This is a genomic window from Sphingobium sp. FG58, assembly GCF_057809055.1.
The window spans coordinates 440,336-485,133 of record NZ_JBMDJF010000001.1; the positions used below are offsets into that span (position 1 = coordinate 440,336).

At 64.2% G+C, this 44,798-nt stretch carries 48 protein-coding genes and 2 tRNA genes (1 of these 50 cut by a window edge); 22 read left to right on the plus strand and 28 right to left on the minus strand.

The genetic code is table 11. The features are described from left to right. From pyrE to ACODR8_RS02410, 5 genes are all read left to right on the plus strand, one after another. Positions 1 to 216 carry the final stretch of an orotate phosphoribosyltransferase gene (pyrE, locus tag ACODR8_RS02390; RefSeq protein WP_119746419.1) on the plus strand. Its footprint begins 366 nt before the window's first position, so 216 of the gene's 582 nt are visible here — the last part of the coding sequence; the start codon falls outside the window, past its left edge; its stop codon occupies positions 214 to 216. Between the two features lie 4 nt (positions 217 to 220). Next, positions 221 to 949, plus strand: a complete 729-nt coding sequence (locus ACODR8_RS02395) for a pyridoxine 5'-phosphate synthase (RefSeq protein ID WP_489005777.1) — start codon at positions 221 to 223, stop codon at positions 947 to 949. A gap of 160 nt (positions 950 to 1,109) precedes the next feature. Further along, positions 1,110 to 1,511 (plus strand): holo-ACP synthase, encoded by a 402-nt coding sequence (gene acpS, locus ACODR8_RS02400; protein WP_489005778.1) that lies wholly within the window; start codon positions 1,110 to 1,112, stop codon positions 1,509 to 1,511. 35 nt (positions 1,512 to 1,546) lie between these two features. Continuing rightward, on the plus strand, positions 1,547 to 2,434 hold the full coding sequence (gene lepB / locus ACODR8_RS02405; protein ID WP_489005836.1) for a signal peptidase I: 888 nt from the start codon (positions 1,547 to 1,549) through the stop codon (positions 2,432 to 2,434). A 22-nt stretch (positions 2,435 to 2,456) separates the two neighbouring features. After that, entirely contained in the window at positions 2,457 to 3,539 is a 1,083-nt protein-coding gene (locus ACODR8_RS02410; RefSeq protein ID WP_489005779.1) for an AI-2E family transporter, read from the plus strand. 36 nt (positions 3,540 to 3,575) lie between these two features. Here ACODR8_RS02410 and ACODR8_RS02415 read toward each other — a convergent pair whose 3' ends face one another. From ACODR8_RS02415 to ACODR8_RS02445, 7 genes are all read right to left on the minus strand, one after another. After that, positions 3,576 to 4,919, minus strand: a complete 1,344-nt coding sequence (locus ACODR8_RS02415) for a sensor histidine kinase (RefSeq protein ID WP_489005837.1) — start codon at positions 4,917 to 4,919, stop codon at positions 3,576 to 3,578. Continuing rightward, a complete protein-coding gene (locus ACODR8_RS02420) occupies positions 4,919 to 5,638 on the minus strand; it encodes a response regulator (RefSeq protein WP_217673659.1) in 720 nt (239 codons plus the stop codon). The genes ACODR8_RS02415 and ACODR8_RS02420 overlap by 1 nt, the downstream gene beginning before the upstream one ends. A gap of 140 nt (positions 5,639 to 5,778) precedes the next feature. Beyond that, the gene (locus ACODR8_RS02425) at positions 5,779 to 6,450 is read right to left on the minus strand and encodes an EF-hand domain-containing protein (RefSeq protein ID WP_489005838.1); all 672 of its coding nucleotides are present in this window, start codon (positions 6,448 to 6,450) and stop codon (positions 5,779 to 5,781) included. A 251-nt stretch (positions 6,451 to 6,701) separates the two neighbouring features. Next, positions 6,702 to 7,355 carry a PAS domain-containing protein gene (locus ACODR8_RS02430; RefSeq protein WP_489005780.1) on the minus strand — a complete coding sequence of 218 codons (654 nt, stop codon included), beginning with the start codon at positions 7,353 to 7,355 and terminating at the stop codon, positions 6,702 to 6,704. Between the two features lie 81 nt (positions 7,356 to 7,436). Next, entirely contained in the window at positions 7,437 to 8,654 is a 1,218-nt protein-coding gene (locus tag ACODR8_RS02435; protein WP_119746127.1) for an argininosuccinate synthase, read from the minus strand. A 141-nt stretch (positions 8,655 to 8,795) separates the two neighbouring features. After that, positions 8,796 to 9,734, minus strand: a complete 939-nt coding sequence (locus ACODR8_RS02440; protein ID WP_489005781.1) for a hypothetical protein — start codon at positions 9,732 to 9,734, stop codon at positions 8,796 to 8,798. Between the two features lie 141 nt (positions 9,735 to 9,875). Beyond that, a complete protein-coding gene (locus ACODR8_RS02445) occupies positions 9,876 to 10,070 on the minus strand; it encodes a DUF4169 family protein (protein WP_489005782.1) in 195 nt (64 codons plus the stop codon). 98 nt (positions 10,071 to 10,168) lie between these two features. On the opposite strand from ACODR8_RS02445, the gene ACODR8_RS02450 reads away from it, so the two are divergent. Then, the gene (locus tag ACODR8_RS02450) at positions 10,169 to 11,158 is read left to right on the plus strand and encodes a LacI family DNA-binding transcriptional regulator (protein ID WP_489005783.1); all 990 of its coding nucleotides are present in this window, start codon (positions 10,169 to 10,171) and stop codon (positions 11,156 to 11,158) included. Between the two features lie 17 nt (positions 11,159 to 11,175). Here the strand turns inward: ACODR8_RS02450 and ACODR8_RS02455 are convergent. Beyond that, positions 11,176 to 11,249 (minus strand) — tRNA-Gly (locus ACODR8_RS02455). Positions 11,250 to 11,359: 110 nt separating this feature from the next. On the opposite strand from ACODR8_RS02455, the gene ACODR8_RS02460 reads away from it, so the two are divergent. The 4 genes from ACODR8_RS02460 (at position 11,360) to ACODR8_RS02475 (ending at position 16,828) form a co-directional block, all read left to right on the plus strand. Next, on the plus strand, positions 11,360 to 12,271 hold the full coding sequence (locus tag ACODR8_RS02460; protein WP_489005839.1) for a LysR family transcriptional regulator: 912 nt from the start codon (positions 11,360 to 11,362) through the stop codon (positions 12,269 to 12,271). Between the two features lie 235 nt (positions 12,272 to 12,506). After that, the gene (locus ACODR8_RS02465; RefSeq protein WP_489005784.1) at positions 12,507 to 14,618 is read left to right on the plus strand and encodes a TonB-dependent receptor domain-containing protein; all 2,112 of its coding nucleotides are present in this window, start codon (positions 12,507 to 12,509) and stop codon (positions 14,616 to 14,618) included. Positions 14,619 to 14,692: 74 nt separating this feature from the next. Next, positions 14,693 to 15,808, plus strand: a complete 1,116-nt coding sequence (locus ACODR8_RS02470; protein WP_489005785.1) for a DUF47 family protein — start codon at positions 14,693 to 14,695, stop codon at positions 15,806 to 15,808. A gap of 21 nt (positions 15,809 to 15,829) precedes the next feature. Next, a complete protein-coding gene (locus ACODR8_RS02475) occupies positions 15,830 to 16,828 on the plus strand; it encodes an inorganic phosphate transporter (RefSeq protein ID WP_119746137.1) in 999 nt (332 codons plus the stop codon). A gap of 187 nt (positions 16,829 to 17,015) precedes the next feature. Here the strand turns inward: ACODR8_RS02475 and ACODR8_RS02480 are convergent, their stop codons facing one another. Next, positions 17,016 to 17,210: a hypothetical protein gene (locus ACODR8_RS02480; RefSeq protein ID WP_119746139.1), complete on the minus strand. Its 195-nt coding sequence runs from the start codon at positions 17,208 to 17,210 to the stop codon at positions 17,016 to 17,018. Between the two features lie 141 nt (positions 17,211 to 17,351). Between ACODR8_RS02480 and ACODR8_RS02485 the strand changes: the two genes are divergently transcribed. Further along, a complete protein-coding gene (locus tag ACODR8_RS02485; RefSeq protein ID WP_489005786.1) occupies positions 17,352 to 18,761 on the plus strand; it encodes a helix-turn-helix domain-containing protein in 1,410 nt (469 codons plus the stop codon). Positions 18,762 to 18,838: 77 nt separating this feature from the next. Here ACODR8_RS02485 and ACODR8_RS02490 read toward each other — a convergent pair whose 3' ends face one another. Both ACODR8_RS02490 and ACODR8_RS02495 read right to left on the minus strand, forming a co-directional pair. Then, positions 18,839 to 20,488 (minus strand): hypothetical protein, encoded by a 1,650-nt coding sequence (locus ACODR8_RS02490; RefSeq protein WP_489005787.1) that lies wholly within the window; start codon positions 20,486 to 20,488, stop codon positions 18,839 to 18,841. A 320-nt stretch (positions 20,489 to 20,808) separates the two neighbouring features. Then, positions 20,809 to 21,660: a cold-shock protein gene (locus ACODR8_RS02495; protein WP_489005788.1), complete on the minus strand. Its 852-nt coding sequence runs from the start codon at positions 21,658 to 21,660 to the stop codon at positions 20,809 to 20,811. 252 nt (positions 21,661 to 21,912) lie between these two features. Here ACODR8_RS02495 and ACODR8_RS02500 point away from each other — a divergent pair, with 252 nt between their 5' ends. The 4 genes from ACODR8_RS02500 (at position 21,913) to ACODR8_RS02515 (ending at position 24,042) form a co-directional block, all read left to right on the plus strand. After that, a complete protein-coding gene (locus ACODR8_RS02500; RefSeq protein ID WP_489005789.1) occupies positions 21,913 to 22,530 on the plus strand; it encodes a ribonuclease D in 618 nt (205 codons plus the stop codon). A 21-nt stretch (positions 22,531 to 22,551) separates the two neighbouring features. Next, positions 22,552 to 23,199 carry an LPS export ABC transporter periplasmic protein LptC gene (locus ACODR8_RS02505; RefSeq protein WP_119746149.1) on the plus strand — a complete coding sequence of 216 codons (648 nt, stop codon included), beginning with the start codon at positions 22,552 to 22,554 and terminating at the stop codon, positions 23,197 to 23,199. Further along, positions 23,199 to 23,750: an LptA/OstA family protein gene (locus ACODR8_RS02510; protein ID WP_489005790.1), complete on the plus strand. Its 552-nt coding sequence runs from the start codon at positions 23,199 to 23,201 to the stop codon at positions 23,748 to 23,750. Before ACODR8_RS02505 ends, ACODR8_RS02510 begins: the two co-directional genes overlap by 1 nt. Before the next feature lie 121 nt (positions 23,751 to 23,871). Beyond that, positions 23,872 to 24,042 carry a hypothetical protein gene (locus ACODR8_RS02515; RefSeq protein ID WP_489005791.1) on the plus strand — a complete coding sequence of 57 codons (171 nt, stop codon included), beginning with the start codon at positions 23,872 to 23,874 and terminating at the stop codon, positions 24,040 to 24,042. A 35-nt stretch (positions 24,043 to 24,077) separates the two neighbouring features. Here the strand turns inward: ACODR8_RS02515 and ACODR8_RS02520 are convergent, their stop codons facing one another. From ACODR8_RS02520 to ACODR8_RS02535, 4 genes are all read right to left on the minus strand, one after another. After that, positions 24,078 to 24,668 carry a histidine phosphatase family protein gene (locus ACODR8_RS02520; RefSeq protein WP_489005840.1) on the minus strand — a complete coding sequence of 197 codons (591 nt, stop codon included), beginning with the start codon at positions 24,666 to 24,668 and terminating at the stop codon, positions 24,078 to 24,080. 4 nt (positions 24,669 to 24,672) lie between these two features. After that, a complete protein-coding gene (gene kdsB / locus ACODR8_RS02525; RefSeq protein ID WP_489005841.1) occupies positions 24,673 to 25,479 on the minus strand; it encodes a 3-deoxy-manno-octulosonate cytidylyltransferase in 807 nt (268 codons plus the stop codon). Next, positions 25,476 to 26,486: a KpsF/GutQ family sugar-phosphate isomerase gene (locus ACODR8_RS02530; protein ID WP_217672592.1), complete on the minus strand. Its 1,011-nt coding sequence runs from the start codon at positions 26,484 to 26,486 to the stop codon at positions 25,476 to 25,478. The genes kdsB and ACODR8_RS02530 overlap by 4 nt, the downstream gene beginning before the upstream one ends. 299 nt (positions 26,487 to 26,785) lie before the next feature. Next, positions 26,786 to 27,787 (minus strand): NAD-dependent epimerase/dehydratase family protein, encoded by a 1,002-nt coding sequence (locus ACODR8_RS02535; RefSeq protein WP_489005792.1) that lies wholly within the window; start codon positions 27,785 to 27,787, stop codon positions 26,786 to 26,788. 180 nt (positions 27,788 to 27,967) lie between these two features. Here ACODR8_RS02535 and ACODR8_RS02540 point away from each other — a divergent pair, with 180 nt between their 5' ends. Both ACODR8_RS02540 and ACODR8_RS02545 read left to right on the plus strand, forming a co-directional pair. Continuing rightward, a complete protein-coding gene (locus ACODR8_RS02540; protein WP_489005793.1) occupies positions 27,968 to 29,110 on the plus strand; it encodes a GNAT family N-acetyltransferase in 1,143 nt (380 codons plus the stop codon). Beyond that, positions 29,107 to 29,991, plus strand: a complete 885-nt coding sequence (locus ACODR8_RS02545) for a transcriptional regulator (protein WP_489005794.1) — start codon at positions 29,107 to 29,109, stop codon at positions 29,989 to 29,991. The genes ACODR8_RS02540 and ACODR8_RS02545 overlap by 4 nt, the downstream gene beginning before the upstream one ends. Here ACODR8_RS02545 and ACODR8_RS02550 read toward each other — a convergent pair. Genes ACODR8_RS02550 through ACODR8_RS02560 form a run of 3 tightly spaced genes read right to left on the minus strand, consistent with a single transcriptional unit; the run spans position 29,969 to position 32,510 of the window. Further along, entirely contained in the window at positions 29,969 to 31,039 is a 1,071-nt protein-coding gene (locus tag ACODR8_RS02550) for a GNAT family N-acetyltransferase (RefSeq protein ID WP_489005795.1), read from the minus strand. The genes ACODR8_RS02545 and ACODR8_RS02550 overlap by 23 nt on opposite strands. A gap of 45 nt (positions 31,040 to 31,084) precedes the next feature. Next, a complete protein-coding gene (locus ACODR8_RS02555; protein ID WP_489005796.1) occupies positions 31,085 to 31,450 on the minus strand; it encodes an Mpo1-like protein in 366 nt (121 codons plus the stop codon). 58 nt (positions 31,451 to 31,508) lie between these two features. Then, the gene (locus ACODR8_RS02560) at positions 31,509 to 32,510 is read right to left on the minus strand and encodes a serine hydrolase (RefSeq protein ID WP_489005797.1); all 1,002 of its coding nucleotides are present in this window, start codon (positions 32,508 to 32,510) and stop codon (positions 31,509 to 31,511) included. Between the two features lie 95 nt (positions 32,511 to 32,605). On the opposite strand from ACODR8_RS02560, the gene ung reads away from it, so the two are divergent. Next, the gene (gene ung, locus ACODR8_RS02565) at positions 32,606 to 33,292 is read left to right on the plus strand and encodes a uracil-DNA glycosylase (RefSeq protein WP_489005798.1); all 687 of its coding nucleotides are present in this window, start codon (positions 32,606 to 32,608) and stop codon (positions 33,290 to 33,292) included. A 7-nt stretch (positions 33,293 to 33,299) separates the two neighbouring features. Next, complete coding sequence (locus ACODR8_RS02570) at positions 33,300 to 33,542, plus strand: hypothetical protein (RefSeq protein ID WP_489005799.1); 243 nt, start codon at positions 33,300 to 33,302, stop codon at positions 33,540 to 33,542. Positions 33,543 to 33,746: 204 nt separating this feature from the next. Here the strand turns inward: ACODR8_RS02570 and rpoZ are convergent, their stop codons facing one another. Next, a complete protein-coding gene (gene rpoZ / locus ACODR8_RS02575) occupies positions 33,747 to 34,091 on the minus strand; it encodes a DNA-directed RNA polymerase subunit omega (RefSeq protein WP_026002539.1) in 345 nt (114 codons plus the stop codon). 119 nt (positions 34,092 to 34,210) lie between these two features. On the opposite strand from rpoZ, the gene ACODR8_RS02580 reads away from it, so the two are divergent. Next, positions 34,211 to 35,401, plus strand: coding sequence for a phospholipase D-like domain-containing protein (locus ACODR8_RS02580; protein ID WP_489005800.1), 1,191 nt, complete (start codon positions 34,211 to 34,213; stop codon positions 35,399 to 35,401). A 32-nt stretch (positions 35,402 to 35,433) separates the two neighbouring features. Here ACODR8_RS02580 and ACODR8_RS02585 read toward each other — a convergent pair whose 3' ends face one another. The 7 genes from ACODR8_RS02585 to ACODR8_RS02615 form a co-directional block, all read right to left on the minus strand. Then, positions 35,434 to 35,802: a hypothetical protein gene (locus tag ACODR8_RS02585; RefSeq protein WP_489005801.1), complete on the minus strand. Its 369-nt coding sequence runs from the start codon at positions 35,800 to 35,802 to the stop codon at positions 35,434 to 35,436. A 119-nt stretch (positions 35,803 to 35,921) separates the two neighbouring features. Further along, positions 35,922 to 36,488 carry a hypothetical protein gene (locus ACODR8_RS02590; protein ID WP_489005802.1) on the minus strand — a complete coding sequence of 189 codons (567 nt, stop codon included), beginning with the start codon at positions 36,486 to 36,488 and terminating at the stop codon, positions 35,922 to 35,924. After that, the gene (locus ACODR8_RS02595; RefSeq protein WP_489005803.1) at positions 36,485 to 37,849 is read right to left on the minus strand and encodes a sensor histidine kinase; all 1,365 of its coding nucleotides are present in this window, start codon (positions 37,847 to 37,849) and stop codon (positions 36,485 to 36,487) included. The genes ACODR8_RS02590 and ACODR8_RS02595 overlap by 4 nt, the downstream gene beginning before the upstream one ends. Then, positions 37,842 to 38,567: a response regulator transcription factor gene (locus ACODR8_RS02600; protein WP_489005842.1), complete on the minus strand. Its 726-nt coding sequence runs from the start codon at positions 38,565 to 38,567 to the stop codon at positions 37,842 to 37,844. Before ACODR8_RS02600 ends, ACODR8_RS02595 begins: the two co-directional genes overlap by 8 nt. Positions 38,568 to 38,751: 184 nt before the next feature. Further along, positions 38,752 to 39,582, minus strand: a complete 831-nt coding sequence (locus ACODR8_RS02605) for a sulfite exporter TauE/SafE family protein (RefSeq protein ID WP_489005843.1) — start codon at positions 39,580 to 39,582, stop codon at positions 38,752 to 38,754. A gap of 230 nt (positions 39,583 to 39,812) precedes the next feature. Continuing rightward, complete coding sequence (gene ald / locus ACODR8_RS02610; RefSeq protein ID WP_489005804.1) at positions 39,813 to 40,928, minus strand: alanine dehydrogenase; 1,116 nt, start codon at positions 40,926 to 40,928, stop codon at positions 39,813 to 39,815. Positions 40,929 to 40,986: 58 nt separating this feature from the next. Then, the gene (locus ACODR8_RS02615) at positions 40,987 to 41,877 is read right to left on the minus strand and encodes a peptidylprolyl isomerase (RefSeq protein WP_489005805.1); all 891 of its coding nucleotides are present in this window, start codon (positions 41,875 to 41,877) and stop codon (positions 40,987 to 40,989) included. Between the two features lie 93 nt (positions 41,878 to 41,970). Between ACODR8_RS02615 and ACODR8_RS02620 the strand changes: the two genes are divergently transcribed. After that, a tRNA-Ser gene (locus tag ACODR8_RS02620) sits at positions 41,971 to 42,061 on the plus strand. 145 nt (positions 42,062 to 42,206) lie between these two features. After that, complete coding sequence (locus ACODR8_RS02625) at positions 42,207 to 43,352, plus strand: tyrosine-type recombinase/integrase (protein WP_489005806.1); 1,146 nt, start codon at positions 42,207 to 42,209, stop codon at positions 43,350 to 43,352. 268 nt (positions 43,353 to 43,620) lie between these two features. Here the strand turns inward: ACODR8_RS02625 and ACODR8_RS02630 are convergent, their stop codons facing one another. Together ACODR8_RS02630 and ACODR8_RS02635 are read right to left on the minus strand one after the other, a co-directional pair. Continuing rightward, positions 43,621 to 44,208, minus strand: coding sequence for a hypothetical protein (locus tag ACODR8_RS02630; RefSeq protein ID WP_489005807.1), 588 nt, complete (start codon positions 44,206 to 44,208; stop codon positions 43,621 to 43,623). Positions 44,209 to 44,227: 19 nt separating this feature from the next. After that, positions 44,228 to 44,671: a hypothetical protein gene (locus tag ACODR8_RS02635; protein WP_489005808.1), complete on the minus strand. Its 444-nt coding sequence runs from the start codon at positions 44,669 to 44,671 to the stop codon at positions 44,228 to 44,230. Positions 44,672 to 44,798 lie beyond the last annotated feature (127 nt).

Below are 44,798 nucleotides of genomic sequence, written 5' to 3' on the forward strand. Positions count from 1 at the left end.
GGCCTGTCGTCGCGCCAGGCGATCGAGGCGGTGACGGCCGAAGGCGGCATCGTCATCGCAGAAGCCGCGCTGGTCGACCGGTCGGCGGGCGAGGTGGAGCTGGGCGTCCCCTTCTATCCGCTCGTGTCGATCAATTTCCCGGTCTATGAAGCCGATGCGGTCCCGCCTGAGCTGGCGGCGATCCCGGCGATCAAGCCGGGCAGCCGGAAGATATAGAGCCATGACCACGCCCCTGCGCCTTGGCGTCAATATCGACCATGTGGCGACGATCCGCAACGCGCGGGGAGGCGATCATCCCGATCCGGTCAAGGCGGCGTTGCTGGCGGTGAAGGCGGGGGCGGACGGAATCACCGCGCATCTACGCGAGGACCGGCGGCATATTCGCGACGAGGATGTCGCGACCCTGATGGCGGCGCTGAACGTGCCGCTCAATCTGGAGATGGCGGCGACGGCGGAGATGCTGGACATTGCGCTGCGCTACAAGCCGCACGCCGCCTGCATCGTGCCGGAAAAGCGCGAGGAGCGCACGACCGAGGGCGGTCTGGACGCGGCGGGACAGTTTGAGACGCTTCAGCCGATCGTGAAGGCGCTGGGTGACGCGGGCATCCGGGTGAGCCTCTTCATCGAGGCGGACGCGCGCCAAATCGACGCGGCGATCCGGCTGGGCGCGCCGGTGGTGGAATTTCACACCGGTGCCTATGCCCATATGCACGGCGAAGCGCGCGCGGCGGAACTGCGCAAGCTGGCCGATGCTGCTGCGCTGGCGGCCAAAAACGGGATCGAACCTCATGCCGGCCACGGCCTGACCTTCGACAATGTAGCCCCGATCGCGGCCATCCCGCAGGTCGCCGAACTCAATATCGGTCACTTCCTGATCGGCGAGGCGATCTTCGGCGGGCTGGAAGGCAGTATCAGAGAGATGCGGCGGCAGATGGATCTGGCGCGGTGATGGGCAATGCTCATTCCTCCCCGGTACGGGGAGGGGGACCAGCCGCAGGCTGGTGGAAGGGGTTGGCCTCTTGCCGCGACATCTCGGAGTGGCGCGCGTTCCTCCCGCCCCCTCCACCACCGCTTCGCGGCGGTCCCCCTCCCCGTACCGGGGAGGAATAATGATCATCGGCCTCGGTTCCGACCTGTGCAATATAGAGCGTATCCAGAATTCGCTCGATCGCTTCGGCGCGCGGTTTGAAGCCCGCGTGTTCACCGATGTCGAGCAGGCCAAGGCCAATCGCCGCCCCTTTACCAAGGCAGGGACGCTGGCCAAGCGGTTCGCCGCCAAGGAGGCTTTTTCCAAGGCGGTCGGGACCGGGTTCAAACGCGGCGTGTTCATGAAGGATATCGGCGTGGTCAATGCGCCGTCGGGTGCGCCGACGCTGGCCCTGACCGGCGGCGCGCTTGCGCGGCTGGAGACGATGGTGCCTGCGGGCCACAAGCCGGTCATTCATCTGACGCTCACCGACGATCATCCATGGGCGCAGGCCTTCGTCATCATAGAGGCGGTGCCGCTGTGAGCGCCCTGCCCCCCGACCCCAGCGAGCAGACCCAAATGACCGCAGCCGACCTGAGCGACGAGACGCCTGCACCGGAAACCCCCGCACCTGAAATCAAAGCGCCCGCGCCATGGGTCAATTGGTGGCAGGAGGTCAAAAGCCTGTCACTGCTGATCCTGGCGGTGCTGGCCTTCCACAGTTTCGTCGCCAAGCCCTTTTACATCCCGTCCGAATCGATGATGCCGGTGCTGCTGACCGGTGACCGGCTGGTGGTCAGCAAATTCCCCTATGGCTGGTCCTATGTCTCGCCCAGCTTCCATCCCCTGCCCTTCCTGAAAGGACGGCTGTTCGGGCGGCTGCCGGAACGGGGCGATATCGTCATCGTGTCGCCGCAGAACCGGCGCGAGGATTATATCAAGCGGGTGATCGGCCTGCCCGGCGACATTATCGAGGTGCGCGGCGGTCAGGTGGTGCTGAATGGCGTTGCGGTGAAGCAGAAGGCATTGAAGCCACTGCGTCTGGCGGTGGATGCCAATGCACCCTGTTCGCCGATGCAATTCCCCGGCGCACGGGTCAGCGGCGTGGATAGCAAGGACTATTGCGAATTGCCGGTGCGGCAGGAAATCCTGCCCAATGGCAAGACGTACCTGACGATCGACATGGGGCCGAGCGCGCTCGACTGGTATGGACCGGTCAGGGTGCCTGCCAACCATGTGTTCCTGATGGGCGACAATCGCGACAATAGCGCCGACAGCCGCGCGCCGCTGGAGGAAAATGGGCTGGGCGGGCCAGTGCCGTGGGAGGCGATTGGTGGGCGGGCCGAGTTCATCACCTTCAGCCTGGATGGCGACACGACATGGAACCCGCTCAGCTGGGTCCGGTCGCTGCGCAGCGGACGTGCCGGGAACAGCCTGCGGCCAGCGAGCGTTACTGCCCCGGAATAAACGGATATAAGGGGTATCGGGTTTGAACGACACGCAGCATCATGTCGAGGAACCCGGTCCCAGCGAAGTGCGCAGCCCGCTGGTTGCGCATGAATTGCAGCGCGCGGGCGTGTGGTTCGCGCTGGCCATCCTCATCGGGCTGGTCGCGTTATTGGCGCAGCCGATCCTGCTGGTGCTGGGCGCTTTGGTGCTGGCGACGATGATGGATGGCGGGGCGCGGCTGTTGAAGCGCGTGCTGCCGATCGCGCGCGGCTGGCGGCTGACGATCGTGCTGCTGAGCGCCGTCGCCTTCATGGTGTGGACCTTCTACCTCACCGGATCGAGCCTGATGGAACAGGCGCAGGCGATGCGGACGATCGTGGAAACACAGGTCGCGCGCGTGGGCGGCTGGATGCAGCAGATGGGCGTGTCCACCACGCCGGAGGATTTGAAGAGCCTCGCCAGTCAGGCGATGAGTTCGATGGGGCGGGTGACCGCGGCGGTCGGCACCGCAGTCGGCGCGATCACCAGCGGGGTAATGATGCTCGTGCTGGCGATCTTCATCGCGGTCGATCCCAAACTCTATGAACGCGGCGTCGCCTGGATGCTGCCGATGGAAAAACGCAGCCATTTCTACGCCATCGCCGACAAGATGGGCTGGACGCTGCGGCGGCTGATGGCCGGGCGGCTGATCGGCATGGCGGTCGAAGGGGTCGGCACCTGGCTGCTGCTCTGGGCTGGCGGGGTGCCGATGGCGGGGCTGCTGGGCCTGTTGACCGGCCTGTTCGCCTTCCTGCCCAATATCGGGTCGATCATTTCGGGCGTGCTGATCATTCTGGTCGGCTTTTCCGGCGGCACCGACACGGGCCTCTATGCCTTTGGCGTCTATCTGGCGGTGCAGATTGTCGATGGCTATCTGATCGTGCCGATGGTGGCGAAGAAGGCCACCGATCTCGCCCCGGCGCTGGTGCTGGCAGCGCAGATCTTGTTCGGCGCGCTGTTCGGCATCATGGGGCTGTTCCTGGCCGACCCGATCGTCGCGATGATCAAAGTCTATCTGGAGGAGCGCTCCAAACGGCTGGAGGAAAAGCGCGCGGCGCGGGTCGCGGAGCGGCTGGGGGTTTAAGGGTTTGCCGCGGTCGGCATAAAATACCCCGTCGACTCAGCCCGGCAGCACCAAACTCGCTTCCAGTCCGCCGCCCGGTCGGTTGGCCAGCCGCAACTCCCCCTGATGCTCCGCCATGATCGCGCGCACCAGCGCCAGCCCCAGCCCTGCCCCGCCCGTCTCGCGGTTGCGCGAGCCTTCCAGCCGGGTGAAGGGTTCGAGCATTTCGTCCATCCGCTCCTCGGCAATGCCCGGCCCTTCATCCGCCACCACGATGCGGATCATATGGCCTTCGCGACTGACCGACACATGGGCGCGATCGCCATAGACGATGGCGTTTTCGATGAGGTTGCGCAGCGCGCGGCGGATTTGCTGGGGGCGGACGAAGGCGACGGCGCGATCACTGTCGGTCATGTCGACCGGCGATCCGAGTTCGATGAAATCCTCCACCACCGCGTCGGCCAGAGAAGCGAGATCGACCTTCTGTGCCGCTTCGGTGCTGCGTCCCGCGCGGGCGAGCGAAAGGATATCCTCCAGCATCCGGTTCATTTCATCGATGGTTTCGGACATGCGCGCCCGTTCGCCGTCATCCTCCACCGATTCGGCCCGGACCCTGAGGGACGCCAGCGGTGTGCGCAGGTCATGGCCGATCGCGCCGAGCATCCGGTCTTTCTCATCCAGCATCGCGATGATGCGCGATCGCATGGCGTTGAACGCCATGGTGAGGTCGCGCACGTCGCCGGGACCGCGTTCGTCCACGGGGTCGGCAGAGCCGGTGCGGGCAAATTGCTGGGCGGAGCCGGTGAGTTGCTTCAACGGTCGCGCGAGGCGACTTCCGACCCAGAGCAGGGGCAGCAGGACGATGACGTAGAGGATGAGCGTCTGGCCAACCAGCCAGCCGCCAAAGCGCTGTGGCCGGTCGCCGGTCCGCGCCTGCGTCACCACCCATTTGCCCGGTTCATATTCCGCCGCCAGCGTCAGCCGGGCGACGCGATGGTCGTGCGGACGTTCGCCATTGGCGCGGATGCGGATTCGCTCCCAGCGGCGCATCGGCATGACGCTATCATCCTGCACCACGCGGACGCTCAGGATATTGAGGCCAATATCCCCGAACATCGCCATGGCGCGCTTTTCGATATCGGGGCGCGCCTGTCCTTTCAGCGTCGGTGTGCCTTGGACGAAGCGGGCGCGCATCCGTGGCGGGACCGGACGATCGGGCCGGTTGTCGAGCGCATCGATGACGCGATAGACGGCAGGGGCCGTTTGACCCGTCAGTTCCAGCTGGGTCCGTTCGCGATAGAGCAGCGCGAAATTGATCGCCTGCGCCACGAACAGCGCCAGCGCGACGAGCAGGATGATCTGCCCGACCAGACTTTGCGGCCAGAGGCGCAACCGCTTGATCATAATTTGCGGACTTCGGCGGACAATGTGTAACCGCCGCCCCACACGGTCTTGATCAGCGTCGGGTTTTTGGGGTCCGGCTCGATCTTCTTGCGCAGGCGGCTGATCTGATTGTCGATCGCCCGGTCGAACGCATTGGCTTCGCGGCCCTGGGTGATGTCGAGCAACTGGTCGCGGCTCAGCACGCTGTTGGGGCGGGTCGCAAAAGCCAGCATCAGATTATATTCGGCGGTCGAAAGCGGCAGCGACACGCCCTCGCTATCCACCAGCGTGCGCTCCTGCGTCTTGAGCAGCCATCCGGCAAAGCTGTAATTGGCGCCATCAGGCGCGGTGACGCGCTGGCCGCCGGTGGCGACGCGGCGAAAGATCACCTTGATCCGGGCGACCAGTTCGCGGGGCGAAAAGGGCTTGAGGACATAATCGTCCGCACCCATCTCCAGCCCGACGATGCGGTCGGTCTCCTCGGTGCGGGCAGTGAGCAGGATGACCGGGATTTCGCTGGTTTCGCGGATATGGCGGCAGAGCGACAGGCCGTCCTCGCCGGGCATCATGATGTCCAGGATCACCAGATCGATGGCGTTGGCGTTCAGGCGGATGCGCGCCTCCGCCGCGCTGTCGACGGCAGTGACGCGAAAGCCGTTGCGGGACAGATATTGCGCCAGCGGTTCGCGGATCGAACGCTCGTCATCGACGAGGAGGAGATGGGGTTTTTCGCTCATGCTGCCTGTCTGTCATGGCTGAACAAAGGTTGGAAGGGCGAAGGCGCAAGGGGGCACGCCTTCGCCCTTCCGGGGCTTTTCGCGATCGGGTTCAGGGACATCAGGGGGAATGCCGGGCCTGACCGCGAAAGGGGAGGAGATCAGCCGGCGGGCGGCGGGGGTGCCTTGCGGTCCTTCCACGCGCCGCGCATCGCTTCGCGACCAGCCTTCATTTCCTCAGCGGTCACCTTGCCGTCCTTGTTGGCATCGGCCTTGTCGAACATAGCAATCGGCCCGGCCATGAACTCGGCTTTGGTAACGGTGCCATCCTTGTTCGCGTCGCCGCGCCCGCCCATCATGCCGCCCCCCATCATACCACCCATGCCAGGACCGCGATGATGGCCACGACCGGCCCATTTGCGGCCTTCGGGGCCACCGGGCTTGCCGGCTTCGGCACGGCGCTCGGTGCGCTTGTCCGCGCGGGCTTCATGCGCAGCGACAAATTCCGCCTTGCTGACCTGGCCATTCTTGTCGGTGTCCAGCGCGGCGAAGCGGGTGTCGAGCCGCTGGGCGCGCATCGCGTCACGATCGGCCTGGGTCAGCTTGCCGTCCTTGTCGACGTCCATCCTGGCAAAGCGCGCTTCCAGCCCGGCGGTCAGTTCCGCCTTGCTGATCGCGCCATCCTTGTTGGTGTCCGCCATGGCCATCATGCCGCCCCGACCACCCCGGCCCGGCCCGTCACCGCCCGGCTGGGCAAAAGCGAGATGCGAGGCAGCAAGGCCGCCGACGAACAGCGAACCCAGCGCGACGGTGCCAAAAAATTTACCGAGCATGTCCTGTACCTTCCAAATGATGATCGTGAACGGCATGTCGCCGTCCTTCACATCACTTATGGGCAAGACTTGTCCCGCAACTATGTCAGCGCAACAGACAAACTGTCGCAATTTGTAACGGCACATTGGCGTTGCCGCACCGGCCCACACCCCCACCCGGCCTCCCACAGAGCATATCCTGAATGGGAGGTCGGGTGGGGGTGTGGGCCGGTGCGGAATGAATGCGCGAAGGCACATTCCCGGACAAAAGCTCAGCCGGAAATGACGGCGCGGGCGTCTCGCGTGGCGCTTTGCGTGTCGAGCGCAAGTTTCTTCACTTCCGCCGCGACGCAGGAAAAGCCGCGGCCGGCCTCGCCTGCGCGCGCCGCCTCGATCGATGCATTGAGCGCCAGCAAGTTGGTCTGGCGGGCAATGCCATCGATCGAATCGACTATGCCGCTGACTTCGCCAAGCACCCTTTCGATGCTGGCACGGCGGTCGCGCTCCTGGCGATTGAGGCGCTGCTCGGCATCCTCGCGCGCCGCAATCGCTTCCTGTTCGGCGCTGATGTCGGTGGCGAATTTGATGACGCCGATCTGGACGCCATGATCGTCGAAGATCGGATTATAGCTGCCCCTGATCCAGATCAGGCGACCATGCCGATCCAGCCGACGATAGACGCCCGTGTCGAAATGCCCCGCGCGCAACCGATCCCAGAAAGCCGCATAGTCGGCCGTGCCAGCCAAGCCTGGTTCGCAGAACAGGCTGTGCGGGCGCAATTCGATGTCCGCGAAAGCATAGCCGAACAGGGTCAGGAAATTGTCGTTGGCGCCAATGACGCGGCAGTCCATGTCGAAGCTGACGATCGCCGTCGAGCGTTCGATCGCGCGACAGATTGACGATGTCTCCAACTCTATGCCGTACATGCCCATGCCTCCGAAATGGAGGCATGGCCTATAATCGGTTAACGCTTACCTAACCATGCTGCAGGCCGAGCGAGAGGCCGCTCAGCGATCCCGCCGACCCAGCAGCCGCAGGCGCAGCGCGTTGAGCTTGATGAAGCCCGCCGCGTCGCGCTGGTCATAGGCGCCTGCGTCATCCTCGAACGTCACGACCTTTTCGCTGTAAAGCGAGTAAGGCGACTTGCGACCCACGACATAGACGCCGCCCTTGTAGAGCTTCAGCCGGACGGTGCCGGTGACCTTTTCCTGGCTATGGTCGATCGCCGCCTGCAACATCTCGCGCTCTGGGCTGAACCAGAAGCCGTTATAGATGAGTTCAGCGTAGCGCGGGGCCAGTTCGTCCTTCAGATGCGCCGCACCGCGATCCAGCGTCACCTGCTCGATACCGCGATGCGCGAGGTGATAGATGGTGCCGCCCGGCGTTTCATACATGCCGCGCGACTTCATGCCGACGAAGCGGTTTTCAACCAGGTCGAGACGGCCAATGCCATGCTTGCGGCCATAATCGTTGAGCGTTTCCAGCAAAGTCGCGGGCGACATCGCCACGCCATTGATCGCCACGCCATCGCCGCGTTCGAAATCGATGGTGATATATTCGGGCGCGTCGGGCGCGTCCTCCGGGTTGACGGTGCGCGAATAGACATAGTCGGGGACTTCATCCCACGGGTCTTCCAGCACTTTGCCTTCCGACGAGGTGTGCAGCATGTTCGCATCGGTCGAAAAGGGGCTTTCGCCGCGCTTATCCTTGGCGATGGGTATCTGATTCTGTTCGGCGAACTCGATCAGCCGGGTGCGGCTGGTCAGATCCCATTCGCGCCAGGGCGCGATCACCTTGATATCGGGCGACAGGGCGTAATAGCCCAGCTCGAAACGGACCTGGTCATTACCCTTGCCGGTCGCGCCGTGCGACACGGCGTCAGCGCCGACCATCTTGGCGATCTCGATCTGGCGCTTGGCGATCAGCGGCCGGGCGATCGAGGTGCCGAGCAGATAGAGGCCTTCATAAAGCGCGTTGCTGCGCATCATCGGGAACACATAGTCGCGGACGAACTCTTCGCGCAGGTCGTCGATGAAGATATGCTCTTCCTTGACGCCCATCAGCCGCGCCTTGGCCCGCGCTGGTTCCAGTTCCTCGCCCTGCCCCAGATCGGCAGTGAAGGTGACCACTTCGCACTGATACGTCTGTTGCAGCCATTTCAGGATCACGCTGGTGTCGAGGCCACCGGAAAAGGCAAGGACGATGCGGTTGATCTTGTCTGACATGGCTAGCGACTCTTCTGTGCAGTGATGGCGCGGATGATGCGCGCGGCGCGTATCAGCCAGTGTGCAAAAGTGCAACCGGACAGGCAAAAAGGGACCGGAAGCAGTCTGCCTCCGGTCCCTTCATCATATCGTCAGGGTTGCTTAGTGGGTGCGCGGTTTCAGAACACCGGTGCGCACGCCGTCATTGCCAAAGCGATAGACGGTCTGGCTGCGGTCGATCGCCGGGGTGGGCGTGACGACCGGCTGTGCCTGATGGGGCGCTGGCGGCGCGGCGACCGCCTGACGCTCGGCCAGCAGGAACTTGGCCCGACGCACCCGCTTGGCGTGGGTGAGGAAGGGGTTTTCCGGGCTGGGCGGTGCGGCGACCATGGCGGCGATCGTGCGCTCCTCGTCTGTCACCGGTGCAGCGGGCGTGTAGAGGACACGCGGCGCAACGGGTGCCGGGGCGGGTTCGATCGGCATCGGTTCGGCGACCGGCGCGACCAGCTGCTCCTCCTCGACCGTTTCGATCGGGCGACGTCGACGCATCAGCGCGGCACCACCCAGGCCTGCAAGCAGCAAGGCTGCGCCGCCCATGGCGAAGAGCAGGGCATTATCGGTGCGCGCGGCTTGCTGTTCCACTACCGGCGCGGATGGCGTTGCGGCAACCGGTTCCGGCGCGATCACAGGAGCGACCGGTGCGGACGTTTCGGCAGGCGGCGTCACCGCAGGAGCGGATTGTGCGACGGCGACCGGCGCGACTGGCGCAGCGACCCGTTCCACAGGGCGCGCGGCGGCGCGGCGCGGCGTTGGCGCAGGCTTGGCTGCGGCCTCGGCTTCAGCGGCTGCAATCGCTGCGGCGCGACGTTCCTCGACCGAGGGCGTGGCTTGCACCACCGGCGCGCTGGTCGCGAAAGTGGGCGTCGCGGGGGTCGCAGCGACTGGCGCTGTCACAGCCTCCGGCGGTGCGGCGGGTGCGGCTACCGTTGGGGCGACCGGCGGCGGCGCGAGTTCCTGCGCCAGCAAAGGGGTTGCACTGAGGGCCAGAACAGCGGCGATCGCGGCCCTGGCGGGGCGAATTGAGCGAGTGTGTTCAGTCATAGCGTAAGATGAACCCACGACATCTTCGATTGACCGCAGACCGACTCTCGCTTTCAGGACGGATGGTGGCGGATCGGCGACAGAATGATTGGCCTGAACAACGGTTCATCTTTACATGAACGGTAGATTTACAAAATAATACTATAAATCGTCTAACCTACGTCCTTCACGATAGGCGCCGTCCAGCAAAGCGTCCTGCCGAGCCTGATCCTTGTCGTCCGCAATCCGCTGCGCCTTCGTCCGGCCGAACTTCGCGCGATTGCCGTCCGCCGCGCGCGCTCTGTCGGCCCGCGCCTTTACCTTGCGCGCCTGACGCAGATTGACGACATTGCTCATGTCTCGACCGATCCCTCACTTGTTTCTGGCTAATCGCCGATTATAGGAGCGGCGATCATGGCTTGCCAAGCGCGGCCTGTCCCTTCCATGACACTCTTATGACCAGCATCCACGACGTCGCCGCCCTGGCCCAGGTATCGATCAAGACGGTGTCGCGCGTCGTCAACAGCGCGCCCAATGTCAGCCCCGACCTGCGCGCGCGGGTACAGGCGGCGATCGATCAGCTGGGCTATCGCCCCAACCAGTCGGCGCGGCGGCTGGCGGGGGGGCGGTCCTTCATGATCGCCTATCTCTACAGCAACCCCGCGCCCGGCTATACCAGCGGCATCCAGTCAGGCGCGGCGGCGCGCTGTCGGGAACTGGGCTATCATCTGGTGGTCGAGCCGATCTCGCCCGGCGGCGAGGAGCGGTTCGACGTGCTGGACCGGCTGGTCGCGGCGCTGCGGCCCGACGGCGTGCTGCTGGTGCCGCCCTTGTCGGACGATGAAGGGCTGCTGGCGCGCCTCGCGGAACTGCGCCTGCCCTGTGCGAGGATCGCCGGGTCGGTGGTGGCAGCGAGCTTCAATATCCACACCCCCGAACGGGCCGCCGGGCGGATGGTCGCCGACCATCTGATCGCGCATGGCCACCGCCGGATCGGCGTCATCACCCCGCCGCCCTCGCACCGCGCGGCACTGCGCCGGGTCGAGGGATTTCGCGACGGCCTGACCGCCGCGGGCCTACCCATCGACGATGCGCTGTTCGTGCCGGGCGGATTCGATTTCACATCGGGCATCGCGGCGGGCGAAACGCTGCTGGCCCTGCCCCAGCCGCCAACCGCCATCTTTGCGACCAATGACGACATGGCGCTGGGCGTACTGACCCATGCCCACCGCATCGGCCTGCGCGTGCCGGAGGATCTGTCAGTGGTCGGCTTCGACGACACCCCCGCCAGCCTGACGAGCTGGCCACCGCTCACCACAGTGCGCCAGCCGCTGGAGGAAATGGGCCGATCGGTCATCGACGCGCTGGCCAACGGCCCGCTCGACGCGCCGGAATTCCTGTTCACGCTGGTGGAACGGGGCAGCTGCGGGCCAGGGCCGGGCTGAACTGCGGCGAAAAGGGCTGGAGCGGGTAGCGGGGATCGAACCCGCATCACAAGCTTGGAAGGCTAGTGCTCTACCATTGAGCTATACCCGCCCGGCCGGGAAGCGCCCTGCCATCATCCTGGGGGCTTCGTCAATATCGCAATGCGCAATTGCGCCAAGATCGCCCTTAACCCGGCGCGGCATTTCCTCTATCAGGCGGGGATGCAAAGCCCTTCCCTGCGCCAGCTGGACATTTTCGCGCAGATGGTGGCGGCGGGCAGCGTTGCCCGCTGCGCCGACATGCTGGGCGTCACGGCTGATGATATTGCCCGCGATATCGGGTCGCTGGAAATGCGGCTGGGCTATCGCCTGTTCGAGGATATGAGCGGCACGGTCCGCCTGACCCCTGCCGGGCGCAAGACGGCGCAGGCGATGACTTTATTGTCGCAGGACGCGCCGGAGGATTGGGACGAGACCGCTGCGCCCGCCGAAGCGCTGCCCCCACCGCCCGCCCTACCGCGCCAGACGATCATGCTGGCGGCCCCCGCCCCGATCTTCGGCCATTTTCAGGAGGCGCTGTCGGCGTTCGAGGCGGCGAATGAGGATATTGCGATCACGCTGGACTTGCAGGTCCAGTCGGTGACGGACGCAGCGGCTGCCTTGCGGGAGGGGCGCGCGGACATCGCCTATTTCTATGCACTGGAGGAGCCGGCCGGTTTCGCCTCCCGCTATGGCTGGTCAGAGCCGCTCAGCCTCTATGTCGGTGCCGCCCATCCGCTGGCGCAGGCAGACAGCGTGTCGCGCGACGATCTGGCCGTTACGCCGATGCTGGCGCTGGAGCGACATAATCCGATGCGCCATATCGTCGAGGATGCACTGGCGCGCGGGCGGGTGCAGCTTGGCCCGCCGGTGCTGGAAAGCGACGACATGTTCGCGGTGATGACGGCCCTGCGCGCGGGCAAGGGCATCTTTGCCGCCTTTGGCGCACTGGCGCGCGATCTGGGGCGGATGGACGGGATCGGGCGGCTGCCGCTCGACACGCAATTGCCCGCGATCGAGGTACGCCAAGCGCTGGGACCGCGCGCGGCGGAAACCCCAGCGGTGGAGGCGCTGGCGGAGTTTCTGTTTCTTTAGGCCTCCACGCTTATCCCTTCTCCGTTCAGGCTGAGCTTGTCGAAGCCCCGTCCTTCTTTGCGAAGAAGAACAGCCCTTCGACAGGCTCAGGGCGAACGAATGTGGGATGGTGGCAAAAACCCACTCCCTCGCCTGACGCACCGCAGCAAAAAGACGATGAACCGAACTTGATATGATATCTCATTCTAGATACAGGGTCACATCGACTCCCCCGTTCCAAGGATGATGCCGCTTCATGCTCCTTTCCCCGCTTCTGCGCGCTGGCTGCGCCCTGCCCGTTCTGTGCTTTGCCCTCCCCGCCCTCGCCCAGACCCCCGACGACGCAGCCGATCAGGCCTATCATGACAATCGCGCCGACATCATCGTCACCGCCATCATCCCCCGGCGGCAGGGCGACATCTTGTCCGGCACATCGGTCGTCACCGGCGAGGAGCTGACCCGCAACATGCGGTCGACCATCGGCGAGACGCTGGCGCGGCAGCCGGGCGTGTCGGCGACATCCTTTGGTCCCAACGCATCCCGCCCGATCCTGCGCGGCTTTCAGGGAGAGCGGGTGCGCATCCTGACCGACGGGATCGGCAGTTTCGACGTGTCCAATACATCGGTCGACCATGCCGTCGCGATCAACCCGCTGACTGCCGACCGGATCGAGGTGCTGCGGGGGCCTGCCGCCTTGCTCTACGGATCGTCGGCCATTGGCGGCGTCGTCAATGTGATCGACAGCCGCATCCCGCGCCGCGTGCCGGACGAGCCGATCCATATCGACGCCATCACCACCTATGGCAGCGCCGCCAACGAGCGCACCGGATCGGGCGAGGTCGAGGTGCCGCTGGGCGACAAGCTCGTCTTTCATTTTGACGGCAGCTATTCCAAGTCGGGCGATCTGGACACGGGCAACTATATATTGACCCCCGCATTGCGCGCGCAAGCCGCCACAAGCGGCGACGCGGACATTGCCAGCCTGGCGACCCTGCGTGGCAAATTGCCCAACAGTGCGGCGGAAACATGGGAAGTGTCGGGCGGCGCGGCGCTGATCACCGATGGCGGCAATCTGGGTTTTTCGGTCACCCATAGCGACAATCTCTATGGCGTGCCGGTGCGCTATGCAGTGGAACCGGGCGGCGAGGCGGAGAAGGTGCGGCTGCATATGAAGCAGGACCGGGCTGACATGCGCGCCGAGGTGCCGGTCAATGGCGGATTTCTGGAATCGATCCGCTTCCGCGCGGGTTTTGCCGATTATCAGCATCAGGAAATCGAGGATACGGGCGACGTCGGCACGACATTCTACAACCAGTCGATGGAATCGCGACTGGAACTGGTGCAGGCCAATCGCGGCGGATGGGACGGCGCAATCGGCGGGCAATTCTTCACCCGCAAATTCCATGTCGAGGGGGAAGAAAAATTCCTGCCCCGCAACGAAACCACCCAGCTGGGCCTCTTCACCCTCCAGTCGATCGACCTGGGCAAAACCCGCGTCGAGGTGGGCGGACGCTATGAACATACCGATGTCAGCGCGGATGCGGACGCGACCCTGTTCAACCCGGCCTATGACCGCCGCTTCGACACCATCTCCGGCTCGATCGGCGCGAGCCGGGAGATCGTACCGGGCTGGCGCGCGGGGCTGAACCTGTCCCGCACCGAACGCGCGCCATCGGCCGAAGAATTGTTCGCGCGCGGCAATCATGCGGGTACGCAGGCATTCGAACTGGGCAATCCCGATTTCAGCAAGGAAAAAAGCTGGGGCGTGGAAGCCACGCTGCGCGGCCAGGGGCCGGGCTACACCCTCGCCCTGTCCGCCTATCATAACTGGTTCGATGGTTATATTTATGATGTGCAGGTCGCCGATGACGCCTGCATGGCGGTGAATGGCGGGGAGGATCTGGAATTCCCCTGCTTCCAATATAATCAGGCCAAGGCCCGCTATCTGGGCTTCGAGGCCGAAGCCACGGTCAAGTTGGCGCAAGTCGGCAGCTATGCCATCAATTTCGATGGCGTCGCCGATTATGTCCGCGCGACCGTGACCGACTCCGGCCCGGCCCCACGCATCCCGCCGATGCGCCTGCTGGGCGGGCTGGAAGCGCAGGGTGAGCGCCTCAGCCTGCGCGGCGAGGTGGAACATAGCTTCGCACAGGACCGGATCGCCGCGACGGAGACGGAAACGGGCGGCTTCACCCTGGTCAACGCATCGCTGGCGTGGAAGCCAATCAAGGGCAATGACCGCACCACCATCATGCTGTCGGCCAATAATATCTTCGACGTGGAGGCCCGCCGCCACGCCAGTTTCCTGAAGGATTACGCCCCGCTGGCCGGGCGCGACATCCGTATCACCGCGCGCCTGTCCATCTAATCTGACCAGGCCCCGTCGCGCCGTGCGACGGGGTCGATTGCGCATTGTGACAATTTCGTTACAAGGCGCGACTAATGCGCCAGATTGCTGCCCTCCCCTACACGACCCATGCCGACGGATCGATGCAGATATTGCTGATCACGTCGCGTGACACGCGGCGATGGGTCATTCCCAAGGGCAACCGGATCAAGGGGCTGGCCGGCCATCGCGCCGCCGAACTGGAAGCCTTTGAGGAAGCGGGCATCCACGGCATCGCCTGCCCCGCTTCACTTGGCCGCTACAGCTATGACAAGCGGAAGCGCAACGGTGCCGCGCGGGAAACGAGCGTCGAGGTCTTTCCCCTTGCCGTCACAGGCCAATTGTCGCAATGGCCCGAACAGGGGCAGCGTGAACTGCGCTGGTTTCCCGTGGCAGAGGCCGCACGCGCGGTCGCGGAACCCGATCTTCAGGCAATCATCGCCGCCTTTCGCAAACCGCCCCGCGATCCGGGCCGGTTCGTGCGGATGCTACTGTGGTTCAAGGACAAGCAAAGCGAAAGGACTGGAATGCTCGCCTGGTTTCATGCGTTGATGCCCAAGCAGGGCCGCTTTTTCGAGCAATTCGAAAATCATGCGGCCACGCTGGTTGCCGGCGCCGATGCACTGGCCCGGCTGCTCAAGGGCGGGCCGGACATGATGGTCCATATCAAGGAAATTTCCGACCGCGAACATGAGGCGGACGACATCATCCGCGACGTGTTGCAGGACGTCCGGCGCATCTTCGTCACCCCGTTCGACCGCAGCGCCATCACCGGGCTGATCGGCGTGATGGACGACGCGATCGACCAGATGAACCAGACCGCCAAGGCGATCGCCCTTTATGAGGTCAAGACATTCCCGCCGCAGATGCAGGATATGAGCGCGCTGATCGTCGAATGTGCGCGGCTGGCGGCCGAAGCGATGCCGCTGCTGCGTTCGCTCAACTTGAACGCCACGCGGCTGCACGACCTGACCGAACGTCTGGTCAAGCTGGAAGGCCATGCCGACATATTGCACGAAGCGGGCCTCAAGACGCTCTATGCCGCCGCGCGCGAAGGCAATCCGATGGATTTCGTCGTCGGGCGGGAAATCTATTCCCACCTGGAAAAGGTCACCGACCGGTTCGAGGATGTCGCCAACCAGATTTCCGGCCTGGTCATCGACCACGCCTGACGATCCCGCCGGATAGAGTCCATGGACCCCATAGCCTTCCCGCTGCTGGTCGCGCTGATCGGCGTCGCGCTTGCCTTTGACTTTCTCAACGGCCTGCATGACGCCGCCAACTCGATCGCGACCATCGTGTCGACCCGCGTTCTCAAGCCCCAATATGCGGTCGCCTGGGCCGCCTTCTTCAACTTCATCGCCTTCCTCTTCTTTGGGCTGCATGTCGCGACCACGGTGGGCAAGGGGATCGTCGACGCCGCGATCATCGATCCGCAGGTGATTTTCGGCGCACTGATGGGGGCGATTTCATGGAACCTCATCACCTGGGCGCTGGGCATCCCCTCCTCCTCCAGCCATGCTCTGATCGGCGGGCTGCTGGGCGCGGGGACGGCCAAGGCGGGGCTGCCCGCAGTGATCTGGACCGGCGTGTTCAAGACCAGCGCGGCGATCGTCATGTCGCCGGCCATCGGCCTGCTGCTGGCATTGTTGCTGGTGCTGATCATCAGCTGGATCTTCCGCCGCTTCACGCCCCATGGCGCGGACGGGGTGTTTCGCAAGCTGCAACTTGTCTCCGCCTCGCTCTATTCACTCGGCCATGGCGGCAATGACGCGCAAAAGACGATGGGGATCATTGCCGTGCTGCTCTATTCGCAGGGCATGTTGCAGGGCGACTTTCATGTCCCCTTCTGGGTGGTGATCAGCTGCCAGGCGGCGATGGGATTCGGCACGCTCTTTGGCGGGTGGAAGATCGTCCACACCATGGGGTCGAAGATCACGCGGCTCAGCCCGGCGCAGGGTTTCTGCGCGGAAACCGGGGGCGCGATCACCCTGTTCATGGCGACCCATCTGGGGATTCCGGTGTCCACCACCCACACCATCACCGGCGCGATCGTCGGCGTGGGCGCGTCGCGACGGCTGTCGGCGGTGCGCTGGAACATCGCCTCGCGCATCATCGTCGCGTGGGTTGTGACCCTGCCCGCCGCCGCGCTGATCGGTGCGGGTTTCTACTGGATTACGCGCTTTTTCTGATCCTCTCCTGCAAGAGGAGAATGCTCCACCAGGCTGGCTGGTGACCCAAAAGCCCCTCCCCCTTGAGGGGGAGGTTGGGTGGGGGTGCGCTGCCGCCAGCGTAGACGCTCGGCTTCGCCTCGCTCCCCCTCCCCCGCCCCCTCCCCGCCGGGGAGGGGAGAAGAAGCACCATCATCGCGATTTAATGTTACGCAACCCGGCCGAGCCGGTGGTAGAGATTGGCGTATTTGACCGACTCCGGCTGGTCCTGAATCTCGCGCAGATAATGGACGATCGCGGTGCGGATCAGGCCGAAATCTTCCGGCGAGAAAACCGCGCGCGAGCGGGCGGGCTGGGGGTGGCCGCCGGTTTCAGTCATATTTTCCATCGTGTCCGTCGTCATGATCCTGTCCTTATGTCTGCAAGCCGTCAGTGCGGCGATGGACAGTGAGTTAGACATATTGGCGCGATGCGGAAGGGCGATGAGTGGCCGCGTGTCACGATAAGATTTGGTCATATTGTCATTCTATGACATCATGACTTTATGGCAGATGCAATCGACCGCAAACTTTACCTTGGCCCCAAGCTGCGCGTCCTGCGCCGCGAACTGGGGCTGAACCAGACCCGCATGGCCGAGGAACTGGGCGTTTCGCCCAGCTATCTCAACCATCTGGAGCGCAACCAGCGCCCTCTGAGCGCGCAGATGCTACTGCGGCTGGCCAATGTTTATGACATCGACATTCGCGATTTCACCGCGCGCGCGGCCGATGGCGGATCGGGCGAACTGAGCGAAATATTGTCCGACGCGCTGGTCCGGGACATCGGCATTGCCCGCGACGAAGTGCTGGAAGTGTCCGAAAATTATCCCGGCGTCAGCGAAGCCATCGCCCGATTCTATCGTGCGCTCAGCGACCTGCGCCGCCTGCCCGGTGAAGCGGCGGCGGGCGAACGCGGCCCCGCCCCGCTGGTCGCACCGATCGACTGGCTGCGCGAGACGATCGCGCGGGCGGGCAATCATTTTGCCGAGATTGACGCCGGGGCCGAAGCCATCGCGGCGCAGTTGAACGATGATCCCGCATTGTTGCAGGCGGACCTGCGCGCGCGGTTGAAGGACCGGCACGGCATGGCCGTCCAGGTCGTCCGCGCCGACGTGCTGGCAGGGACGCTGCGCCATTATGACATGCACCGGCGGCGGCTGATGCTGAGCGAGCGGTTGGCAGCGTCCGGGCGGCTGTTCGCCATTGCCTATCATCTGTGCGCGCAGGAACTGGCCGACGCGATCGCTTCGCAGGTCGCCCGTGCCGCCCCACCGGACGAGGATAGCCGCCGCCTCGCCACCATCGCGCTCACCAACTATGCCGCCGCCGCGCTGATCATGCCCTATGACCGCATCCGCCAGGCGGCGGAGCAATGCCGCCACGACCTGCCCGTGCTGCGCGACCGGTTCGGCGTGTCGAGCGAGCAGCTGGCCCACCGCCTGACCAGCCTCAACCGCACCGGCGCGCGCGGCATCCCCTTTTTCATGGTCAGGATGGACCGGGCGGGCATCATATCCAAGCGCTTCGACGGCGAAGCCTGGCCCTTCGCCCGCTATGGCAGCACCTGCCCGCGCTGGGACGCGCATGGCGCAGGCGCGGTCGATCAGGTGAATGTGCAATTGATCGAGACGCTGGATGAGCGCCGCTTCGTTACGCTGGCCATGGCGCTGCCCCAGCCGCCGGGCGCACGCGGCCGCGCGGTGATCGCGCTGGGGTGCGAGGCAAAACATGCCGGGCGGATCGTCCATGCCGATGGCATCGACCCGGACAAGGACGACGCGGTCGAAGTCGGCCCCACCTGCCACCTATGCGAACGCCGCGCCTGCCCGGACAGGGCGCTGCCCCCGGTGACGCGGGCGCTGGATTTGCATGGGTATGAGCGGACGAGTGCGCCGTTTCCGTTTAGGCGGGTGTGAAGGGGGGGGAACTGGCCGTTTGCGGAATGGCAGGTCTAGAATCGCAAACTAAGATAGCCGCCATCGCGTGTGGCGAACTACTCAACGACCGAAGTCAGGTTCGCCAAGAGGCCCAGTGGCTGCTGCGCTGGCGGTGGTGCGAGTTGGGGTGCCTTCTCACACTCCTTCAACTCAAATGCCGCAAAGTTGGAATTCAACCCGAATGATGTGGGCCAACGGAAAAGCCGCAACGTCCCCTTGCCCTCGTTCAATAGTGTGAATTCTGCCACCTCCTGACCTAAGATGGTGCCGCCGCTGGCGCTAAGCCAGCCGGTAAAGCATGTAACCTGATTCTGTAGCGTGCCTTCATAAACCTTCGCCCCCGCCCGGATCTGGCAGCGAACCTTAGTTCCATCCGCAACAGCTATGACATCGCGCGAAGCGGTGGCGAAAACGCCTGTAATCATGGCCTCCGGCGCATCCTGTTGAAAACGTAAAGCGCTGGCGAGCGATGCGCGATACGGCTCGACCGTCGCCTCCATCCTAGTTTTTACCTCAGTCGCCTTTTCATCGATCCGCCGCTGCGCGGCCAGTGCGGCAGTGCGCGCGGATGCGTGGTTTTCTGCGGCGTTGCCAGCATCCTCGACGCCGTCAAGTAGTGAGAGCGCCAATGCCGGGTATCCGTCGGCAATCAGAAGATGGGCTAGGTTGGCTGATGCAAACTTGTCTCCCTCGGAATTCGCACGCTCATATTCACGGACGGCCAGCGCCTTGTCGAACTGCGAATAAAGTACTCCTACATTGTTACGGGCTACGGCGTCGTCACCAGTGGAGCTGATGTGCCGAAAATAGTGCCAGAGCGCCGGTGCCCATCGGCTGCTCGAACGCGAGTAGCCATAGGCGAGGCTGAACTTTTCAGAAGCAGGCTGAACGATGCTTGCGTATTCCGAGGCGATGAAACTTCCGTCAAGATCCCCCGCTTCCTTTAGAATTTGAGCCAAAGTGAATAGCCCCGCAGCCCGGATTCCATCGGTCGTACCAGCCTTCGACCAACGAAGCGCAAACGCTAGCGCCGCCTGCCTGCCGTCGGTCTTGTAGATAAGGCGCACGCCAGAGCCAATCACGTGTCCCAACTGAGGAGACCAAGTGCGCTCTAGCCCAGCATCCATATGCGTTTGTGCCGCGAGGTAGTCATGATCTGCAATTGCCCAATCTAGCATTACCGCATGCGGCATTGCCCAAGTAGGGTTGCTGGAGGCTAATTCACGCATCGCCTGTCTACCTTGATAGGCCCCCATCTGTTCTCGGCGGCGCAGGTGGTCGGTATGCCAGAACTCGATGTTCTCGGAATCCAGGCCCTCAAGCATTCCATCAAAAGCGGAATCAAGGTCTGTGAGATTTTTTGCCGAAAACCACATCCAGAAGAAGTCGCTCTCTCCGCCCCCCTGTTCCTGCGCGGCCTCGGCCTTAACCTCTGCCTCTTGCGCGACCGGTTCGTGCGTCAAGATCATTGGACGGTCTAGTGACGGAAGTGAGGGCTCTGATGCTGGCTCTATGGTCTGCGAAACAGGTGTCGATTGCGACAACATCTGTCGCTTGGTCAACTTCATAGAAAGTAAATTGCCGCCCACCTCGAATTCAAGACCGGCAAATAGGACGGCCACGATTGTGATCAACAATGTCAAGCATGCGATGACCACGGCCAGAGATATTGCAATTGGCGTCACAGAACCCAGTAACTCTAGCATCGAAGGACCTTTCTTCGTCCCATTGTGACGAACCTATGCGCGCACGGCGATTAAGCAATAATCAGATTTCACCAAGGATCGTCTTGGGTGCGCCCGAAGGCACCCGATGTCTCTGTTTTGCAGATTAACGCGGTGTGGAGAGGCATCTAAATTTGCGTTAGAAGACGATGATCTGCAAGCATCTGAGCTGATGGCGGCTTTAGAGATCATGAAATTCGTCATTGGATGGCAAAAAGTGGCGCACACCCCCAAACAAAAAAGGGGCCGCCGGGCAGGCGACCCCTTCTCATCCTCTCCCGCGAAAGCGGAAGTGTGTCTGTTTAGTCAGACTTGGGCTGGAGGTTGACGGCGGCATATTTGCCGCGACGGTCGACTTCCAGTTCAAAGTCCAGACGGTCGCCTTCATTGAGGGCGGCCATGCCAGCGCGTTCGACGGCGCTGATGTGGACGAAGGCGTCGGGCTGGCCGTCATCGCGCTGAATGAAGCCAAAGCCCTTCATCGCGTTGAAGAATTTGACCGTGCCGCTGGCGCGTTCGCCGGTCAGCTGACGCTGCGGGCCGCCACGATCGCCACCGGGCGCACCACCGAAACCACCGGCGCGGGGTTCGCGCGGTTCACGCGGCGGACCACGATCGGTAACGGGGAGCGGTTCGCCTTCGATCTTGAGATCGGTCGCCGACACCTTGCCGCCACGATCGACCAGGGTGAAGCCCAGCTGCTGCCCTTCGGCCAGACCGGTGAGGCCAGCCTGCTCGACAGCGCTGATGTGAACGAACACGTCTTCGCCGCCATCGTCACGGACGACAAAGCCGAAGCCCTTTTGACCGTTGAAGAATTTGACGACGCCTGTGCCTTCGCCAACGACCTGCGCGGGCATACCGCGACCACCGCCGCCGCCGCCGGCAAAGCCGCCGCCACCGCCGCCGAAGCCGCCGCGATTGCCACCACCGGCAAAGCCGCCGCCAGCAGGACGATCGCCACCGCCGAAGCCGCCGCGATCCCCGCCGAAGCCACCACCGCCGCCGCCGAAGCGGTCACCGCCACCGAAGCCGCCACCGAAACCGCCGCGACCACCGCCGCCGCCAGCGCCCTGATCGTAGAAATTGTCGTCGCCGAAACCGTCGCGCTTGTCCTTGCCGCGCCCGCCGCGGCGACCTCTGTCAAAACTCATGCCCTGTTAGTCACTTTCGCTTCGCCCCAAGACCAATCGGACAAACATGTCGGGCGAATGACATGCACAATCCACCGCAAAGGCGCGGTTTGGGAATCACTATATCAACTTTTTGGGGGAGCGCGAATGTTTTTACAGGTAAGGTTTCGGGTAGGACTTCGGCTGATCCCACGCCCCTGTCGAACCATCCTGTCGCACCATCGGCAAAGCCTTTGATTGCGATATCCCCGCTTTGCCCATAGAGGGGAAGCCATGACCGTCCATTTCCATGAAGAAGATCTGCCCGCTGGCGTGCTTGCCCCCGGTCCGGTCGCCGTCGATACCGAAACCATGGGGCTGATCACCCCGCGCGACCGCCTCTGCGTAGTGCAGATCAGCGATGGCAAGGGCGATGAACATCTGGTGCGTTTTGCCGCCGGATCGGACTATGCCGCGCCCAATCTGCGCGCCGTGCTGGCCGACCCGGAACGGCTGAAACTCTATCATTTCGGGCGTTTCGACATCGCCGCGATCAAATATTATCTGGGCGTGGTGGCAGCGCCCGTCTATTGCACCAAGATCGCGTCGCGCCTGATCCGCACCTATACCGACCGCCATGGCCTGAAAGAACTGGTGCGCGAATTGCTGGGGCAGGACATCAGCAAGCAGCAGCAGTCGAGCGACTGGGGCAACCCGACCCTGACCGACGCGCAGAAGGATTATGCCGCGTCCGACGTGCGCTTCCTCCACGCGCTGCGCACCGAGCTGAACAAAAGGCTGGAGCGCGAAGGGCGGATGGAACTGGCCCAGGCCTGTTTCGATTTCCTGCCGCACCGTGCCGAACTCGACCTGGCGGGATGGCCGGAGATCGACATCTTCTCCCATATGTAAGCGAATCGGGTAGTCGTCATCATGTCCGTCCAGGCCGATCAGCAACGCGATGTGCGCCGCCACTGGGCGCGGCCGGGGGGGAGCCATGACCGGCTGGTCGGCACGCTCAAAAACTGGCTGCCGGTCGCGGTCGGCGTGCTGAGCGCGCTGCTGGCGACCGCGCCCTTTACCGGCGGCGACAAGGTCAGCTTCGTTCTGGACAAGAACAAGGTGGAAGTCGCCAAGGAACGGATGCGGGTGACCGAGGCGCTCTATCGCGGGCAGGACAGCAAGGGGCAGCCCTTTTCCCTGCGCGCGGGGTCCGCGGTGCAGAAAAGCTCGCGCGAACCGATTGTTGATTTGAACAGCATGTCCGCGCGCATATTGCTGTCGGATGGCCCCGCCGTGCTGAGCGCGCAAAAGGGCCGCTATGACATGGAGACAGAGCGGGTCGGGATCGAGGGACCGGTGCAGTTCGAGGCGGCGGGCGGATATCGCCTGACCACGCGCGACGTCGGCATTGACCTCAAGACCCGGCGGATGCGCAGCGCGGGCCGGGTCGACGGGCGCATCCCGATCGGCACGTTCAGCGCCGACCATCTGGAAGCGGACATGGGCGCGCGGACGGTGACATTGAATGGCCGGGCCAGCTTGCGCATCGAACAAAATGGCCTCAAAGGGCGGAACTGATGAAAGCTTCCTATCTTCTGCTGTCGATCGGCTGCGTGGGCGCCGCTGGCCTGTTGTTCGCGGGTGCGGGCGCTCAGGTCGTCGGCAATCATAACAGCAACGCGCCGGTCAATTTCACCGCCGACCGGATCGAGGTGCAGGACCGCGCCGACCGTGTCGTCGTGTCGGGCAATGTCGAAGTGACGCAGGCGGGCATGACACTCAACGCTGCGCGCATGACGGTGGCCTATCGCAACCAGCCGGGCGGTGGCACGGGCGGGGTGGAGATCGACCGGATCGACGCATCGGGCAATGTCGTGGTGACCAAGGCGGACCAGACCGCACGCGGCAATGTCGCCATTTACGACCTCAACAGCAAGCTGATCACCATGCTGGGCAATGTTGCGCTGACCCAGGGGTCGAACCGGTTGACCGGCGGGCGACTGGTGATGGACCTCAACACCGGGCGCTCGACGGTCGATGGCCGCGCGTCGGGTGGCGGCGCTGGCGTTACGGGCAGCGCCGGGGGCCGGGTGACCGGGACATTCTCGGTGCCGCAGCGGAAGAATTAAGCGCGGGCGTTGCACGGTTTCCGTGGCGCGACGAACCGTTTGTCGGTGGGGTTGATCCAGCGTGGAGACCCTGTAACAATCAGGGATTGCACATTTTTAATTGCGCTGCGATAAGCTGTCCATGACATTGGCGGCAATCGTTCTAGTGATATTCGCCATTGCGCTCGGCAGCGCCATTCTGAGCGCGCGCCGCTGGAACATGACGATCGGCGTCATCAGTGGCCTGGCGGTCGGTCTGGCCAGCTGGGCAGTAGCCTCGATCGGCATCGTGATCTGGTTTTCCAAAGGCTAGGCAGGCGCGAAAAGGCGGGCCTTGTGCCTATCGCCTCAAGGCCTGGCATCCCATTGGACCAGCGTCACGCCGCCGTCCGCATCGAGCGCCAGTTCCCCGAACGCCCCCGTCCGCAGTTTAAGCGAGCCTAGCGACAAACCCGCGGCCAGCAGCGCGAAGCGGGCGGCGCCATTGCTGGTAACGAGCAGATCAATCCCCTCCCCACCTTCAGCGAAATAAACGCGCCAGGCGGCAATGCGCGCGTCGGCGCCCACGATCCAGTCGACAGGGGCGATGGCGCGCTCGTCCCAGTCGGCGATCGCCTGCGCGCCGATGCGGGCCAGCACCTGCGCCTCCGGGCGGCCTTCGTCGGGACCATGGTCGATCTCGCCCAGCCAGTCGCGCGTGCCGTCCGGCGCATGGCCGGTGGCGTCGGCGATCGCCTGTGCAGTTTGGCGGGCGCGCAGCAGCGGGCTGATGAGGAGCCGGGTGATGGCAAAGTCCTGTGTGGCAAACCATGCGCCCAGCCGCTGCGCCTGCGCATGGCCGCTCTCGACCAGCGGCAGGTCGGTGCGCGACCCGATGCGGCAGGCCTGCGCGCTGCTGGCAAAGGTATTGCCGTGGCGGATGATGAAGAGGCGGCGCATGGCGTCAGGGGGGCGTCGGGTCGCCATGCCGGGCGATCAGTGCCTCGACACGGCTGATGTCCGCTTCGGTATCGATCCCGCTGCTGTCGAACAGCGGCGGATCGACCGCCACGGTCGTGACCGGGATGCCCAGTTCCAGCAGGCGGAGTTGCTCCAGCCCCTCCAGATTTTCGAGCGCCGTGGGGGGGCAGGCCTCGAACGCGCGCAGGGCGTCCAGCGCATAGCCGTAAAGGCCGACATGCCGCCACACGGGCGAGACGGGCTGGCTGACGCGCAGGGCATCTTCGCCCCTGATGGCGGGGATGATATTCTTGGAAAACCATAAAGCCCGGCCATCGGGCGCACGGGCGCAGCAGGTGCCGCTGAAGGGGGAGCGCGTCTTGTGATCGCGCAGGGCATCGAGCGCGGCCCAATCGAGCGCAATCACCGGGGTGGCGACCTGCGCGCCTGCCTCCAGCGCGGCGATGACAGCGCCGAGCGCCCCCTGCGGCTGGAAGGGGGAATCGCCCTGGAGGTTGACGACGAAACGCGGCGGGGTGGCCTGCGCCAGCGCAGCGGCCAGCGCGCGGCCCGATCCGGTGGCGATGGCGCTGTCGGTCATCACAGCGTCACAGCCGATGGCGCGGGCGTGATCGGCGATTGCGTCGTCATCAGTGGCGACGATCAGCGCTACCCCATCGCGGGTGCCAATGGCGGCGCGAGCCATGGCGATGGTGCGATGGAGCAAGGTGCGCCCGGCGATCAGGCGCAGCGGCTTGCGCGGCAGGCGGGACGATCCCGCCCGCGCGGGAATGACGACAAGCTGGTTCAGGCGACGCCCGCGTTCAGCAGGTCGTGCATATGGACCGCACCGATCAACTTGCCCTTGTCGCACACGAACAGCAGCATGACGTTGCGTTCGTGCATCAGGTGCAGCGCTTCCTGCGCCAGTTCATCCGGTCCCACCGCCAGCGGCGTGTGCGTCATGAACCGTCCGACCGCCTCGGTCAGATTCTGCTTGCCGGTCACCGTGCGGCGCAGGTCGCCATCGGTGAAGGCGCCGATCAGCCGCCCGTCGCGATCAACGACCGCCGTGCCGCCCAGACGGGCGCGGGTCATTTCGATGGTGGCGTCCAGGAGCGAAGCATCCTCCTGCACCGAAGGGATGTCACCCCCCTTGGCCATCAGTTCGCGCACCTTGATCAGTTGCGCGCCAAGGCGACCATTGGGGTGGAATTTGTGGAAATCATCGGCGGAAAATCCGCGCATTTCCATCAGCGCAATCGCCATCGCGTCGCCAAAGGCCATCTGCACCGTGGTCGATGTGGTCGGCGCAAGCGAATTGGGGCAGGCTTCGGGCACGTCGGGCATCAACATGCAAATGTCTGCGGCGGTGGCCACCGTGCTGTGCGCCTGCGCCGTCATGCCCAGCAGGGGGATGGCGAAGCGCTTGCAATATTGGATGATGGGACCAAGTTCGGTCGATTCGCCGGAATGGGACAGCATCAGCACGACATCGTCGGGCGTCACCATGCCCAGATCGCCATGGCCGGCGTCGGCGGGATGCAGGAAGATGGCTGGCGTGCCGGTCGACGTCAGCGTCGCCGTCATCTTGCGCGCGACGATGCCGCTCTTGCCGATGCCGGTCACGATCACGCGACCCCGGACATTCATGATAACGCCGATCAACCGCACGAAGGTGGCGGCAAAGTCGCGTTCAGCAAATTGCGCTTCCAGCGCATTGAGGCCCAGCGCTGCGACAGACAGGCTGTGGCAGGCCGCTTTAACAATCCGTCCGCCCGACCCGAACGGCACGATTTTCGATGCAAGTGTCGACACGCGTTTGCCCTTTTTCCCGCGTGTTGCCGCCAGATACCCGGCTGGCACATGCGGCGACGATCCACCTTATTCGATGCGTCGTCTTTCCCTTGTTCCGCGACCCCTAATCGGCTTGACCACCGATACAGCGCAACTGTTTACGCTGTTTCAGGCACTTATGGCAAACCATTTTGCAACTGCGAAAAGAATTTCAACGCAGTTTTCCTTCACACCGTCGCCGTTGGGCAAGGTGAGGCGACTGAAGCCGGAGACGAGCCGTGGAACTTTTGGCGGCGCAATGTGTGCGCTGCAATGCGATGTCAGCGCGCCTGATGATAGTCGCGATACCAGGCCACGAATTGCGGCACGCCCGATTCGATTTGCGTGGTTGGGGCAAAGCCGATGTCGTGGGCGATGGCGCTGATGTCGGCAAAGGTGGCGTGAACGTCGCCCGGCTGCATCGGCTGGAAATCGATCTGCGCCTTTTGGCCCAAGGCGTCCTCCAGCACCGCAATCAGGTGCATCAGTTCCTCAGGCTTGTTATTGCCGATATTATAGAGCCGGTGCGGCGCGCGGCTGCCGCCCGGCTTGGGCGCGCCGTCGTCGGCAGGCGGATGGTCGAGGCAGCCGATCACGCCCGCAACGATATCGTCGATATAGGTGAAATCGCGCTGCATCCGGCCATGGTTGAACACCGGTATCGGTTCGCCCGCGAGGATCTTCTTGGTGAAGATCCACATCGCCATGTCGGGCCGACCCCATGGCCCATAGACGGTGAAGAAACGCAGCCCGGTCATCGGGATACGGAACAGATGGGCGTAGGTCTCGCTCATCAGTTCATCAGCGCGCTTGGTCGCGGCATAGAGGGAGACGGGGTGGTCGGCCCGGTCCTCGACCCGGAAAGGCAGGCTGTCATTGCCGCCATAGACCGACGAGGAGGAGGCATAGACCAGATGCCGCACCCGCCGCTCACGCGCCAGCTCCAGCATGTTGACATGGCCCGCCAGGTTGGAACGGACATAGGCGTGCGGGTTGATCAGCGAATAGCGCACGCCGGCCTGCGCGCCCAGATGGACGATCGATTCGATCACCTGATCGGCAAGCGCCGCGTGCAGTGCATCATTGTCGGCGAAGTCCAGCTCGTGAAAGGTGAACAGCTTGCCATGCGCCTTTTCCAGCGCGGCGATCCGATCCCGCTTGAGCGAGACGGGATAATAATCGTTCATATTGTCGATGCCGACCACGGCATGGCCCTGCGCCATGAGCCGATCGGCGACCGTCATGCCGATAAAGCCGGCTACGCCGGTGACCAATATCGTCATGCTATTCATTCTCCCACGCAAAGTCGCGCCAGCGGGCGGCGCACCCTGTCAGTCACACCAAAGTAGCGGGCGATGTAAAGGCTTTTCGCTCCATTTGCCCCGATGTCCCATCCGATCGCCCTCCGCTTAGACGGCAAAGTTTAGGCTTTCCCTAATCTTTGCCATTTAAGGCGGAAAGCCATGGACATGGCATCGCATCCAGCGCCCCCCGTTCCCCTGCCGCCGGGCCTGTCACCGGGAACGAAGCCGCGCGCGCGCTGGGCGGCGCTAGCGAAGGAGGCGGCGGAAGCCAATGCCTTTTATGCGCCCGACATGCTGGGCGCGGCGATCGACCATCTCGCAAATGACGGTTCTGTCCGGCTGATCGAGGCGCGGGCGGGCGACCATCTGATCGGCCTGTTGCCGGTGGTGGTGCAGCCGCGCCATGGCCGCCTGCCGATCGGCTGCGTTGCCAACTGGATGCATGATCATTGTTTTTTTGGCGCGCCGATGATCCGCGCCGGGCAGGAAGTGGCGGCATGGCGCAGCTTCCTTGGCCAGCTGGACGATGCCCCCTGGGCGCGCGGCTTCCTGCATATGGAGGGGCTGGACGCCGCCGGGGCCAATGCCGCCGCGCTGGAGGCACTGTGCGTCGAACAAAGGCGCGGACGGCGCGAAATTCACCGCTACGACCGGGCGATGCTGCGGTCGGACCTGACCGCTGACGCCTATTGGGACGCCAATGTGCGATCCAAGAAGCGCAAGGAAATCCGCCGCCTGCAAAAGCGGCTGGCCGAACTTGGCACGATCGAGACAAGGCTGCTGGCCGAGCGCGCCGACCTGCCGCAATGGTGCGCCGATTTCCTGGCATTGGAAGCGTCGGGCTGGAAAGGGCAGGAAGGCACGGCGCTGGCCTGCAAGCCCGCCGACGCCGCCTTTTTCCGCGCGGCCTGCGCCGCCGCCTTCGACGCGGGGCGGCTGCATATGCTGCGCATCGACCTCGATGGCCGGGCGATCGCGATGCTGGCCAATTTCCGCCATGGCGCGGGGGCTTTCTCCTTCAAGATCGCTTTTGACGAGACGCTCGGTCGCTTTTCTCCCGGCGTGCTGATCGAGATCGCCAATCTGCACGCGGTGCAGGATGATCCCGCGATCGGCTGGATGGACAGCTGCGCCGCGCCCGACCATCCGATGATCGACAGCCTGTGGGCGGAACGGCGCACGATCGTGCAATATCGCATCGCCCTGCGCGGCACCGGCCTGGCGCGAGTCCAGCGCGCCGCCGCCTTCGCCCTCGTCAACGGCCTTGAATCTTTGGCCAGCCTTTTGAAAGGACAGCGATGACCGCCCATCGCCCGATCGCCGCAACCGATGCTGCGACCTTCCCCGCCACGACCTTCCCCAATAGCGCGCGCGCGACCTTCGCCGCCGCCTATCCCGACCAGCCGGTCGCGCTGAGCCATAATCTGGTCGGCCACATGCTGCTCAGCCTTGATGCGCTCGCTGTGCTCGCCGAGCGTATGCCTGCGTCCAGCGTCGAATATAATCTGGGCAAACTGCCTCTGGGCGTGCGGCCTGAGGATACGCCCTCCAACGGGCTGACGCTGGGCGAAACCATTCGCACGATCGAGACCAATGGCAGCTGGGCGGTCCTCAAAAATGTCGAGCGTGATCCGGCCTATGCCGCGTTGCTCGACGCGGCGCTGGCCGAACTCGCGCCGATCGTCGCGGACAAGACCGGGCCGATGCTCCACCGCGAAGCCTTCATCTTCCTGACCTCGCCGGGCAGCGTCACCCCGTTCCACATGGACCCGGAGCATAATATCCTGCTCCAGATCATGGGGTCCAAGGTCATGACCATCTTCCCCGCGCGCGACGAAGCGCTGGTCCCGGCGCAAAAGAGCGAGGAATTTCACGGCGGCGGCCATCGCAACCTGATCTGGCAGGACGGGTTCAAGGCGCTTGGTACCCCCTTCCCGATGCAGCCGGGCGACGCGGTGCATGTGCCGGTCAAGGCGCCTCATTTCGTCGAGAATGGCCCCGCCGTCTCGGTCAGCCTGTCGGTGACATGGCGGTCCGAACGCAGCGTGGCGGAGGGCGAATTGCACAGTTTCAACGCGCTGTTGCGACGCCGCAGCCTGCCGGTAGGCACCGTCAGCGCCCAGCCCGAAAAACAGGGCATCCGTCGGCTGGTCTACCGCATCATGCGGAAGCTGGGCGCTTAAACACCCGGCGCAGCAGCGCCTCGGCCGCCAGCCGCGGTGTAAAACGTTCGATCACCCACCATTCCAGACTTTCCTCGCGCGTGGACAGGCTCTGCTTGTAGCGGTCCTTTCCCGCCAGCAGCGAATAGAGCGTCAGGCCGCGCGCGGCATAATGATCGACGGCGGCGGCATGGCAGAGCAGGCCCGGCTTGTCCTTGCCCGTGCGCGGTTCGGCAAAGGCGGATTGATAGTTGAGCGCCTGACCGCAATGCACGAAATTGACCAGCAGGCCCACGACCCCGCCCGCATCGGTAAAGCGTAGCAGGTCGACCGCACCGCTGGCCCGCCCCTGCTCCACGATGGTCGCGACAAAGCCGCGAAAGGCGGGATCGTCCCAGGCATTGTCGGCATGACGCCCGCTGTTGAGCGCTGCCATCTCCGCCAGCCAGGGCGCGACTTCATTCGCGCCCGCCCGTGCGACATGGGGCAGGCCGCCGCCATGGTCCTTGATCGCGCGGCGGATCTGGCTGCGCGTATTGGCGCTCAGGAGCGAGAGATAATCACCGCTTGCACCGCGCACTGCGTCGAGATCGACCTGATAGACGGGCGAGGCATCGACCCGGCGCTTCGTCCCGGCGGGCAGGGCCAGCAGCGCCGAATCGGGCGCAATCCCGCTCAGCCGCAGCGCCCGCCAGTCGCGGCGGCGGGCCAATGCAGCGATGGCGGCGGTCGCAGCCTCCGCCTCCTGCCCACGCATGGTCAGCAGGCCATTATATTCGACATAGGGCCGGTCGGCGTGCGCGTCGCCCGACTGGTTGAGGCTCAATGTCGCGACCCGCCCCAGCAGGCGCGGCATCATCGCATGGCCGACCAGCGCCAGCGCGACGTCTCCGCCCGCTTCATCAGTCAACGCCAGCAGTTCGGGCCGCACATCATAGCTGTCGAGCCACGCGCCAACCCAGTTCCAGCTGAGGAAAAAGGCCGCATCTGCCTGCGCTTCGAGCGCCTGCCAGCGAGCAGAAAGCGCCGCCCGGTCAGGCAGGGGCAGGAATTGCGCGGTTAGAGCCATGGCGCCCTCTTGTGGCAGAGCGCCCCGTGCGGTCAAGCGGCTCTGCTAGGCGAATACGCGCCGGTCAGGATCGACCGTGCCATCGGCGCGCACCCCGGCGCGGGCCAGGTCGCGGCGGATATGCCCGGTCAGATAGCGGTGCCACATGACGAAATCGGCGCGCAGCGACCAGAGCGGATAGCGGAAGGTCGCGGGCCGGTTCCGCTCGATCAGGCCATGGCCGATCCAGGCAAAGCCATAGCCCACGATCGGCAGGGCCAGCGCCATCCACCAGCGCCCGGCGACCGGTGCCGCCGTCAGCAGCGCCACGACCATGCTTGTTCCCGCATAGTGCAGCGCGCGCGTACCGGGACGCGCATGTTCCTGCAGATAATAGGGCCAGAAATCGCGAAATTGGGTGATGGCGGGCACGGTAATCCTCTCTGCCGACACATTATCCCAAGGGCTGATCGATGTTAAGCGCGATGCGTCAGACTGTGCTGCGATTGGGGCCTCTATCGGGCGCGAACAGGAAATAGTCATAGGTCGCCCGCGCCGCTTCCGCCATGATGCGGTCGCGCGTCGCCTGCCCCTTATGATCCTGCATCACGAATACGGTGATGGCGAACAACCGCCCGTCGGGCAGGGTGATGACGCCCGTATCATTGCCGGTGCCGTTGAGCGACCCGGTCTTGTGCGCGACCAGCGTGCCGGGCGGCAACATGCCCGGCAGTCGCGCCTTGCCAGTACGGCAGCGTTCCATGATCGACAGCAACGCCACCGTGCTGCGCCCCGACAGCGCCCTGCCCGTGCGGATCGCGGCGACCAGATCGGTCATCGCGGTCGGCGTGGCGGTATCGCGCGGGTCCTGGGCAAAGGCGATGTTGGGGATGTCGCGCGCATCGCGTTCGCGCAGCGTCGGGTCGGCGGCCATGGCAGCGGCGACATTGCGGTTGAAATTGCCGGGCCGGGGGGCCAGCCCCATGGCGCGATACAGAAGGTCGGCGGTGTTGCTGTCGACCCGCAAGCCCCTGATCCCCAGCCCCGCGACCCAGTGATGCACCGCCGCCGGGCCGCCTGCGCGCGCGACCAGCAGGTCGGTCGCGTCATTGTCGCTGCGGGTCAGCATCAGGTCGAGCAGCATCGCGACCGATACTGGCCCGGCCGGACTGGCCAGCCGGTCCTCCAGCGTCAGCGCACCAGCATCGACCATCGCAAAAATGCGCCCCGCCACCGCGACCTTATAGGCGCTGGCCATCGGGAAGAGCGTATCCCCGTTGAGCGAGAGCGTTTCCCCGGTGCCAAGGTCGCGCACGACGATGCCGACCGTGCCGTCGGTCAGGCTGGCGAAGCGCTGGAACTGGGCGATCAGCCGCGTCTCGGCGGTCTGCTGCACTGCTGTCTTGGCCGGGCCAAAGGCGTCGGCATCGGGCAGGGGCGCCAGAAACAGGCCAAGCGCGGCCAACATGGCGATGGGACGAAGCGAAACCATATGCCCCCATGTCGCCAATGCGCAGGCCAAGCGCAAGAGAGTTTACCGCGATTCGCGCGTTGACAGGCCTTTGTCGCGCGGGCCATCACCCCGCCATGAGTAGCGCCATCAAGTTGCACGAAAGCTGGCTGACCCCGCTGGCCGACCAGTTCGCCACCCCGCATATGCAGGGGCTCAAAGCCTTTCTGGCGGCGGAGAAGGCGGCGGGCAAACGCATCTTCCCCAAGGGCCGCGACTATTTCCGCGCGCTCGACCTGACCCCGCTCGACCAGGTCAAGGTCGTGATCTTGGGGCAGGACCCCTATCATGGCGAGGGGCAGGCGCATGGCCTGTGCTTTTCGGTCCAGCCCGGCGTGCGCACCCCGCCATCCTTGGTCAATATCTACAAGGAGATGGAGGCGGACCTGGGCATCCCGCGCGCCTCCCACGGCTTTCTGGAACATTGGGCCAGGCAAGGCGTGCTGTTGCTCAACAGCGTGCTGACGGTCGAAATGGCGCGCGCGGCCTCCCATCAGGGCAAGGGCTGGGAGCTGTTCACCGATGCCGTCGTGCGGCTGGTGGCGCAGCAGGAAAAACCCACCGTATTCCTGCTCTGGGGCGCCTATGCCCAGCGCAAGGCGGCGTTCGTCGACCAGAGCCGTCATCTGGTGCTGAAATCCGCCCACCCTTCACCGCTATCGGCGCATAATGGCTTCCACGGATCGCGGCCCTTTTCGCAGGCCAACGCCTTTCTGGAAGCGCATGGCCGCGGGGCGATCGACTGGGCCTTGCCGCCGCTGTGACCGAATCGTGAAAAGTACCCGCCTGCGCATCTGCACCGCCAAGCGGCGCTATGGATCGGAAGCGGACGCGCAGGCCGCGGCGGAGCAAGCGACGATCATATTGCGCCCCTATCGCTGCGACCGTTGCGGGCAGTTCCACCTCACCAGCCGAACCAAGGGCAAGCGCGTCCCGCGTCCCGCGGCCTGCAGGGTGAGAGCGCCCCTTCTCCCCGGCGGGGAGAAGGATACGAAGCCTTACCGAACGCAGTGAGGTTAGGCGAAGTTGGATGAGGGGGATCAACGCTGGAGTGGCATATCTTCGCGAGGCCAGCACACCCTCACCCAGCTCCGACTAGGCAGCAAGCTGCCAAGTCTGCGCAACCCTCTCCCTGGAGGGAGAGGGAATAACAAAAGTGAGGCCCGGTCCTGCTTGCGCAGGCCGGGCCTCTTCCCTCTCCAAACCAAATCCGGTGGATCAGCCGTCGTAATCGCCGCCGATATTCTGGTTGCGCGGCGGGGCCGCCGCGGTCAGGCGCAGGGCTTCGGCCGACTGCGCGATCGATCCGATTTCGTCCGGCGTATCGTCATCGTCAATCTGCACCTTCTGGAGCGAGGCGACGACCGAATCATGCAGTTCGGCGGGCAGCACCGTTTCCTCGGCGATTTCGCGCAGGGCGACGACGGGGTTCTTGTCCCGGTCGCGGTCCACGGTCAGCTCTGCGCCGCCCGAAATCTCCCGCGCGCGCTGGGCGGCGAGCAGGACGAGGTCAAAACGGTTGGTAACCTTGTCGACGCAATCTTCGACGGTAACGCGGGCCAAACGGGCCTCCTGCAACAAATGGAATGATTAGTGGGCCGGTTAGCAGCGCCCCTGTCTCAAGTCAATGAAAAGGCCATAAAGCCGTGGCGCACCCGGCCAAAAGGCGGCATGAGGGCGCGATGGCGACCCCCGTGAAAGTCCAAGCGCCCGACATCGCCGTCACGCTGGACGGCAATCATCTGCGCCTGATCGATGATGGCGCGGCCCTGTTCGACGCGCTGGTGGCGCTGATCACCGGCGCGCGCACCTCGCTCAAACTCTATTATTATATCTTTGCCGATGACGGCAGCGGCTTGAAAGTGCGCGACGCGCTGGTCGCGGCGCGGGCGCGCGGCGTGGCCGTCACGCTGATGGTCGACGGCTTTGGATCATCGCGGACCCCCGACGCTTTCTTTGCGCCATTGATCGAGGCAGGCGGGCATTTCGGCCGTTTCGGCACGCGCCGGTCGACCCGCTACCTGATCCGCAACCATCAGAAGATGGCGATCGCCGATGACGCGCGGATGCTGATCGGCGGCTTCAATGTCGAGGATGGCTATTTCGGCATCCCGCCGCACGACAGTTGGGCCGACCTTGGCCTGTGGATCGAGGGGCCGCAGGTCGAGGCGATGAGCCGCTGGTATGGCCAACTCTGGCGCTGGGTCGCGACGCGCAAGCAGCGTTTCCGCACACTGCGCTACATGGTGCGCCACTGGCACCCCTCGCTCCACCATGATCCCGCCGATCCGTTCCGCTGGCTGATCGGCGGACCGACCCGGCGACTCAGCCCCTGGGCGCAGGTGGTCAAGCATGATCTGGAACAGGCGCAGCGGGTCGATATGGTCGCGGCCTATTTTTCGCCCGGACGCGGGATGCTCAAGCGGATCGCCCGCGCGACAAGGCGCAAGGGTGCGCGGATCATATTGCCCGCAAAGTCGGACAATGGCGCGACGATCGCGGCAGCGCGGCTGCTCTACGGACCGCTGCTCAAGCGCGGGGTGGAGATTGCCGAATATCAGCCCCGCAAGCTGCACATGAAGCTGATCGTCATCGACGATGCCGTGTTCATCGGATCGGCCAATTTCGACATGCGCAGCTTGTTCGTCAATTTAGAGGTCATGCTGCGGATCGACGATGCCGGGTTTGCCACGTCCGTGCGCGGCCTGATCGACCGGATGGCGCGGGACAGCCGTGTCGTGACGCTGGAGAGCCATCGCGCCAGCCGCACGCTGCTGACGCTGGCCAAGCAATGGATCAGCTATCTGCTGGTCGGCGTGCTGGACTATACTGTTACGCGGCGGCTCAATTTCCGCGATCCCGACGCCGATTGACGGGGGGAAGGGTCAGCCCCTCCCCCGCATCATCAACGGCCGGTATCGCTCAGCACGCGGACCTGCCCGACCGGATAGCCCTTCTCGGCCATTTCCTTGGCATAGTCGCCGCGCGCGTCGGCCAGTTCAGCACGATATTCCTCCCAGGCGTCGCGATTATCCTCCGCATCGGACGCGCCGCGCAGATCCTTGGTCAGTTCCTTGCGCGCTTCGGCAAGGTCGGTCTGATAGTTGAACCAATAATCATTCTCGATCCCGGCAATCGGCGCCTGATAGGTCAGCTGGTTTTCAACCTGCGCCAGTTGCTCCTCATAGCTGACCGGCCCTTCGCCCTGGGCGAGCGCGGCGGTGGACGTCAGGGTGAGCAGGGCGGCAGTGGCCAGAAAAGACGAACGCTTCATGGGGTTTCTCCTCATTCCTCGTGAAACACGAAGGAGACAACGCCCCGACCCCGCCCTTTTTCGCTGAACGAAACGACAGAATGGATGAAATGCGCCCATGCAACGACGAACGGAGCCGCTCAACGCACGATCAGGTAAAATCCCGCAGGCGATGAACCGCCATTTTCGATCACGATATCATAGCGCTCGGTAAAGACCGGCAACCAGGCGCAGTCCGCCTGTGGCCCGCCCACCGCCTTGGCGCACAGGGTCGCGCCGTCGGACCCCTGCACCCGGATCGACAGGCCAGCGCCGCCGGCCCCGCCCGCCGGTGCGATGGAAATTTGCGCGCGCTGTCCGGCCAGGAATAATTGCCGCATGGTGAAGCTGCCGCCCGCCACCAGCGACCCGCGCCTGTAGGCCGGACCCAGCGCCCGCCCGCGAAAGGCGAGCGTCGATCGGGTCACGCCGCGCGTCTGCGCCTCCTGCGTCCACAGCGCGGCGAGATCATCCTGCCCCTCCGCAGGGGTCGCCCCCAGCGCCTTCAAAACCTGCGCTGTGTCCATCAGCTGCGCGGCATTGCCCCCGGCCAGCGCCGCGTCCCCCTCCATCAGCGTGCGCAACACCGGATCGGCGGGCAGCATGTCGGCTGCGGGCGCGGCGGGCGTCGTGGCAAGCAGCAATGCGGGCAGCAACAGCCTAATCATTCTGATCCTCCAGCTGCCAAATCCTCGAACTGAACGACGAAGCGCGCACCGGGCGCTGCGTCCTCCACGTGCAACGACAGTTCATGCCGTTGCGCAATCGCTCTGGCAAGCGCCAGTCCCAGCCCATGCCCGCCACCTGATCCGACATCGAGCCGGACATAGCGTTCGAAAATGCGCGCGCGGTCCGCCGCCGGGATGCCGGGGCCGTCATCCTGCACCACGATGCGCGGGCCGGGCGACAGCTCCAGCGCCACCGATCCGCCGCTCGGCACATATTTGAAGGCATTGTCGAGCAGGTTGGACATCAGCCGCATCATCTGCATCGGGTCCGCGCGGAGCATCACCCCCGGCGCGATCCGGGCATGAAAGCCGATGCCCAGTTCCTCCGCGCTTGCGCCATAGAGATCCGCCAGCGTCTCGGCGATATCGCTCAGATCGACCTCCGCCAGTCCGCGCAGGTCACCGCGCAGCGCCTGCGTACCCGCTATGTCGAGCAGCGAGTCGAGCAGCCGCACGACCCCGCGAATTTCGCCGCGCGACTGGTCCAGCGTGCGCAGCAGGCCCAAGTCCTGCGTCCCTTCCATCGCCTTCAATATGCGGGTGTCGAGGTGCATCAGCGGGGTGCGGATTTCATGCGCGGTCTGATCCGACACGGCGCGCTGCGCCTCGATCAGCCGTTCGACCTGATCCAGCATCGCATTGGTATTGCCCGCCAGTTCGGCCAGTTCGTCACTGGTCCCCGCGCCCGGCACCCGCGCTGCAATCCATCCGGCGCGGACGGCGGCGAAGGTCGCGTTGACCGCCTCCACCCGTGCGCGCAGGCGGCGCGCGGCAAAATGGCCCGCAGTCAGGCTGAGCAGCGCGATCAGCGCGCCCGCCACGGCAAAGGCCGCCGCCAGCCGGGCGAGCAACGCCTCCCCCCGCAAATTGCTGCGCCCGACCAGCAATTGCGCCGCCGGGCCGAGCCGGGTCGCGCGCGCGAACATGCGTCGCCCGTCGGGCAGGGTAACGAAGCGCGCTTCGGACACGCGCGAGGATAATTTCGGCCAGCGTTCCAGATTGCCTGCGATGCGGCGGCCCTGCGCGTCGGCCAGCAGATACCAGCCCTGCTCGCCATCCTCCCGCTCGACCGCCAGCCGATCGGCGATGCGCGCGCGCAACTCCGTGTCGCCGCCGCTCACATAAATATCCGCAAGGCCAGCCAGATCGGTATCGACCTCCCGCGCCAGCATCGCCCGGCCATCATCGGCGACGATCTTTTCGACCACCAGAAACAGCGCCAGCGTGGACAACAGGCTGACCAGCAGCGCCGACAAAGTCACCCGGCCGAATACCGAGTGGAACAGATTAATCCTACCCAACGGCCGATCCGCTGGCAGGTCCGGCCCCCGCCGCGATCAGCCGGTATCCGGTGCCCCACACGGTTTCCAGCACCGGGCCGTCAAACCCCTCCTCCAGCTTGCGACGCAAGCGTCCGACATTGACGTCGACGACATTGGTCTGCGGATCGAAATTCAGCTTCCACACATGGCGCAGCAGCATTTCGCGCGTCACCACCTCGCCCGCATGGTCCATCAGATAGCGGAACAGCTCAAATTCCTTGGGCGACAGCGCCAGATGCCGACCCTGGCGATAGGCGGTGCGCGCCTTGGCATGACATTCCAGATCGCCAAACAGCAGCACCGAATCATGATTGCGGCGGCTGGCGCGTCGCCACAGCGCGCGGACGCGGGCGACCAGTTCGTCCGGCTCGAACGGCTTGGCCAGATAATCGTCGACCCCGCTTTCCAGCCCCTCGACCCGATGTTCGCTGCGCCCCAGCGCCGACAGCATCAGCACAGGCGCACCCACGCCCGCGCCGCGCAGCCGGGTGACGATATCGATGCCCGAATAATGCGGCAACATCCGGTCCAGGATCAGCACGTCATGCCCGCCGCTGCCCGCGCGCGTCAGCCCGGTCGCGCCATCCTCGGCCTGTTCCACGGTCATGCCCGCATTGCTCAGGATCGCGGCGATATTGGCGCGCGCGGCGGCGTCATCCTCCACCAGCAGCACGGAAATCTGGTCAGTCTGCCCCATCATGTCCCCCGCTACACGAATGGAGGGAAAGCCTGCCAGTGACAATATCTGTTAGGGGTGGGCGTGTTTGGGAATGTACCTTCGCACATTCGGGCCGCACCAGCCCTCACCCCCACCCGGCCACCCATAGGCTACTGTCGTAGGATGGCCGGGTGGGGGTGAAGGCCGATGCGGCATTCGGCGATCAGCCGTGCAGCGCGCCCCGGAACATGATGACCGAGATCACGACCAGATAGATGCCAAAAATCTTCTTGAGCGGTGAAGCTGGCAGGCTGTGCGCGGCGGCCACGCCCAGCGGCGCGGTCAGCATCGACATGGACGCGATCGCCAGGGTCGCTGGAATATTGACATAGCCCAGCGATCCCCAGGGCAGCCCGCCTTCCTTCAGGCCGATGAGGGCAAAGCCGATGGTGGTCGGAATGGCGATCAGCGTGCCGATGCCCGAAGCGGTGGCGATAGCGCGGTGGATGGTCCGGCCGCACAGGGTCATCACCATGATCGCGATGACGCCGCCGCCAATGCCGAGCAGCGAGGAGAAGGTGCCAAGCCCGCCCGCAATCCCCATGCGCAATATGCCCGACGGCATGGTGTCGCTGACCACCTTGCCGCTGACGCTGGGCAACAGGAAGTTGAGCGACATCAGGCCGACGCCCGTGGCGAAGATCATCTTGAGCGTATTGCCGTTGACATGGCCCGCGAGCAGCACGCCAGCGCCGCAACCCAGCACGATCCACGGCGCCCAGGCGCGCAGCACTTCAAATTCCACCGCCCCGCGCCGGGCATGGGCCAGCAGCGACCGGATCGAGGTGACGATGATGGTCGCAGCCGACGTGCCGATCGCGACATGGGCAATCGCCTCATGCGTGCCGCCCAGCAGCGGCAGCACCACCAGCAAAGCAGGCACGACGACGAAACCGCCGCCAATGCCGAAAATCCCGGCGGCAAAACCGGCCACCAGCCCGGCGGCCAGCATCGAAACCAGCGGCACCAGCCAGATCATGACATCGCCGTGCATCACCGCGCTCCCTGTTCCCGTGCCTGACCCATGGTCAAGCTGTTGCGAACGCCCTTGCAGGTCAAGGGGGCGAATGACGGGGAATCGATCATCACGGGAAACCATGCCTCTCTTCGGCGAAACCGGACAAGGGACACGGATCAGCGGTCCCTTGTCTGGCTAGACGAACAGGCGCGGCTAACCCGCAACAGAGACAGGCAAAAGTTGGCGGGCGGGCTTTGCGCCCCTTCTCACGCCACCGCCTCTGCCGCCTCCACATAGGCCAGCCCCAGTGCCTCTGCGACTGCGCGATAGGTGACTTTCCCGTCCCACACATTCAGCCCCGCCAGCAAATGCCGGTCGGCCCGCAACGCATCCTTCCACCCCAGATCGGCGATCCGCAGCGCATGGGGCAGCGTCACATTATTGAGCGCATAGGTGCTGGTGCGCGCCACCGCGCCCGGCATATTGGCGACGCAATAATGGACGATCCCATCGACGATATAGGTGGGATCGGCATGGGTGGTGGCATGGCTGGTCTCGAAACAGCCGCCCTGATCGATCGCGACATCGACCAGCACCGCGCCTTTTTTCATCGTTTTCAGCATGGCCGCACTGACCAGCTTGGGTGCCGCCGCGCCGGGGATCAGCACCGCGCCGATCACCAGATCGGCGTCCGCGACACATTCGGCGAGGTTCGCGCGGTTGGAAAAGCGCGTCTTGGCCCGCGCCTCGAAATACATGCCCAGCCGCTCCAGCACTTCGGGGCTGCGATCGAGGATGGTGACGTCCGCGCCCAGACCCGCCGCCATCTGCGCCGCGTTGAAGCCCACCACCCCGCCGCCGATCACCGCGACCTTGGCAGGCAGCACGCCCGGCACTCCGCCCAGCAGCACGCCACGCCCGCCATGCGCCTTTTCCAGCGCGGTCGCCCCCGCCTGTATCGCCATGCGGCCCGCGACCTGACTCATGGGTTTGAGCAACGGCAGGCCGCCATGATCGTCCGTCACCGTTTCATAGGCGATGCAGATGGCCCGGCTGGCGATCAGGTCGCGGGTCTGGTCGGGATCGGGGGCCAGATGCAGATAGGTGTAGAGGATCTGCCCCGACCGCAGCATGGCGCGCTCATCGACCTGCGGCTCCTTGACCTTGACGATCATGTCGGCGCTGGCGAACACCGCCGCCGCGGTCTCGACGATCCGCGCGCCCGCTTTCTCATACAGCGCGTCATGCGCCCCAATCCCCTCGCCTGCGCCCGTCTCCACCAGCACGTCATGGCCATGCGCGGTCAGTTCATGGACGCTTTCGGGGGTCAGGCCGACGCGATATTCATGATTCTTGATTTCCTTGACGGTGCCGACGATCATCCGCTCTCTCCCGCTATCCTGTTGCGGCTATAGCGCGAATGACGCGACGAATGTTCCGTTAAGGCGCGGCCCGCACCGGCACCGGCGCATTGCACAGATCGACCCCGCCAGCGGGACGATCGTAAAAATCATCCTTCCGGTTGGCGCGCAGGTGCAAATAGGTGGCGAAGCTGGCCGAGGCGACGTCCATCGCCTGAAAACGCGGCCTTTCGGCGTCGGGCAAGTCGCTCGCCAGCCGCACCGACAGGATCGGCACTTTTTTCTCGTCCGCCGTGTAGAAACCCAGCTCGCCCGACCCGCGCGGCAGGCTGGACAGATGCGCCATCCCCTCGACCACCCGGCCGACCACCGCAATATTGCGATCGAGCTGGCGCGGCGCATGCCCGATCACCGCATATAGCTCCGCACCCGTCCCGGCATCCGGCGAAACATTGCGGCCTACGCCCACAAAGCCATAGCAATGCGGCAGCCATGCGCCATCGCCGTCCATCGCCATCGGCCAGCCATCGACATAGCCGGTCTGGGGCGCATAGGCGTCCGCCGAGGGCGAGGGTGTGATCGCCAGCCGCACATTGGCGATCGATCGGACATAATCAACAGAACTGGTCGGCGACAGCCCAGGCGGCAGCGGCTTCTTTTCCGTCACATCGCCCCATTGCACGACATAATTATCCTGCACCCGGTTGATGCTGGTCCCGTCCCACCAATGCGCCCTGGCCAGCGCGCGGATATTGGCGACATGGCGCGGCGCAAAGCCGGGCGCGACCTGAATCACCACCCGCTTGCCCCCCTCGATCGTCATGACCAGCAGATCCTCCGCCGCGATCGCGCGCCAGGCGCTGGCCGGCGCTGCGGCCACGACGGCGGCGGGCGTTGCAGGCGGATCAGCGGCGATGGCGGCAGAAGCGGGGACAAAAGCGAGCAGCGCGGGCGCGAAAAAACGGATCATGCGCCGATCAGAGCGCCACCGCACAGGAAAGTAAAGCATCCCCTTGCCTAGCCGCCTTCGCCGCGATAGGGAGCGCGACTTCCAGTGCAATGCGGAGCGGTGGCCGAGTGGTCGAAGGCGCTCGCCTGGAAAGTGAGTATACGCCAAAAGCGTATCCAGGGTTCGAATCCCTGCCGCTCCGCCACCACCCTGTCCTTACACATCCGTTCCGAATCACTAAAAGCCCAGCATTTCTGCGGCTTTCAGCGTGATTCGTATCCACTTGCATCCCTGCCCGTCCACCGGTGACCGATTGGAAATGTGGGAAAGAATGTGGGAGAATTGGCGGCATGGGAAAGCTCTCCGCTACCGCTGTGAAAGCAGCAACGCGCCCCGGGCGGCTCGGCGATGGCGACGGCCTGTTTCTTGTGATTCAGCCCGGCGGCGGCAAGAGCTGGGTGTGTCGGGTGCAGAAGAATGGCAACCGGCGCGACTTTGGTCTGGGCAGTGTATCCAAGGTTTCGTTGGCGACAGCCCGGGAACGGGCACGGGAAATCCGCACTTGGGTCGAGCTTGGACTGGACCCGATATTTGAACGGCGCAAAGTGCGGGGAATTCCCACTTTCCGGCAGGCGTCCGCCAGGGTGATTGCCGCCTACAGCAAGACATGGCGCAACGAGAAGCATGAGAAACAGTGGCTTCAGACGCTCGAAACCTATGTGTTTCCTCAGATCGGCGACTTACAGGTTCATGAGATCACCGGCCCGATGATCCGGAACCTGCTATCGGACATTTGGCTCGCCAAGCCAGAGACAGCGCGGCGGGTCCGGCAGCGTATCGGCACGGTTCTCGATTGGGCTTACGCTTCGGGCTATCGTGAAACAGAAGCGCCGATGCGCGCGATCACGAAGGGGCTTCCACGACAGCCCAAGCAGGATGGGCACTTCGCGGCTATGCCCTATACGAAAGTATCCGCGTTCATGGTCAAACTGACGGAGCGAGAATCCTTCAGTCGTCTTGCACTGCGCTTTGCCATCCTGACAGCCGTGCGATCCGGCGAAGTTCGAGGCGCGACATGGGAAGAATTCGACCTGAAAGAGAAGCTGTGGACCATACCGGCAACACGCATGAAAGCATCGCGCGAACATGTCATTCCCCTGTCTGCACCGGCGCTTGCAATTCTTGAGCGATGCCTGGAACTGCGGATCGGATCGCGCTCGTTTGTCTTCCCAGGAGCCAGAGGTGACGCACCGATGAGCGACATGACGCTCACAAAATTGCTCCGCGAGATGAAGGAGGACGTGACCGCCCATGGTTTTCGCTCCACTTTCCGGGATTGGGTCAGCGAAGAAACCAATCACCCCGGCGAAATAGCGGAAGCTGCCTTGGCGCACCGGGTCAAGGACAAAACAGAAGCCGCATACCGGCGCGGAAACCTCCTAGAAAAAAGACGGAAGTTGATGGACGAGTGGGCGGCATATTGCTTGAAGCGATAACCCAGAACCCATGCCTGAAAGGCGAGTGCACACCCATTCGAGAGGCAGCGCGAACGGTCAGATTTCCCATCTTATAGACGCACGACTGGCCGGTTGCGGACTGTCGGGTCAGGGAGCAGTAGGCGCTAATAACCGCCCTTCCGCTGTCAGACTTTCTCACTGGGAATGGGCCACTCAGCGGAGGGGCGGTTCACGAAGGCCGTAGGGTTGATGGATCGCTGTGGATGGCTTGGTCTATACGCGCCACTGCTTTGAAACCACGGGGCACTCATGCTTTCCCCAACAAGTCCGCCAGCTTGGCATATCTGCGCTGCTCGCTCTCTTGCTGGAGCCGTTTCGTATCCTCGACCACCCATTCCATATAGCGCGTCTGTAAGCGCAGCAGGGTTTCGTAGACCGTACCGATACGCTCAAAGAAGCCCCATAGCTCATCAATGATAGCTGGCTTGGGTTCCTTCCAGACAAGGCGCGCTTTGCTGCCCTTTCCATCGACTTTGAATTCGCCCTTACCGCGTTCAATCTGGACGATGCAGCCCGCTTCATCATCACGCCAAAGGTCATGGATATAGCGGTTTCGCCTATCGTGAAGCTTGCCCTCAATCTCAGCCAGCAGCGCGTCCAATTCCTTCGCCCAATCGTCATTCGGTTTGAAGGTGTGAAGCGACTTCCTGAGCATCGCAAGTTGAGATCGGAAGTCCGTATGAGCCAATACAATGCCCCTCATTTCCGGGTTGGGCTGTGCAGCCAGAACGGTATGCTCAACCATTGAGCGAACGCCATCTTCGACCATTCCCCAGACGACCACCACACCGCCTAGAGCTTCTGTCATGTCTCCAAATGTCGGCTTCTCGGTCATTCGGATTGTTCTCCAAACGTCAGTTTGATTTGCGCGTTGTCGCTTTCCAAAATGCCATCGCCGCGAGTCCAATCCATATGTAAGCCATACCGTAGTCTGGTCCGATGACGGTCACGATATCGCCCACGCATTCATATCCGCCCTGACCGTCTCTCACCGTCTGGGTACACTCGCCATGATGGGTCGCCGTAGCTGATTGATAAGCGGCCATTATGAGCATTCCTGCTATCGCTGCCGTTATGCCGCGATTGAGGCGATCATTATCAAATGGGTCCATATCCAGCTTGCCGCCCACATAGCGTAGCGCCAGCCAAAGGATTGTGGGGATAGCAGCCAGATAGGCTACGCGAATGACCATCCCATATGGCTGAACAGGCCCAAAGACGAGCAGCGCCACAAACACAATGCCTACGATGTAATCGCGGTTCTTCTCGCTCAGCCCGTAAGCAAAATCTTCATCCATTGCAGCACTTACCCCTTTGCGCCCTTATGGCCGTTATCGAGCAAGGCCGCCAGCCTTAGAGACGTCCGCAATTGTGAAGGGTTTCGGGCGCTTGCGTACGAAAGCCTCCAGTGCAGGAACCCGCGGG

Bases quoted from the DNA above. Each gene is read 5' to 3' on its own strand.
- ACODR8_RS02395 (WP_489005777.1), top strand. From the start codon at position 221: ATGACCACGCCCCTGCGCCTTGGCGTCAATATCGACCATGTGGCGACG.
- acpS (WP_489005778.1), top strand. From the start codon at position 1,110: ATGATCATCGGCCTCGGTTCCGACCTGTGCAATATAGAGCGTATCCAG.
- lepB (WP_489005836.1), top strand. From the start codon at position 1,547: ATGACCGCAGCCGACCTGAGCGACGAGACGCCTGCACCGGAAACCCCC.
- ACODR8_RS02420 (WP_217673659.1), bottom strand. From the start codon at position 5,638: ATGAGCGAAAAACCCCATCTCCTCCTCGTCGATGACGAGCGTTCGATC.
- ACODR8_RS02425 (WP_489005838.1), bottom strand. From the start codon at position 6,450: ATGCTCGGTAAATTTTTTGGCACCGTCGCGCTGGGTTCGCTGTTCGTC.
- ACODR8_RS02430 (WP_489005780.1), bottom strand. From the start codon at position 7,355: ATGTACGGCATAGAGTTGGAGACATCGTCAATCTGTCGCGCGATCGAA.
- ACODR8_RS02435 (WP_119746127.1), bottom strand. From the start codon at position 8,654: ATGTCAGACAAGATCAACCGCATCGTCCTTGCCTTTTCCGGTGGCCTC.
- ACODR8_RS02440 (WP_489005781.1), bottom strand. From the start codon at position 9,734: ATGACTGAACACACTCGCTCAATTCGCCCCGCCAGGGCCGCGATCGCC.
- ACODR8_RS02445 (WP_489005782.1), bottom strand. From the start codon at position 10,070: ATGAGCAATGTCGTCAATCTGCGTCAGGCGCGCAAGGTAAAGGCGCGG.
- ACODR8_RS02450 (WP_489005783.1), top strand. From the start codon at position 10,169: ATGACCAGCATCCACGACGTCGCCGCCCTGGCCCAGGTATCGATCAAG.
- ACODR8_RS02460 (WP_489005839.1), top strand. From the start codon at position 11,360: ATGCAAAGCCCTTCCCTGCGCCAGCTGGACATTTTCGCGCAGATGGTG.
- ACODR8_RS02465 (WP_489005784.1), top strand. From the start codon at position 12,507: ATGCTCCTTTCCCCGCTTCTGCGCGCTGGCTGCGCCCTGCCCGTTCTG.
- ACODR8_RS02470 (WP_489005785.1), top strand. From the start codon at position 14,693: ATGCGCCAGATTGCTGCCCTCCCCTACACGACCCATGCCGACGGATCG.
- ACODR8_RS02475 (WP_119746137.1), top strand. From the start codon at position 15,830: ATGGACCCCATAGCCTTCCCGCTGCTGGTCGCGCTGATCGGCGTCGCG.
- ACODR8_RS02480 (WP_119746139.1), bottom strand. From the start codon at position 17,210: ATGACGACGGACACGATGGAAAATATGACTGAAACCGGCGGCCACCCC.
- ACODR8_RS02485 (WP_489005786.1), top strand. From the start codon at position 17,352: ATGGCAGATGCAATCGACCGCAAACTTTACCTTGGCCCCAAGCTGCGC.
- ACODR8_RS02490 (WP_489005787.1), bottom strand. From the start codon at position 20,488: ATGCTAGAGTTACTGGGTTCTGTGACGCCAATTGCAATATCTCTGGCC.
- ACODR8_RS02495 (WP_489005788.1), bottom strand. From the start codon at position 21,660: ATGAGTTTTGACAGAGGTCGCCGCGGCGGGCGCGGCAAGGACAAGCGC.
- ACODR8_RS02500 (WP_489005789.1), top strand. From the start codon at position 21,913: ATGACCGTCCATTTCCATGAAGAAGATCTGCCCGCTGGCGTGCTTGCC.
- ACODR8_RS02505 (WP_119746149.1), top strand. From the start codon at position 22,552: ATGTCCGTCCAGGCCGATCAGCAACGCGATGTGCGCCGCCACTGGGCG.
- ACODR8_RS02510 (WP_489005790.1), top strand. From the start codon at position 23,199: ATGAAAGCTTCCTATCTTCTGCTGTCGATCGGCTGCGTGGGCGCCGCT.
- ACODR8_RS02515 (WP_489005791.1), top strand. From the start codon at position 23,872: ATGACATTGGCGGCAATCGTTCTAGTGATATTCGCCATTGCGCTCGGC.
- ACODR8_RS02520 (WP_489005840.1), bottom strand. From the start codon at position 24,668: ATGCGCCGCCTCTTCATCATCCGCCACGGCAATACCTTTGCCAGCAGC.
- ACODR8_RS02535 (WP_489005792.1), bottom strand. From the start codon at position 27,787: ATGACGATATTGGTCACCGGCGTAGCCGGCTTTATCGGCATGACGGTC.
- ACODR8_RS02540 (WP_489005793.1), top strand. From the start codon at position 27,968: ATGGACATGGCATCGCATCCAGCGCCCCCCGTTCCCCTGCCGCCGGGC.
- ACODR8_RS02545 (WP_489005794.1), top strand. From the start codon at position 29,107: ATGACCGCCCATCGCCCGATCGCCGCAACCGATGCTGCGACCTTCCCC.
- ACODR8_RS02550 (WP_489005795.1), bottom strand. From the start codon at position 31,039: ATGGCTCTAACCGCGCAATTCCTGCCCCTGCCTGACCGGGCGGCGCTT.
- ACODR8_RS02560 (WP_489005797.1), bottom strand. From the start codon at position 32,510: ATGGTTTCGCTTCGTCCCATCGCCATGTTGGCCGCGCTTGGCCTGTTT.
- ung (WP_489005798.1), top strand. From the start codon at position 32,606: ATGAGTAGCGCCATCAAGTTGCACGAAAGCTGGCTGACCCCGCTGGCC.
- ACODR8_RS02580 (WP_489005800.1), top strand. From the start codon at position 34,211: ATGGCGACCCCCGTGAAAGTCCAAGCGCCCGACATCGCCGTCACGCTG.
- ACODR8_RS02585 (WP_489005801.1), bottom strand. From the start codon at position 35,802: ATGAAGCGTTCGTCTTTTCTGGCCACTGCCGCCCTGCTCACCCTGACG.
- ACODR8_RS02590 (WP_489005802.1), bottom strand. From the start codon at position 36,488: ATGATTAGGCTGTTGCTGCCCGCATTGCTGCTTGCCACGACGCCCGCC.
- ACODR8_RS02600 (WP_489005842.1), bottom strand. From the start codon at position 38,567: ATGGGGCAGACTGACCAGATTTCCGTGCTGCTGGTGGAGGATGACGCC.
- ACODR8_RS02605 (WP_489005843.1), bottom strand. From the start codon at position 39,582: ATGCACGGCGATGTCATGATCTGGCTGGTGCCGCTGGTTTCGATGCTG.
- ald (WP_489005804.1), bottom strand. From the start codon at position 40,928: ATGATCGTCGGCACCGTCAAGGAAATCAAGAATCATGAATATCGCGTC.
- ACODR8_RS02615 (WP_489005805.1), bottom strand. From the start codon at position 41,877: ATGATCCGTTTTTTCGCGCCCGCGCTGCTCGCTTTTGTCCCCGCTTCT.
- ACODR8_RS02625 (WP_489005806.1), top strand. From the start codon at position 42,207: ATGGGAAAGCTCTCCGCTACCGCTGTGAAAGCAGCAACGCGCCCCGGG.
- ACODR8_RS02630 (WP_489005807.1), bottom strand. From the start codon at position 44,208: ATGACCGAGAAGCCGACATTTGGAGACATGACAGAAGCTCTAGGCGGT.
- ACODR8_RS02635 (WP_489005808.1), bottom strand. From the start codon at position 44,671: ATGGATGAAGATTTTGCTTACGGGCTGAGCGAGAAGAACCGCGATTAC.